The following is a 48,019-nucleotide window of genomic DNA, read 5'->3' on the forward strand; positions in this document are numbered from 1 at the left end:
TTACGTCCGCAGTGCTTGCCATGGCGCGCGGGCTGGGGCTGGATGTGGTTGCCGAGGGCGTGGAAACCGAGGAGCAGCGAGATTATCTGCGTGCGCAGGGCTGTGCTATCGTGCAGGGCTTTCTCTATGCCCGCCCCGAGCGGGTCGCCGATGTCGAAGCGCGGCTCAAGCGCGATGCCGACATGTCGTTTTCCTGAACGCTAGATAGCCGCATAGGCTGCCCCAGATCACGGCTTGCACCACCACTGCCCAAGGCGCCATGACGACATCGGCGAGGCGGGCGCCCCCCAGGTAGGAACTCGGCCCGCCGAGCGCCCCGCCGAGTATCGCCAGCCGAGGATGCCGCCATAGCCAGGCGAGTGAATGGTGAATGGTGGTCGCGAACAGCGGCCAGAGCAGCCACAGCCAGATCGGTAACCCCGAGCCGCCGGCGAAGCGTAAGCCGCCGAGCAGCGTCAGTGTGCCGTCCACGATGGCACCCAACAGCGCGAACCCCGCCAGCCAGCGCCACTCTCCCGGCCCCCCCAGCCACCGTAGATGGCCTACCACGATCACGCCGGCGGCAGGAATCGCCCAGGGTGTACCCCCGAGCACGCAGGCCAGCCAGCCGGCCTGAAACGCGAGTGCATTGACGATCTTGCCAAGCATGGTTTCAAGGCCCGCCCGTGAGCGGCGCACGCCGGTTGCCGGGCTTGGCCAACAACCACTGCGAGGTGCCGATGGTGCGTTCGCGGAAGCCGCCTTCGCAGTAGCACAGGTAATAGCGCCACATGCGTATGAAGCGTTCGTCGTAGCCGAGCGCACGAACGTGCTCGAGGTTGGCCTCGAAGCGCTGACGCCATTCGTAAAGCGTGCGTGCATAATGCGCGCCGATTTCGTCGAGGGCGAGCACGTTGAGGTGCGTGCGTCGTGCCATGCTTTCCAGCATCGCCTGATGGGAGGGCAGGAAGCCGCCAGGAAAGATGTAGCGCTTGATGAAGTCGACCTCGCGCTTGGCCGCTTCATAGCGCTGATCGCGAATGGTGATGGCTTGAATCAGCGCCAGGCCATCGTCATCGAGTAGACGGTCGACGGTGGCCAGATAAGTGGCCAGGTACTGATGTCCCACGGCCTCGATCATTTCCACCGAGACCAGGCGATCGTAGCGTCCCTCTAGGTCGCGATAATCGCGCTTGAGCAGGGTGATCCGGTCTTCGAGGCCGGCCTCGCGGATGCGCTGCGCGGTGTGCGTGTACTGCTCCTCGGAAATGGTCGTGGTAGTGACGTGGCAGCCTCGGGTGCGTGCCGCATGCAGTGCCAGCCCGCCCCAGCCGGTGCCGATCTCCAGCAGGTGATGTTCGGGGCCGACATCCAGCTTGTCGAGAATGAGTTCCAGCTTGTATGTCGAGGCGTCTTCCAGGCTGGCCTCGGGGCGCGGAAAGATGGCGCTGGAATACAGCCAGTGCTCGCGATCGAGGAAGGTCTCGAAGAGGGCGTTGCCGAGATCGTAATGAGCGGCAACATGGCGTCGGGCGCGGCCAGTGGTATTGCGTTGCAGGGCTTGGAGCGTGCTGAGGACGGCGTGCGCCAGTCGTGCAGGGCCTTTCTCCAGACGTTCGTTGACATGTTCCAGGTTGCGCGCGAGCAGGCGAATCAGCGCGACCAGATCGTCACAGTGCCAGTCACCGTCCATGTAGGTTTCCCCGGCCGCGACGCTGCCCCCCAGGGCGATGCGTCGCCAGACGCGGTCGTGATGTATCCGCAAGCGTATCGTGAGTGGCCCGCCCCGACCGAGGCGGTGCGTGCGTCCGGCTTCCTCGATGATCAGCACACCGCCCTCGAGGGTCGAAAGCTGGCGCAGCAGGCGTGGCCTGAGCCAACGGGCCACACGCGCATCGAGCGTACCGGCAGGTGTCTTGGTGGCGGAACGGGTGGTCGTCACGGGCGTGTCTCCTCGCCACGGGAATGTGAAAAGAGCGGCACGCGCTTGAGCCACAGGCGCAATGCCTCGAAATGAATGCCGGCCAGCGTCTTGAGGCTCATCCAAGGGGCCCGTGCCAGGGCGGTAAGCCAGGCGCGCCTCCCTGCGGGTGCGAAACGCAGGCTCAGCGTGGCGTCGAAATGTCGCGTGTCCCCGCGCCATGCCTCCATGTGCATCAGCAGGTGTTCGTCCGGGGTGTTGAAGCGCCAGCGATAGCGCATGTCCATGGGATTGAACGGCGACACGTGCAGGGCCTTGTCGAAATGAGCGGCATGGACATGGCGCGTCGGCGTCACCGAGCAGGCATAGACGTGGCGTTCTCGCCACGGGGTGTTGGTGACTTCGCCGAGGATGGCGCACAGGCGTTCGTCGTGGTCATAGGCGTAATACAGCGTGATGGGGTTGAAGAGCACGCCGCATAGGCGTAACTGGGTCAACATGCGAACGGGCCCCGCGGGGGCGGCCTCGCCTAACTCATGACGCAATCGCTGATGAACCGCGGTCTTGAGCGGCAGGTGCGTGGGCCCTAGATAATCTTCGCGGCGAAAGCGCGCCAGCGCCGCACGTCGTGCACTGAAGCCCGGCAGTGCATCGAAGAGTTCGGGCAGCTCGTCCAAGTCAAGCCAGGCCATCCACACGCGGTAGGTAAACGCATGCGCGCGCGGCGTGAAGCGCCGATGGCGTAGCTCACCCAAGGCCACCCGACTATGCACGCACGCTTGACCGGTCGCCGCCTCTCGCGTCATACCGACTCCTCGGCCATTGCGGGCTCGTCGCAGCCCAGCGCCTGGGCTACCCGCAGCGCGCTCCAGACACCATCCTCGTGGAAACCGTGGCGCCAGTACGCGCCACAAAAATGCGTGCGCAGATGCGTACCTGAGATTTCCGCATGACGTTGCTGGGCGGCGGCTCCCGCCAGCGTGAAGCGAGGGTGGCGATAGACGAAGCGCCGCAGCATGCGCTCGGGTGCGATAGCATCGCTGTCGTTGAGCGTTACGCAGAAACGCGTCGCGCCTGGCAAATGCTGAAGGCGATTCATGTCATAGGTCACCGAGACGCGGGCGTCGTCCTCGCGTCCGTCGATACGGTAGTTCCAGCTCGCCCAGGCACGGCGTCGACGTGGCAGCATGCGAATATCGGTATGCAGGACCACGTCATTGTCCTGATAGGGCAGGGCATCGAGGATCTCGCGCTCAGCGTGGCTGGGTGCGCTCAGCATTGCCAGGGCCTGGTCGCTATGGCAGGCGAGCACGACCTGATCGAAACGCTCCCGGCCTTGTGGGGTGGTCAGCGTCACGCCCGCCGCATCGCGCTCGATCTCGTGCACAGGGCAGGCCAGGCGTATGCGCTCGGCGTAGGCGGCTGTCAACGGAGCGATGTAGCGTCGTGAGCCGCCTACCAGCGTATACCACTGGGGGCGATCGTTCACCGACAACAGCCCATGATGATGAAAGAAACGCACGAAAGGAATCAGTGGAAAATTCGCCATGTCGTGCTCGCTGGCGGACCATATGGCGGCCCCCATGGGCAGCAGGTAACGGTGTCGAAAGGTGTCACCGTAGCCGCCTCGTGTCAGGTATTCGCCTAGCGTCATGCCTGCCGGCAAGGTGCCGTGTGAAAGATCGCGTATCGCGTGGCGATTGAAGCGCAGGATATCGCGCAGCATGCCGTGGAAGCCGGGACGCAGCAAGTTGCGACGCTGGGCGAACAGCGTATCGAGGGTATGGCCGTTATATTCGAAGTCCTCGTGTGTGGTATGCACCGAGAAGCTCATCTCGGTGGCTTGCGCAGACACGCCCAACGCTGCCAGCAAGCGTTGAAAGTGCGGATAGGTCCGGTCGTTGAAGACGATAAAGCCGGTATCGATGGCATGCCGATGCCCGTCCATTTCGACGTCTACGGTGGCGGTATGGCCGCCGAGACCTGCCTGGGCCTCGAACAGGGTCACCTCGTGGCGCTGCGAGAGATAATGCGCGCAGGCCATGCCGGCAATGCCGCCGCCGACCACCGCGATGCGCGAGGCGGGCACGTTCATGAGCTACCCTCCGTATCGGCATTGCGGGTGAGGCGTCGCCCCAGGCGATGGCGTAGCACGGGCGGCAATATACCGGCCAGCTTGACCAGCCAGGTAAAGCGACGCGGAAAATGAATGTCCAACGCGCGTTTTTCCAGACCACGCAAGATCGCGTCCACGGCTTCGTCGACCTCGACGCGCATGGGCATGGGAAAGTCATTGCGCTCGGTCAGCGGGGTACGCACGAAACCGGGATGGATGATGCTGACATCGATGCCTTCCGCCGCTAGATCGAGGCGCAGGGAGGCGAGGAAATAGCTGATCGCGGCCTTGGAAGCCCCATAGGCCTCGGCGCGCGGCAGCGGAAAATATGCCGAAGCGCTGGAGACCGCCGCCAACTGTGGACGTCGATGACCGTCTCGCGCCAGACGCAGCAGCGGCAGGGCGGCCTCTACGGCATACAGAGTGCCGTGCAGGTTGGTGGCCAGGACGCGTTCGATGAGGTCGACATCGAAGTGGCGTGCATCCAGATACTCGCAGGTGCCGGCATTGAGTAGCGCCAGATCGAGTCCGCCGAAGATAGCCTCGATCTGCGCCCCGGCCGCGCGAACCGATGCGTGGTCGGTGACATCGGCAGGCACCACCAGGGCATTCTCGAAAGGCGCTGCGAGTGCCTCCAGAGCGTCGCGTCGACGTGCCGTCAGCGCCACGCGGTGCCCATCATGCAACAAACGCTTGGCCAGGGCTTCGCCGATGCCCGAGGTGGCGCCGGTCAGCCAGATACGCCGGGGTGCCGTAGGGGTTGCCATGGAGGATCTCCTCTAGTTGCCTGGGCACTGCCTGAAAAGTGCCTGCGCTCGTTCATGCGGCGTTGAAAGTAGGCGCGTGTGCGAGTCCGATCAACGTACTCATTTACGCGCTGTAACCGCGTGTACGAGCCCCGTCCGTCTTGTCGCCAATGCTTGCCTTGTCTGATCATCCCTCGTCGACTGTTCAGATCCGGCCTAGCGCGAATGGCTGGTCGGGTCCACGCGCCGCTTGAGCCAGCGAATCACCCGCCCGAGCAGGGGCAGGTGTTCGTAAAGCATTGCACCGGCATCGAAATAGTCACGATGCCGACAGATCCGGTCACCACGAAACGCTAGCTGTGAGCATCCCGTGATACGCAGGGGAGTTCCGCGAGCGAGTCGAGGGTGCGTCAGGTGCAGTGTCCACGCCACGAACGCAGTGTCGCCCTCCTGTACACGATGCGTCACCTCGAAGTGGCATGTCTGGACATTGGCCAGCATGTCGGCGTAATAGCGCATCAGAGTGTCACGTCCCTCGATGTGGTGTAACGGATCAGTGAATTCGATATCATCAGTGTAGAGGTTTTCGAGTGTCTTTGTACACCTTTTGTCCAATTTCTCGAAGGCATGACAGAAGGTTGCCAGTGGGGTGTCTTGGCGCATGTTGCCCTCTTGTCTGGAGAAAGCGTGTCAGTTCATTGCGACAGCGATTTGAACGCGTCCAGGGCGCGCTGTCGGGCCGCCTTGTGATCGACGATGGGCATGGCGTATCCGGTATCGCGGCGTTGCGCCTCGCTGGGGAAAAAGCGTGATTTCACGGGGAGGCCGGCCAGCTCGGGGAGCCAGTAGGCGATGAAGCGTCCCTCGGGGTCGAAACGTTCCGCCTGGGTGGTGGGATTGAAGATGCGGAAATACGGTGCGGCGTCTGTCCCGGTGGACGCGGCCCACTGCCAGCCGCCATTGTTGGAAGCAAAGTCACCGTCGATGAGGTGCCGCATGAAGAAGGCCTCGCCGCGCCGCCAATCGATCAACAGGTGCTTGGACAAGAACATCGCCGTCACCATGCGTAGACGATTGTGCATCCATCCACAATGGACGAGCTGGCGCATCGCGGCGTCGACCAGCGGGTAGCCGGTACGCCCTTCGCACCAAGCCTGGAATCCTGTGTCATCGTCGCGCCAGACCAGGGCCTGGGTATGCGACTGAAAGGGGTGGTGGCGATTGATAGCGGGGAAGCTGGCGGCGATGTGCAGATAGAACTCGCGCCAGATCAATTCGTTCGCCCAGGCGGTGAGGCCGGCGTCGCCATCGGCCAAGTGACCCTGGTTGTTGTTCATGACGGCGTGCAGGCACTGGCGATGAGAGATCATGCCCAGCGCCAGATAGGGAGACAGTTCGCTGGTGCCGGGGAGGGCAGGGAAATCGCGCTGACGCTTGTAGTGATGGCCACGAAAACGCAGGAAGCGCTCGAGCCGGTCGCTGGCCTCGTCCTGACCCGCGGGCCAGGAGGCTGGGGCGAGCGGTGTGTCGGCCATCGTCTCGAGGTCGCCAGAGGGCGGCGGGTCGGCGTCGATGGCCAACGGCGCCTGGGGCTCAGGTTCTTCCACCAAGGCGATGCGGCGTGACGCCATCTGACGGTGCCAAGCCTTGGCGAAGGGCGTGAAGACGCTATATGGCTCGCCCTTGCCGGTGAGCAACTCGCCCGGCGCATAGGCCACGGCGTCGGTATGCCCGGCCACCGCGATACCGGCAGCGTGGAAAACGCGCTCCACCGCCGCGTCCCGACGCTGTTCGTTGAGTGGATATTCGCGATTGAAATGCAGGGTGGTCGCGCCGTGGTGGCGGGCCAGTGCCAGCAGCACATCGGGCGCTTCGTCGTAGGTGTCGATGCGGCGCTGCAACAAGGGAATGTTGAGGCCCGCGAGGTGTTCACGAAGCGCCGCCACACCGCGCAGCCAGAAATCGATCTTGTTGGCGCCGTGGTCGTGGCGTTGCCACTGTGGAAGACTGGTCAAGAAGACGGCGATTACCGGTCCGTGTTCGGCGGCGGCATGCAAGGCGCGGTTATCGAAGGTTCGCAGGTCGCTGCGGAACCACATCAATTGTACGTTGGACATGGCCAATCCCTGGCGCAGGTATGAGGATTAGCGTCCCAGCAGCCCATGCAGGCGGCTGAGCGCAGCGGGTAATTCGTCGCCGAGCGAGGCGACCTGCGTGTTTTCCAGCTCCGCGCCGCGGATGCGTGCTACGGGGCCGACGAGGCACAGTGGCATGTCGAGCTGCTCCGCCAGGCGCGGCAATTGACGGCGAATGAGATCGCTGCGCTCGGCGTATCCGCTGATCATGAGGATGGCGTCTGCCTTGAAGTGCTCCGCGGCCAGCGCTAACTCATTGAGCGGCGGGTCGGTATCCAGCCACTCGACCCGAAATCCCGAGGCCGAGGCGACCAGCGCCAACAGCAGAAGGCGCAATAGATCGCGCTCTTCGGGCAAACGTAGCAGCAGTAGGCGTGCGCCCGGCGTGGCTTGGTTGGCGTGATACAGGCGAATGCCGACCCGCGTGCGCAAGAAGCTTTCCAGCAAGCGGCGCTGCAACTCGGCACCGAATTGATCGCGCCAGCGATCCTCGAGCTCGTCGATCACCGGCTGCCAAAGGGCGGTCACGCACAAGCTGGCGGGGTAGAGCGCCATGCTGCGATCGAACAGGACTTCCAGCGTATCGCCATCCAGCGCGTCGACGGCCTGTAGCAGTTGCTGACGCTGGCTTTCCCAGTCACTGATATCCGGCGACGGAACATCATCATTGACCGCCGGTTCGGCACGTTCTAGCAGCTCACGCACTTGGCTGACGGGAACGCCCCGATTGAGCCATTGCAGAATGCGTTCGACCCGCTGTATGTCCTCGCGTGCATAGAGACGATGTCCCTTGGGGGTACGCTGCGGACGAATCAGGCCGTAGCGGCGCTCCCAGGCGCGCAAGGTCACGGAATTGACGCCGGTTAGCCGTGAGACCTCGCGGATCGGATACAGTGGCGAACCGGCCGGATCCATCGCCTGTTCACTCATGCGCTTGTATTCCTCTTGTGGATATTACTATCAGCATGGGGGATGAAGTTGTACGTCGCAAGAGCTTTGTACAATCCTTATGACGTCTCACGCTTCCGCACGAGCCGTGACGATGTTCGCCAATGCTTCGACGAAGGCGGGATGCTGGCCGACGGGATCGAGCAGTGTCAGTGTCGCTTGGGGGTATTGCGCGCGTAATGCGTCGAGCTGGGCCGGGACATCCTGGCGTAGATGACGCCCGGCGGCAAAGAACAACGGCAAGATGTCGAGGCGTCGATGGCCCTGGTCATAGAGCTCGGCGACGCGTGTTTCCAGCGAGGGTTCGCTGAGCTCCATGTAGGCGATGACGGCGGGGGTGTCGAGGCGCGCACGCAGGTCGTGCTCGAGCGCTTCGAAGGGGGCGCGCCAGCGTGCATCGCTGGAACCGTGGGCGAGTAAGATCAAGGCGTGGCTCATCGAGGTTCTCCAGATCGATCGGTGAAAGACATGCAATGTATTGTCGCGCATCGGCTATGCTGTGTGGCGAGACGCGCCAGGTATCTGATGGCATGATACCGTACACATTGTACAATATTCGTATAATACATTCTCGTACAACACCTCGCTGTTCGGAGAGTCATCATGCGTATCTTGATCACCGGCGGTAGCGGTTTCGTCGGGCGACTGCTCTGCCAACACCTGAATGAGGCCGGTCATCGGTTGCTGGTGGTATCCCGGTCCCCCGATCGGGCGCGCAGAGAACTGCCTGAGGGCGCCGAGATCCGCGAGTCGGTCATGGCGTTTGCGGAGGACGCCCCCGAGGCAATCATCAATCTTGCCGGCGAACCCATTGCCGACAAGCGCTGGAGCGAGGCGCAGAAAAAACGTTTGCTCGAGTCGCGGCTGAATATGACGCGCGAGCTGGTGACGCTGTGCGAGCGTCTGGAGACGCCGCCTCGGGTCATGGTGTCCGGCTCGGCCATGGGGTTTTATGGCGATCAGGGAGAGCGCGACGTTACCGAGCAGACGCCGCCCACTGATGAGTTCGCGCATCGTCTGTGCGCACAGTGGGAATCGGCAGCGCGCGCAGCCGAATCGTTGGGCGTTCGGGTAGCGCTAGTGCGAACTGGGCTGGTACTCGATGCCGGTGGCGGCACGCTGAGCAAGCTGCTGCCGCCTTTCCGTCTGGGGCTGGGCGGCCGCCTGGGCAATGGCCGTCAGTACATGCCGTGGATTCATCGCGAGGATCTGGTGCGCATCGTGCTATTCCTGCTTGAGCGTGACGACCTCGAGGGGCCTTTCAATGCCGCCGCCCCGCATCCCGTGACCAATGCCGACTTTACTCGTGCCTTGGCACACCACCTGCATCGTCCCGCGGTGTTTACGGTGCCCGCCGGTGTCTTGCGGCTGGCCCTGGGCGAGATGTCACGCCTGTTGCTGACTGGCGCCCGCATGCGTCCCGCACGCCTGGAGGCGGCGGGCTTCACGTTTGAGTATCCGACGCTGGACAGCGCCCTGAAAGCGATCCTCGGGCGCTGACGCATGGCGCCTGCGGTTCGGGGTTACTCGGGTGGATCGACAGTGACGATCACGCGTACTGCGTCGAGGCGCAGCCGCGTGGCATCGATGGCCGTATCCAGCGCCTGACGCTCGTGGGCGAGGGCATCGATTTCCGCATCGCGCACTGCCGGATTGTGGCGTGCCAAGGCCTTGAGACGCGCCAGTTCGGTGTCCAACGTCTCGCGCATGCGTGTCTGCGCCGCCTCGACGATGCTTGGCAGCTCGTTCTCGGCCTCGCCTTCGGCATTGGTCAACAGGTCGCGCAATTGGGTATGGCGTGACTTGATCAGGTCGCGTGCCACGGCCTTCTTGACCTTCTTGAGGTTCTTTGCCAAGCCCCCGAACGAGACCTTCTGGGTCAGGTTGGCGCCCGACTCGTCGAGCAGCAATCGGACCGCCGTGGGTGGCAGGAAACGCTCGACATTCAAATGCTTGGGCGCTGGACAGTGCGTCCGAAACACCAACTCGGCCATCAGCCGGCCACCGGGAATCGAGGGGTGCTGAAGCAGCGCCAGTGCGGTGTTGCCGAGGGTGCCGTCGAGGATACGCTCCATCATCTCGCGCACCAGCGGGTGTTCCCAGGAAAGGTGCTGAACATCGTCGCGGGCCAGGGCACGTTGACGATCGAACGTTGCCGAGAAGCCTTCCTCGCCTTTGACCAGCCCCGGCAGGCCGTCGAGCATGTGAGGCCCCGCCAGCAGGTGTTGGATATCGCCGCCCAAGTCACGGCTCTCGACGCCGAAGACATCCAGTGCCTTGTCGACGTAACGTGGCAATGTCGTGTCGGCGTCCAGCTCGCGGATGGCGTCGGTGATGACCTGGGCGTGTTGCGGGCGGCAGGCGTTCCATTCCAGCAGCCGGTCGCGCCCGGCTTCATGGGCAGCGAGGCGGCTTTCGAAGTAGGCGCGCGTTTCCGCGATGACTTCCTCGAGGGCGTCGTTATCGAGCAGGGCGTCGGCCACGGTATCGCCGAAGGCATCGTAGAGCTCGCTGCCGATGCCATGTGGGGCATTGAAGGCACGCATGCCCTCGTCGTACCAGCGCAGCAGCCGCTCGCCGGGGCTGTCGTCGAACACCGGCACGTAAATGTCGATGGCGTGTTGCTGGCCGATGCGATCGAGGCGACCGATGCGTTGCTCGAGCTGATCGGGATGTGCCGGTAGATCGAACATCACCAGGTGGCGGCAGAACTGGAAATTGCGTCCCTCGGAGCCGATTTCCGAGCATACCAGTACTTGGCAGCCGTCCTCCTCGTCGGCGAAGGCCGCGGCCGCCCGGTCGCGCTCGATGAGCGTCAGGCCCTCGTGGAACACCGGCGCCTGGAGACCGCCCAGCACGCGCAGTGCCTCGCTGAGGTCGCTGGCGGTGTCGCGGTCGTGGGCGATGACCAGCACCTTGTCGCGGCCCACCTCGGTCAAGCGTTCCAGAAGCCAGGTCACGCGCGGGTCGATTTGCCACCAGGGCTCGGTATTGAGCGACACGTTGCTCGGCGAGTCGTCGCTCAGCGCACGGTACATGGCGTCGGGATAGAGCAGGACCTCGGGATGATCGAGCCCGGTGGCGATCAACAGGTCGTCGAGGTAGTCCATGTCGCGATCCAGCTTGCGTAGTTCACGGCGGTAGCTGGACGGCGGGGTCAGGCGCGTGACATGCAAGTGGCGCTCGGGGAAGCCAGCGACATGGCGGCGGCTGTTGCGAAACATCACGCGGCCGGTCCCGTGACGATCGAGGAGCTGCTCGCGGAGCTGGCAACGGGCGCTATGGTGCTGCGCCTCGTCGCTTTCGGGGTCGAGCAGCGTGGCGAGCAGCGCCTGGCTGTCCGCATCATCGATGACCGCGCCCACGGCGTCGCGATCGACGGCATCGCCGGGCAGGCGTTCAAGGGCGTCCACGGCCTCGGCGACCTTGGCATAGCCTGCTTCTTCGGCGGCGAAGGCCGCCAGACTGGTGTAGCGCTCGGGATCGAGCAGGCGCAACCGCGCGAAGTGGCCGGCTTGGCCCATCTGCTCGGGCGTGGCGGTCAGCAGCAGCACGCCGTCGATGACTCGCGCCAACTGCTCGACGCAGGCATAGCCGGGGCCGCTGGCCTCGGGCGTCCAGTCGAGATGATGGGCCTCGTCGACGATCAGCAGGTCCCAGTCACAGGTGAGGGCCTGGGTCTGGCGGTGCGGGTTGGCGAACAGCCATTGCTGGCTGGCCAGGACCAGTTGAGCGCTTTCGAAAGGGTTGCCTGTGCTGTGCTGGCTCTGCTGTTCGTCGAGCAGGGTGAAATGCAGCGAGAAGCGGCGCAGCATTTCCACCAGCCATTGATGGCTCAGGCTGTCGGGTACCAGAATCAAGGCTCGCTCGACACGCCCGGTGAGCAGCAGGCGGTGCAGGATCAGGCCGGCTTCGATGGTCTTGCCCAGGCCCACCTCGTCGGCGAGCAGTACGCGTGGGGCATGACGGCGCGAGACCTCGTCGGCGATATACAGCTGATGAGGGATGAGATCCACGCGCGGTCCGGCCAGGCCGTTGGCGGGATGCTGGGCGATACGGTGATAGTGGTGCAGGGTGCGGTAGCGCAGTTCGAACCAGTCGTTGCGGTCGACCTGGCCGGTCAGCAGGCGGTCGCGTGCTTGCTGAAAGCGCATGCTGTCGGCGAGGCGGCTTTCGGGAAGTTCGTCGTATTCGCCGTTCGCGGTTTCGACGATATAGACCAGCAGCCCCTGGGCTTCCTTGGTGTCGTCGACGGTCAGCGTGCGGCCGTCGGCGGCTTCGATTCGGTCGCCGGTGCCGAAGACGACGCGGGTAAGCGGCGCTTGGCGAACGCTATAGGTGCGCGTTTCCTGGCTGGCGGCAAAGAGCACGGTCACGCTTCGGGCGTCGCAGTTCAGGATCGTGCCCAGCCCCAGCTCGGCTTCGCCGTCGCTGACCCAGCGCTGGCCCGGAATGAATTCGCTCATGATGCCTCGGGATGATGATGTAACGGAACGTGGCGCACCGCCTTGCTGGGGAGCATGCAGGGCGGCGGGCGCAGTATTCTACCGGAAAGCGACGAAGGGCTTAACAGGCGATTGCGTTTTCAATGCGTGGTCGACAGCCAGCGCATGAGATGTGCCGTGGAGAGTTCGCCCATCTGGTAGTCGAGTAGCTGACCGTGGGCGCTGAAGCGTAGTGTCAGGGGCAGTGCGGGCATGTCGAAATAAGCCTGCAAGCGTTGTTGCGGATCACGCAGGGCATAGGGGAAAGCGATCTTGCGGGCATCGAGATAGCGCGCGGCTTGCAGCAGCGTCTGGCCTTCATCGATGGCCACGACGGTGGCCGCGGCATGCTCGAGATTGGCGAGCCGCGCCAGCGTATGGCGGCATGCTCGGCAATCGCTGCGCCATAGCACTACGATGAGCGGAGACGCCGACGTCAGCTTTTCGAGGGGCGTCGGGGTGCCATCGAGCGCGTTCAAGGTCAGATGCGGCAAATGCGTGGGTGGGGGGTCGGCCACCAGCGGCTGCCAGGTATTCAACCCCCACCAAAGTGCGCTACATGCCATGAGCGCGCCGCTGGCCAGGCGCATCTGATGTGCGGGAAGGTCGCGCAAGCACCATGATGTCCACAGACCGGCGCCGAGCAAGGCGCCCAGCGGATGGTATCCGGACGTCCACAATGTGATGATCTCGAGAGGGGCCTGACGGTAGGCGTCCAAGTGAAGCGCCACATATGCCAGGCGAGCACCGAGCAGCGCCGCTGCCAAGGTGCCACTCAACCACTGGCGTTGTCGGGGGCGGGGTAGACGCAACGACGCACCCAACGCCAATAGCGCCAGTGCCGCGATGGCGGCGTATAGCGGTGCGCTTGGAAGCGGCACATGGCCGAGCATGATCGGTGGCATGAGGTTCTCATGGTGGCGATGACGAATCGCGATGCCTGACACGTTACACTAACGCTCTAGGGATCGCTTTTTAAGCATCGTGGCCGGGATGAAGTCCTCGCATGGCGTCAGGTCGAAACGAAAGGAGAGAACGCATGGTGGGTTCGCGCTATGGCGTCGATGGGTTGCGCGCGGCAGCCATTGCCAGTCAGGCCCTGGGATTCATTCTGATCATGACGCTGGAAACCTGTCTGGGCGACGCCGCGCGCCCTTGGCAGGGAGTGACGCTGGCGTTGATGCTCCTTGCCGCTTGTTGGGTGGCCCTGATGCGGCGTTATCGGCGCAACAAGCAGCGCCGCGTCATGGATGAGCGGCTCAGGCGTGCGGCAGAAGACGAGGAGTAAGGGGGCGCATCACGGTGTGTGCCCATGGAGGCCCAGGGGTTGGCAGCGGCGCGGGTCGAGGGCCAACAGCATCAGCTGCCAGTCACCGGGAAGCGGCATGGTCAGCACTCGCCAAGCGCAACCGCGTGACGCGCTGGGATGCTCGCGCGAGGCCTCCAGGCAGCGCGCTCCCTTGCTGGTCAGCAAAGGGGCGAGGCGCTCGAATTCCGCATTGTCGGCTTCCAGGCGTAAGGTGCTGGCGGGCGCCTCGGGGTGTTCGTCGAGTAGCAGCACATGGCTGTTATGCCCCTCGTGATGCAGCTCGAGGCAAGCACCGTGCGGGGTATGCAGCAAGGTCGTCAGTGCCAAGTGTGCTTGCAGCCATTCCACCAAGGGGGCAAGTTGGGCGACGTGAAGTACGGCGGGTTCCAGCGATAAGCGTTGCATGGCGGACTCCAGAGCGTCTGTGAGCGTACCCATCAGTATGGGGGCTGACGCGATGCTGGAAAGCACGGCATGGCTATGGTGCGAATGCACGACGTCTATCGATGTCCGGGACAAGCGTGCTGGGGCGGGTAACCAGCAAGGCATGGTTGGCACATCCTTGTGCCGTTGGGCTTCCTAGCCTGACTACCGTGGGCGCATATGCCAGGATTATCGATAACCTGGGTTAAGAATGATGGTGCATCGATACCATGCGTCAGGCGAGGCGCGTGACACGGGGAGGTCGACATGTTGGGGCAGGATACGAAAAAAGCCCATGCAACTGAATGCATGGGCTTTTCTAAATCTTGGTCGGAGTAGCAGGATTCGAACCTACGACCTCTGCCTCCCGAAGGCAGCGCTCTACCAAGCTGAGCTATACTCCGTTCGCGCTGGGGGTGCCAGCTCGACGGGGCTGCATTATACGCATCCGCGGCGTGCGCGCAACCCTTTTGCAGGCGGTCTGATCAGGTTTGGCGCTCGACGGCGAGGCGGGCGAGCTCGGCCATGCTGTCACGGTAGCGGCTCGCGGGTAAAAGCTCGAGCTGGGCAAGCGCGAGGTCGACCATTTCCACGGCACGGCGACGGGTGTATGCCAGCGCACCGGTGGCGTTGACGATGGCCAGTACCTCGTCGAGATGATCGAGTCCGCCCTGGCGAATGGCCTTGCGGACCACATTGACCTGCTCGGCGTCGCCGGTCGCCATGGCATGAATGAGGGGCAGCGTGGGCTTGCCTTCGGCAAGGTCGTCGCCGACGTTCTTGCCCATGGCATCGGCGTCGCCCTGATAGTCGAGAAGGTCGTCGACGAGCTGGAAGGCCAGCCCCAGATAGCGGCCGTAGAGCTTGAGGGCCTCTTCCTGGGCGGGGCTCGCGTCGGCGAGTATCGCGCCGCTGTGACTGGCGGCCTCGAAGAGCATGGCGGTCTTGCCCTGAATGGTCTCGAAGTACGCGGCCTCATCGATGTCGGGGTTGCCGATATTGGTCAACTGCAGTACTTCGCCTTCGGCGATCACGCAGGTGGCGCCGGAGAGAATTTCCATGACGCGCATCGAGCCGACTTCGACCATCATCTGGAACGAGCGCGAATACAGGAAATCGCCGACCAGCACCGAGGGGGCGTTGCCCCAGGCGTCGTTGGCGGTCGCCTTGCCCCGGCGCAGGTGTGATTCGTCGACCACGTCGTCGTGCAGCAGCGTCGAGGTGTGCATGAATTCGATCAGTGTGGCCAGGGTCACGTGGCGATCGCCCGGGTAGCCCAGAGAGCGTGCGGCGAGCAACACCAGCAGCGGGCGTAGTCGCTTGCCGCCGCTTTCGATGATGTAGTGGCCAATGGTTTCGACGAGGGGAACCCGGGAAGCCAGTTGGGCGAGGATGGTGCGGTCGACGGCGGCGAAATCATCCGCGACCGCCGCATGGATGGGCGATGCGTTGGGCTGCATGGGTCGGCTTGTCGCAATAAGGGGTTGGGCCGCCTCATTGCGGCCTTGGGCTCGGGCTATGCTAGGGGGCCCCCCGAGGGGCGTCAAGGCGCATGCCGGTGTTGTGCCAGGCCGCGTCATCCGTGGTGTGAAAGACGCTTGCCCGGTATGCCTGTGTGTCGCTATAATACGCGGCTCGACTCATCATGCTCCCTGTCAGATGGCTGCCGGAAGGGGCGCCACTCGCCGCAGGTCGATGAAGAGCGCAACCCCGATGAGTGCTGGAGAGTGACATGTACGCAGTAATCAAGAGCGGTGGCAAGCAGTACCGCGTTCAGGAAGGCCAGACCCTGAAGCTCGAGAAGCTGGAAGTGGCCACGGGTGACACCCTCGAACTCGACCAGGTGCTGCTGGTTGCCGATGATGACGACGTGAAGGTCGGCGCACCGCTGGTCGAAGGTGCCAAGGTGACGGCGGAAGTCGTTTCCCATGGTCGCGGCGAAAAGGTGAAGATCATCAAGTTCCGTCGCCGTAAGCACCAGATGCGTCGTCAAGGCCATCGTCAGTGGTTCACCGAAGTCAAGATCACCGGAATTTCCGCGTAAGCGATATTCCCCCGATAACACGAGGTATTTGCAATGGCTCATAAAAAGGCTGCCGGTAGTTCTCGTAACGGTCGCGACAGTGAATCCAAACGCCTAGGTGTCAAGCTGTTCGGTGGCCAGGCGGCGACCGCCGGCAACATCATCGTGCGTCAGCGTGGTACCAAGTTCCACGCCGGCAGCGGTGTCGGCATCGGCAAGGATCACACCCTGTTCGCCCTGAACGACGGCGTGATCAAGTTCGAGACCAAGGGTCCGAAAAACCGTAAGTTCGTGAGCGTTGTCTCCGCCTGAGACCGCCACGAACGATGCAGGAGAAGGCCCCGCTTCAGGCGGGGCCTTTTCGTATAGGGCGGCCGTGGCCGTCAGGAGAAGTGTCCATGCAATTCGTCGACGAAGCCTCGATCATCGTCGAGGCCGGCAAGGGCGGCAATGGTTGCCTGAGTTTCCGGCGCGAAAAATACGTTCCCAAGGGCGGGCCGGACGGCGGCGACGGTGGGCACGGTGGCAGCGTCTATCTGATCGGTGACGACGCCCTCAATACGTTGATCGACTTCAAGTATCAGCGCTTCTACAAGGCACCCAACGGTCAGCCGGGCCAAGGGCGCCAGATGAGTGGCCGCAACGGCGAAGATCTGCACGTCAAGGTGCCGGTGGGGACCACGGTGATCGATGAGGATACCCTCGAGGTGATCGCCGATGTGACCGAGGCCGGTCAGGTCGAGCTGGTGGCGCAGGCGGGCCGTCGTGGATTGGGCAACATCCATTTCAAGTCCTCTACCAACCGGGCGCCGCGCAAGACAACGCCAGGCACTGAGGGCGAGCGCCGCAACCTGCGCTTCGAGATGAAAGTGATGGCCGATGTCGGCCTGCTGGGCGTGCCCAATGCCGGCAAGTCGACGCTGATCCGTGCCGTCTCGGCCGCCAAGCCCAAGGTCGCCAACTACCCCTTCACCACGCTGGTACCCAATCTCGGGGTGGTCAAGCTGGGCACGCACGAGCATTTCGTCATGGCCGACGTGCCAGGTTTGATCGAAGGGGCATCTGATGGCGCCGGTCTGGGGTTGCGTTTTCTCAAGCATCTCACCCGGACACGGTTGTTGTTGCACGTGGTCGACGTGGCGCCGTTCGATGAAAGCGATCCCGTGGAGAGTGCGCGGGCTATCGCGCATGAACTCGAACAGTTTTCCGCTACGCTGGCCGAGCGCCCACGCTGGCTGGTGCTCAACAAGCTCGACTTGCTCCCCGAGGAAGTGCGTCAGGCCACGGTCGACGATATCGTCGCGCGCCTGGAGTGGACGGGGCCGGTGTTTCGGGTTTCGGCGATCAGTAGCGAGGGCACCCAGCCGCTGGTGCAGGCGGCGCATCGCTGGCTGACCGAGCAGCGTCAGCTGGAGGCAGAGGACGAGACGGCTTTCGCACATGAGCGCGAGATGCGCCAGCGCATGGAAGACGAAGCCGTGGCGCGCGCCGAGGCGCGCATGTCGCGCAAGCGCAAGCCGGTTCAGGAAGATGACGATGATTTCGACGATGACGAGTACGACGTCGAAGTGGAATACGCTCCCTGAACGGGGTCGGGGTCGGAGGAAAGCCGGTGAGTGAGTCGCAGTCGATGAGTCGTGAGGCCTTGCGTGGCGCACGGCGTATCGTGATCAAGATCGGCAGTGCGCTGTTGACCAACGACGGTCGTGGCCTCGATGCCGACGCCATTGGCGGTTGGGTCGATCAGATCGCCTCCCTGCATGCGCGCGGCGTCGAAGTCGTGCTGGTGTCGTCCGGGGCGGTGGCTGAGGGCATGGCGCGCCTGGGCTGGGCATCCCGGCCCTCGGCGGTGTATGAACTGCAGGCGGCTGCCGCGGTAGGGCAGTCGGGGCTATCGCAATGCTATGAGGGGCACTTCGCGCGTCATGGTCTGCGTAGCGCGCAAGTGCTTTTGACGCATGATGATCTGTCCGACCGCAAGCGCTATCTCAATGCGCGTTCGGCGTTACGCACGCTGGTTGCACTGCGCGTGGTGCCGGTGATCAACGAGAACGACACCGTGGTCACCGACGAGATCCGCTTCGGTGATAACGATACGCTGGGCGCGCTGGTGGCCAACCTTTTGGAAGCGGATGCGCTGATCCTGCTCACCGATCAGGAAGGCTTGTTCGATGCCGATCCGCGCCACGACCCCGAGGCGCGGTTGATCAGCGAAGGACGTGCCGACGATCCTGCCCTGGCGGCGGTTGCCGGCGATGGCGGTGCCTTGGGGCGCGGCGGAATGACGACCAAAGTGCGCGCTGCGCGCCTGGCGGCGCGCTCCGGCGCGCTGACGGTGATCGCCAGTGGGCGCCAGGCGGCGGTGCTCACGCGGCTGGCGGAAGGCGAGACGCTGGGCACGCTGTTGATGCCGGATCATGCCCCGTTGGCGGCGCGCAAGCGGTGGCTGGCGGGGCAGCTTCAGGTGCGCGGCACGCTGGTGCTCGACGATGGTGCGGTCGAGGTATTGCATCGCCATGGGTCGAGCTTGTTGCCGGTGGGCGTGCGACGTGCCGAAGGTGTCTTCAAGCGTGGCGATATGGTGGTCTGCGTCAACGAGCGCGGCGAGCGGGTCGCCAAGGGGCTCGTCAACTACGGCAGTGACGAGGCGCGGCGTATCGTGGGCCAGCCTAGTCATCGCATCGAGACGCTGCTTGGCTACATGGAATCACCGGAGCTCATCCATCGCGATAATCTGGTCATCATATGAAGGGCCGTAATATCGGGGATGCGCTCGGCGACGCTATAGCCGTTGCCGGGCGGGCCATGCTAGAATGCTGCATCCTCTCAGACACGGCCCGTTGATGGGGCGCCTCGTGAGTGGCGATCCCGTTTTGGCCGATTCGTTTGACGTAGTAAAAAGTCAAGCGAATCAATTTTTTACAGAATATGACTGTCAACATCTCCAAGGAGTAGACGGTGGCGAACACCAAACAGGCCCGTAAACGCGCCCGCCAGGCGGAGCAGCGTCGTCAGCACAATGCCAGCCAACGCAGCATGGTGCGCACGTACATCAAGCGCGTCGTCAAGGCGATCCAGACTGGCGATCATGGTCAGGCCATGACCGAGTTCAAGGCAGCCCAGCCGGTCATCGACCGCATCGCTGACAAGGACGCGATCTCCAAGCGCAAGGCTGCACGTATCAAGAGCCGTCTGAACAAGCGAATTAAGGCCCTGGCTGCCTGAAGCCGGGTCTTGGCGGTAACGCGTGAAAAAACCGGCTTCGGCCGGTTTTTTTGTAAGTGGCGCTTGGGCGTCGGGGGCGTGGAGATAGCCGGTGACGGGTAAACATTCACAGGCAGTGCCGACAGGCGACGCGTCGTCAGCGTCGCCGCCTCGGCCTGAGGGGCGTGGCGGCCTGTTACGCTCAGGGATGGTGGTCAGCACCATGACCATGCTCTCGCGCGTGATGGGGCTGGCGCGGGACGTCGTGATCGCGACCTTGTTTGGCGCCGGCAGCGGTGCGGATGCCTTCTTCGTCGCCTTCAAGATTCCCAACTTCATGCGCCGCCTGTTCGCCGAGGGCGCCTTCAATCAGGCGTTCATCCCGGTATTGTCCGAGTATGCCACGCAGCGGACGCGTGAAGAAGTGCGCGAATTGCTCGACGCGGTGTCGGGCAGTCTCGGCTTGATACTGGCCTTGCTCAGCGCCGTGGCGGTGCTTCTCGCGCCCTGGCTGGTGTGGCTGTTCGCGCCGGGATTCAGCGCTGACCCGGGTAAACTGGCGCTGACCGCCGACATGCTACGTCTGACGTTTCCCTATCTATGGCTGATTTCGCTGACCGCCTTCGCGGGCAGCGTGCTCAACACCTGGAACCGTTTTGCCGTGCCGGCGTTCACGCCGGTGCTGCTCAACCTGTCGTTGATTGGCGCGGCGCTGTGGCTGACGCCTTGGATGCAAGATCCCGTCATGGCGCTGGCCTGGGGCGTACTGATCGCGGGTGTCGTCCAACTGGGCTTTCAGGTACCGTTTCTGGCGCGCCTGGGATTGACCCCGCGTCCTTGGCCCAACTTCCGACACCCTGGAGTGCGCCGCGTTCTGGTATTGATGGCGCCGGCGCTGTTCGCCGTGTCGGTGTCACAAATCAATCTGTTATTGGATACCGTGCTGGCGTCGTTGCTGGCGTCGGGCAGTGTGTCCTGGCTGTACTACTCGGATCGCCTTGTAGAATTGCCGCTGGGGGTGTTCGGGGTGGCACTGGGCACGGTGATCCTGCCGGCGCTCTCCAAGCGTCACGCCGAGCAGTCGCCCGAGCACTTTGCCAAGATGCTCGACTGGGCGCTGCGTGCGGTGCTGCTGCTCGGGCTTCCCGCGGCCCTGGCCCTGGTGCTGCTGGCCGAGCCATTGCTGGTCAGCCTGTTCCACTACGGGGCGATGACGGATCACGATATCGTGATGGCGGCGCGCAGTATGCGGGCCTATGCGCTGGGGTTGTTGCCTTTCATGCTGATCAAGGTGCTGGCGCCGGGATATTTCGCACGCCAGGACACCAAGACGCCGGTCAAGATCGGGATCGTGGCGATGGTCGCCAACATGGCCTTCAATCTGTTGCTGATCTTGCCACTGGCGCATGCCGGTCTGGCGTTGGCCACGGCGCTGTCGGCGTTTCTCAATGCCGGTATGCTGGGCTGGGGGCTACGACGGCGCGGCGTGTTAACGTTCCAGCCGGGCTGGGGACGCTTCGCGCTGACGCTCGGGGCCGGCTGCGTGATCATGGGAAGCGGTATCTGGTGGCTGGTGCCCGAATGGCATGCCTGGCTCGACTGGCGCGTGTGGCAGCGTGTCGTGACCCTGTTGGGGCTGACCCTGGGCGGCGTGGTGGTCTATTTTGGATGGCTGGCGCTATGCGGCGTGCGGCTCAGGCATTTTCGCCTGCGTGGCTAAGAGCGGGGGACATGGCTGTCAGGCGTGGCCCCCTTGGTTATAATCGAACGTTTCACCGGCATATGAACGGCACATGGAACTGATCAGAGGACTGCACAATCTGCACGAGGCGGGCCCGTGCGTGGCGACGATCGGCAATTTCGATGGCGTGCATCGCGGTCATCAGGCGATCCTCGATCAGCTCAAGAGTCGTGCCACGGCGCTGGGGTTGCCGATGACGGTGGTCGTCTTCGAGCCCCAGCCACGCGAGTACTTTGCCGGTGAGCAAGCGCCCCCTCGTTTGAGCCGGCTACGCGACAAGGTCGAGCTGCTGGCCGAATACGGTGCCGAGCGCGTCGTCTGTCTGCCCTTCAATGCCGCTCTGCGAGGTCTGACGGCCGACGAGTTCATCGAGCGCGTGCTGATCCGTGGCCTGGGCGTCAAGCATCTTGTCGTGGGAGACGACTTTCGCTTCGGCTGTGACCGGGCGGGCGATTTCGCCTTGTTGCAACGTGTGGGTGAACGCTGTGGCTTCGAGGTCGAGCATACCCGCACGTTCGTCCTCGACGATGAGCGTGTCTCCAGTACCCGAGTGCGCACCTTGCTGGCCAGCGGCAATTTCGCCCAAGCCGCGCGATTGTTGGGACGCCCTTATCAACTGTCGGGACGCGTGGTCGCGGACCGGCAACTGGGGCGCACCATTGGCGTACCCACCGCCAACCTGCCGTTGACGTCGCGCTCTCTGGCATTACGCGGTATCTATGCCTGCGTCACACGATTGCCCGATGGTCGAGAGCTGTCGGGGGCGGCCAATATCGGGTGGCGACCGACCGTGGGCAGCACCCGGCCGGTGCTGGAAGTACATTTGTTCGATTTCGAGGGTGACCTCTACGGCCAACGCCTTACGGTCGTGCCTTGTGCGCGGCTGCGAGGCGAGGTCAATTTTGCGGGGCTGGAGGCCCTGACGCGTCAGATCCATGCCGACCTGGCGCAGGCACGTCGCTATTTTCGCGCGGCCACGCCGCTCGATGCCATTGCGCTCGAGCTGCCGTGCACTTCGACTGGCTGGACTTATCCGCTGGCCTCGGCGCCCTTGGCGCCCGAGCCTTCGACTTCCGACTCCTCGGCGGGCACGCGCCCGGCCGACCAAGACGATGGCTGACCTTCCGCTATGAGCGATTACAAACATACCTTGAACCTCCCCGAGACCGACTTCCCCATGCGCGGCATGTTGCCCAAGCGTGAGCCGGGGCGGGTATCGCAATGGCAGGACATGAACCTCTACGAACGCCTGCGCGAGGCGCGCGCCGGTCGTGAGAGCTTCGTGCTGCACGATGGCCCTCCCTATGCCAACGGCAGCATTCACATCGGTCATGCCGTCAACAAGATCCTCAAGGACATCGTCGTCAAGTCGAAGGCGCTGGCGGGATACGACGCGCCTTATGTGCCCGGCTGGGACTGCCACGGGTTGCCCATCGAGCACAAGGTCGAGACCACCCACGGCAAGCATCTCGCCGCCGGCGAGGCGCGTGATCTATGCCGCGAGTACGCGGGCGCGCAAATCGAGGCGCAGAAGACCGATTTCGTGCGTCTGGGCGTGGTCGGTGACTGGGAACATCCTTACCGCACCATGGATTTCGCCAACGAAGCCGGCGAGATTCGTGCGCTGGCCAAGATGGTCGAGGGTGGTTATGTCTTCAAGGGGCTGAAGCCGGTCAACTGGTGCTTCGATTGTGGCTCGGCCCTGGCCGAAGCCGAGGTCGAGTACGCCGACAAGAAGTCCGATGCCATCGATGTCGCCTTCACCGCCGCCGAGCCCGCCAAGCTAGCGACGGCGTTTGAGCTCACGTCGCTCGACAAGCCGGCGGCCATCGTCATCTGGACCACCACGCCGTGGACCATTCCCGCCAACCAGGCGCTGAACGTGCATCCTGACTTCACCTATGCCCTGGTCGATACCGGCGAGCGGCTGCTGGTGCTCGCCGAGGAACTGGTCGAGAGCTGCCTGACGCGCTATGGCCTCGAGGGTGATGTCGTGGCCACGGCCACGGGCGCGGCGCTGGAGTTCGTCACTTTTCAGCATCCGTTCTACGAGCGCGTGGCGCCGGTGTATCTCGCCGATTACGTGACCGTGGAAGAGGGCAGCACGGGGATCGTCCACTCGGCGCCTTCCTACGGCCTGGATGACTTCATGACCTGCCGCGCGCACGGCATGAGCTTCGATGACATGCTCAACCCTGTGCAGGGCAATGGCGTATACCGCGACGACCTGCCGTTGTTCGGCGGGCAGATGATCTGGAAGGCCAACCCTCAGATCGTCGATACGTTGCGCGAAGTCAACGCGCTGATGGCGCACACGCCGATCACGCATAGCTACATGCATTGCTGGCGCCACAAGACCCCGGTCATCTATCGTGCCACGGCGCAATGGTTCGTGGGCATGGACCGCGAAGACGATCAGGGGCGTACCCTGCGGCAGCGTGCACTGGACGGCGTCGAGGCGACCCAGTTCATCCCCGCCTGGGGCAAGGCGCGTCTGCACTCGATGATCGCCAACCGTCCCGACTGGTGCATTTCGCGCCAGCGCAACTGGGGGGTGCCGATTCCGTTCTTCCTGCACAAGCAGACCGGGGAATGGCATCCGCGCACCGTCGAGCTGATGGAAGCTGTCGCCAAGCGCGTCGAAGCCGAGGGTATCGATGCCTGGTTCCGTCTCGACGCCAGTGAGCTGCTGGGCGACGAGGCCGGCGACTACGAGAAAGTCACCGATACCCTGGATGTGTGGTTCGATTCCGGCACCACCCATTGGCATGTCTTGCGGGGCTCGCATGCGCTGGGGCACGCGCAAGGGCCGCGCGCCGATCTGTATCTCGAAGGGTCCGACCAGCATCGCGGCTGGTTCCATTCGTCGTTGCTGACCGGGTGCGCCATCGACGGCCATGCGCCCTACAAGGCGCTGCTGACACACGGCTTCACCGTCGACGAGAAAGGCCGCAAGATGTCCAAGTCGATGGGCAACGTCATCGCACCACAGCAGGTGATGGATAAGCTGGGTGCCGATATCCTGCGCCTGTGGGTCGCCTCCACCGACTATTCCGGTGAGATGGCGGTCTCCGACGAGATCCTCAAGCGTACCGCCGATGTCTACCGGCGTATTCGCAACACTGCGCGCTTCTTGCTGGCCAACTTGAACGGCTTCGATCCCGCGCGTGACGCCGTGGCGTTCGAGGACATGCTGGCCCTGGATCAGTGGGCGGTGGATCGTGCCGCGCAGCTTCAGGAGCGCATGCGGACGGCCTATGACGACTACCGTTTCCGTGACGTCTATCAGCAGGTGCACGACTTCTGTGCCCACGAGCTGGGCGGCTTCTACCTGGACGTGATCAAGGATCGCCAGTACACCACCCAAGCCGATTCGCGCGCGCGCCGCAGCTGTCAGACGGCGCTCTATCATGTGGTCGAGGCGCTGGTGCGCTGGGTGGCGCCGATTCTGTCCTTCACCGCCGAGGAAATCTATGAGGCCATTCCCGGCGCACGCGGCGATAGCGTGCTGCTGGAAGAATACTATCCGCATCTGGCAACCCTGGAGGCGGATGCCCTCATGGGGCGTGCGTTCTGGTCGCGGGTGCTCGAGGTCAAGCAGGCGGTCAACAAGTGCCTGGAAGATGCGCGTAACGCCAAGGTGATACGCAACAGCCTCGCTGCCGAGGTCACGCTCTACGCCGATGATGGCCTGCGCGAGACCTTGGCACAGCTCGGTGATGAGTTGCGTTTCGTGTTGTTGACCAGCGAGGTGCATCTGTCGTCGCTGAACGCGGCGGGCAGCGAGCAGGCCGAGGCCAGCGAGCTCGACGGCCTCAAGGTGGGGGTGATGGAAAGTCCGCACACCAAGTGCGAGCGCTGCTGGCATCACCGTGCTGACGTGGGCACGCATGCCGCCGATCCGAACCTGTGCGGCCGCTGTCTGAGCAACCTGCCCGACGGACCGGGCGAAACGCGTCGTTATGCCTGATGACGCATCACGGAATGGCGCCGCTTGATCCTGATATGAGAGGCTTGAATGAACGACGCTGCAACGCCTGATCGATCGGTGCCGCCCATGCAGCGGCCCCTGCGCTGGCTATGGCTGACGCTGCTGGTGATCGTGCTGGACCTGGGCAGCAAACTGCTCGCCAGCACGTATCTGATCTATGCACAACCGGTCGAAGTATTGCCGGTGTTCAACTTCACGCTGCTGCACAATACCGGCGCGGCGTTCAGTTTCCTGGCCGGTCACGCCGGGTGGCAACGCTGGTTGTTCGCGGCCATCGCGATTGGCGTGAGCATCGGCTTGACCGTATGGTTGACGCGCCTCAAAGCCGGTGAACGTCTCTCGGCGGCAGCGATTGCACTGGTGATCGGCGGTGCGCTGGGCAATCTCTACGATCGCCTGGTGCATGGCTATGTGGTCGACTTTCTGTCGTTTCATTGGCAGGGATATTACTTTCCTGCCTTTAACTTGGCGGATACCGCCATCACCTTGGGCGCCATAGGCTTGATTCTGGCCTCCCTGCGTGACGGCCGACGAGACACGGTGACATCCGATAAGAGAGACGCCCCATGAGTGAATACCGCATCGGTGACGGGATGGAAGTGACGTTGCATTTCACCGTCAAACTGGAAGACGAAACGGTGATCGATTCCACCCGCGACAAGGCGCCGGCGACGTTTCAGGTCGGCGATGGTAATCTGCCACCGGGGTTCGAGACCCCGCTCAAGGGCATGACCGACGGCGAGACCGGCCGGTTTACCATTACCCCCGAGCACGGCTTCGGCCAGCACAATCCGCAGAACGTTCAGCGCCTGCCGCGCGATCAGTTCGACGACGAGCTCGAAGTCGGCACGATGATGTCGTTCACCGACCCGGGCGGCGGCGAGTTGCCGGGTGTCATCGCCGAGATCGACGAGCGCAATGTCGATGTGGACTTCAATCACCCGCTGGCGGGGCGTACCCTGACCTTCGAGGTGGAAGTGATCGAGGTTCGTCCGGCCACGACCCATTAAGCTTTGACGGGCGCACGCCGCCCATCGATACGATGCCACGACGCATCGAGGCGAGGTAAGCATGCAAATCAAGCTGGCCAATCCACGCGGTTTCTGCGCCGGCGTCGACCGTGCCATCGAGATCGTCAATCGCGCGCTCGATGTGTTCGGGCCGCCGATCTACGTGCGTCACGAAGTCGTCCACAATCGCTTCGTGGTGGATAGCCTGCGCGAGCGCGGGGCGGTGTTCGTCGAGGAGCTGCACGAAGTGCCCGACGACGTCATCGTCATCTTCTCCGCCCACGGGGTGTCACGTGCGGTGCAGCAAGAGGCCGAGCGACGCGGATTGCGCATCTTCGATGCCACCTGCCCGCTGGTCACCAAGGTGCACATGGAAGTTCTGCGCTACGCCAAGCGCGGTCAAGAGTGCGTGCTCATCGGCCATGCCGGCCATCCCGAGGTCGAAGGCACCATGGGCCGCTACGATACCTCGTTCGGCGGTCAGATCTATCTGGTCGAAGACGAGCAGGATGTGTCGAACCTCGAGGTCAACGCCCCCGAGCGGCTGGCATTCGTCACCCAGACCACGCTGTCCATGGATGATACCTCAAGGGTCATCGACGCCCTGCGCGAGAAGTTTCCGCACATCGACGGGCCGCGCAAGGACGATATCTGCTATGCCACACAGAATCGTCAAGATGCGGTGCGTGAACTGGCGAGCGAAAGCGGCCTGGTGCTCGTGGTGGGCAGCCCCAACAGCTCCAATTCCAACCGCCTGCGTGAATTGGCCGAGCGCACCGGCACGCCGGCGTATCTGATCGATACCGCCGAGCAGATTCGCCCCGAGTGGTTAGAGGACGTGGGCACCATCGGCATCACGGCCGGTGCCAGTGCACCGGAAGTCCTCGTCCAGGCGGTCATCGACCGGCTCAAGTCGCTGGGGGCGGAGGACCCCAATGAACTTGCCGGGCAGGCGGAAGACATCGTCTTTTCCATGCCTAAGGAGTTGCGCGAGCAGGTGATCGCCAGCGCATGAGCCGTTGGTGCTATGCGACACGATCTGTCGTTACATTTCGTTTCAAATAGGCTACATTGAGGGAGCGTCTGGACGCTCGCTCTTGGCCGCGTGTGCGACGCTTTGCCTCAAACCATCAGGAAGTCGTACGTGCCGCATCGTGCTTGCCGCCTTCGCCACGTGTCGCATCATCGTGGTTTTTCCCTTCTCGAGCTGCTGATCGTGCTGGTGATCTTCGCGATCTTGGCCAGCATCGCCGTGCCCAGTTTTCAGCGCCTGCAGCAACGTCAACAGTTGACCGCGGCGAGCAATGAACTGGTGGCGGCGCTGCGCCTGGCGCGTGGTGAAGCCATCATGCGCGAGACCGAGGTCACGCTGTGTGCGAGTGCTGATGGCGAGTCATGTGGGGGCAAAGACTGGGCAAAAGGCTGGAGAGTAGAGGCTTCAGGAAGTAATGATAATCCGATCATTATCCATGAGCCGCTGCCGGCACAGCTCAGTGTGGGAGACAAGAACGCCCAACCTCCCGATGAAGTCACTTTCGATGACCTGGGATATCCCGATGCGGGTAGCGAATGGCTACTCAGTCATGCGGGACTGTCGGACGGCGCCTCACGCCAAGTGTGTCTGGAGGTGACCGGACGGGCCTATGTCGCCGGCCCGGGCGCGGGGTGTGACTCGTGATGGCGCCGCCGCTGCAGTCTTCGCCCCGTGCCCAGCGCGGCTTCGGTCTGATCGAGGTGCTGGTAGCACTGACTATTCTCTCCATCGGCATGCTCGGGCTCGCCGCGATGCAGCTCACCTCCTTGCAGTTCGCCCGCGAGAGTCTCAATACGACCATCGCCACCATCATGGTCCGAGACATGAACGAACGTGCCTGGGCGCAGCAGGGCGAGGTCTGCACAGATCTTAAGAGTCAATGGAAGGATTATGTCGCCAATTTTGAAGGACTTCCCTCGGCTCATGGAGAATGGGGGAAAATCGCCAATGGCCTTTATGACCTCAAGATTACTTGGCAGGGTATCGAAGACTCTGATGGTGAAGAGGATCCTCCTCCGCCCGTGAAGTTGGTCGCCTTCCTGCCATGCAAGGAGCCGGCAGATGACTAACCAACATCGTCAACGCGGCTTCACGCTGATCGAGATGATGATCAGCATGTTTCTCGGCTTGATTATCCTCGGTGGTACTGTGTCGGCATACCAGGCTATAAGCGGCCTTCGCGAGCAGCGCGATGGTATCTATGCGGTGCAGGATGAAGTGGTCTATGTGCATCGTGCGCTGGCGCAGGCCGTAGCGCTGGCTGGCATGGTAGAGGTCGCTAACAAGAGTGAGCTAACGATTACGCCTTTTGGCCAGATTAAAAGCGGGCGTTATGCGGGATGTCCTCAAGAGGACAGCGCCCCCCCTTGGAAATGGCGTGTCGCTGCCAACAGCGATGGGGTGAAAATGCTCGAATGCAATGACCAAGGCGTGCTGGCATTGTCTGCTCCAGGCATTACCAACATAAAGTTTTCTGTATGTGCCAACGCCACGCACCCATGCGTGGGTGTCGAACTGAAGTATACCCCATGCCGGGAAGACGACGAGTGTGATGGGCAAACCCTGAACTTTCATCTTGCCTCTCGCGCAACGTCTGATAGTCAAGGTGATCCGTGATGCGTCCTCATAAGCAATCCGGCTTCGTGCTCGTCATCGGGCTCGCGCTTCTGACCATCGCTACGGGCATGGTAGTGACAGGCATGTCACTGGGACGTTACCAGGAGCGTCAAGCGGGTAATTATCTTCGTACGATCAAAGCCGAAGCGGGTGTGGATGAAGCACTGTGGAAGTTTTCTGAGTGGACGACATCAATACGAGAAAAAGTGAATGAAGCGTATCCCGGTAATGAAGTAAATGAACCGATCTTATCTCAAAAGAGTGATGAAGAGCTACTGACTTTCTCGCATAATAATGGTGGTAAGACTAAGGCGTATATAAAAGAAATTGTGAAGTTGGAAGATGATCGGGTTCGCGTGGTCTTTGGTGGGCAATTTCTGCCTTTGGGCAGTGGTGAGGGGGAAGGTGGTCGCCATGGACAGGCTACTTTCCAGGCCGTTTACTCTATCAAGAGTGATGAGCAACCCAATGGTGCCTACCAAGACGTGTTGCTCGGCTGCGAGGGAGTTCAGGCCAGTGGCGGAGGGGACATTAATGGTAATGTTCGAACATTGCAGCCAGGTGCCGGAGTGAGGCTTAGCGGTGATGCCAATGTTGATGGCAACGTAACGGCAATGGGCACGCTATACACCGATAGCAGCATCACAGGCAACATTCTTGCCGGTGATGATATCACTTTGGATGCAGGGGGTGGATATGCTTATGGTGGTTCCATCGCTACAACGGGGAGCGTTTTTTTTGAAAATTCGGCGCCTGCCAAGGGTAATGTCTCGGCCAACGGTGATGTTGAATTCAACAATGCTGCCACTGTCACAGGTAATGTTTCAGCAGGTGGCAAGGTCATCTTTTCCAATAGTTCGGCTTCCGTGGGTGGCGATATCGAATCGCAAGAAGGGGTTGTCAATACTGCAAATGGGAAGGAAGTCGATAAGTTTGCTGGCGGTTCGATCAAGATCGGTAGTCATACACCGGTCTCTTCGGTGAATGGTGGTGAATGCAATCCGCAAGTTTTCTCCGATAATAAAAACACCCTCGCCGAGGAAATGGATAGCCTGCTTGCAACAGTGGCCACTGATGCAATTGGGGCCAATAAGGATATCGTCGTGGGTAATTATCCGATAGGGGATGGTTCGTTGTCCCCCAACGGTCTCACGGCCTTCGATAAGACCTGGAATGTTGAGAAGGATGTAATCCTGGCGGAGGCGACCACGGCCGATATGCCAACCTTCGATAAGCCAGTGTCCGTTGTCCGCACGCAGGATCTTACTCTTAAGAATGGTGAACTCAATGTTAGTGGGGGCGATGTGGTGTTGCTGGTTGATGGTGATCTCACCCTTGGATCCGGCGGAGGAAAGGGGCTGACCATCGATCAAGGCAGTACGCTGACGATTTTCGTGACCGGCGAGACTCATATCAAGAGCTCCACCCAAATGGCAGATGTTCCGGCCACGACCAATGGCCGTTCCACCTTGTCGCTTTACTCCAGCCATAAGGATAGTGACTCTTACAGTAAAGGTGTGTTGATCGACGGGAGTGCCCAGGCGTTGGCAAATATTTATGCGCCATATGCCAATGTTTCCGTTACTGCCGGCGGTGGTCTCCGCGGTTCGGCAAGAGGTAAGACCGTTACTGTCGATGGTGGTGGGGAAATCGAGTATGTGCCTAGGTCGATCTCAGGAGGTGATGACGAAAGTGGTGACAACGGCGATGACAACGATAGTGGTTGGAAGCTGGTGGGACTCTCGTATGGCACTGGTGGTGAGTGAGTCATCGCGCACAGGCGGCATCGCCTTCCGGGAGTCGTTCGATGCGTACCCGGCCGCCACGGCTCAACACGATGCGCCGTGCGGGGGTTGTCGCCTTGGCCGTGCATAGATAGAAACTGCCGATCTGGAAGCTGCCCGAGGCGCGGATCGAGTAGCCGTTCGGCGCGTAACGCACGTAGTGACGCAAGGGGCGATTGGCGCGTCGGCGAAGCCCGCCCGGCGGTGCGCCGCCTTCGCGTAGCGTCGTTTCCGAGGGCGATTGCTCGCCATCGTCGTTGCGATCGGCGAATATCCGCCAGCCCCGCGTCCATCCCCCCTGCTCGCTGATCATCAGTACCGGCACGCCTTGGCGAATGGCCTCGCTGCGTGCGTAGTAGAGTGCCTGGTAAAGCGTATGACTGGCGGCCTGCAAGCGCTGCGCGCGTAGCAAGTGTCCCATGGCGGGGACGCCCTGGGTCGCCAATAAGCCGAGAATGACGATCAGCACAAGCAACTCGAGCAGGGTCATTCCTTGCATGTGTCGTGGCATGGTGGCGCTTGCCTTTCATTATATTAGCTATTACTTTTTATATTTATATAATGACTCAGGCAGACGAGCAAACACGATGATGGTGACACACCGAAATACACGATGGCGGCATGGCCGTGTCTTGGGATTCAGCCTGATCGAAGTGCTGATCACCCTGTTCATTCTGTCGTTCGGCATGCTGGGGTTGGCGGCTATCCAGGCCCAGGTGCTGCGTGCCCAGCGGCATGCCGATGCCGAGTCTCAGGCGGTGCAGCGGGTGGTGGCCATGCTCGAACGCTTGCGTATCGATCGCCACGGCGCGCTGGTCGGCACCTACGATCAGCCGTGCAGTGACGACCCCAGCAGTGCCGCATCGGCCCAGGTACGCGCCTGGTTGACGGGGCTGGTGAATGCGCTTCCCCAGGCACAAGGCTGTATCGAGGTGGTGGGGAATGACGACGTGGCCACGGCCACGGTAAAGGTGATGTGGCAATCGCCGCGTGCGCGCTGGAGTGATGACGATGGACGGCGGCAATACCGATTGCAGACACGGCTTTGAGCGACTCACTCCAGGGCGACGACGCCAACGCGGTGTGTCGTTGATCGAGTTGATGGTGAGCCTGGCGCTGAGCATGATCGTACTGCTTGGTGTCATCGACCTGTTCATCGCCTATCAGCATCAGTATCGCCTGCAGGCGCAACTGGCCCAGATGCAGGAAAGTGGACGCTTCGTCACCGAGGTGCTGACGCGGGAGCTGCGCAAGGCCGGATATTCGTCATGGCGGCGCGCACAGACTTTTCCGGCGACATTGCAATTTGCCCAGGGCGCTATCGTGGCGGGGGACGACAGCACCTTGCGGGTCCGCTATTACGGGAGCACGGATGGGGCTCTTCAGGATTGCCTGGGGGGGCATCTCGAGGGCGCGGACATCACGCGGGCCACGTTGTCGCTGAACGGCTCGCAGGGGTTGGAGTGTGCGGTGAACGGCGCGTCTCCCCAGCCGCTCGACGCGAATATCGAGGCCATGGCGCTGCGTTATTTCGTCGGGGATGGCTGGCGTCGCGCCGCGCGCATCGGCGATTGGGCCAGCGTCAAGGGCGTGAGCATTGAATTGCTGGTGGCCTCGCGACAGGATGGGCTCGTCGACGCGGTATCGTCGTATGTCTTCAACGGTGAAACCGTTACGGCAGCGGATCACCGCCTGTACCGGGTGTACGCCACGAGCGTGGCGCTGCGCAATGTGACGTCTCCGCCGCTTGCCTTATCGCGGGACGAAACGTCATCGTGAGTGCCCGCGGTCCCTCTCGGGAGCGGGGCATGACGCTGGTCGTCGCGCTGATTCTGCTGATGGCGATGACGGCGCTGGGAGTCGCCGGACTGCAAGGCGCTGTCCTGCAGGAGCGCATGGCACGCAACGTCATGGATCGTCAGGTGGCGTTTCAAGCGGCGCAGGCGGCGCTTGAAGAAGGCGAATGGCGATTGCGCCATGCGGATTACACACTGCCCGCTGCCCAAGGCGGCTGCACGGCGCCTGATTGCCTGAGACCATCGGCGTCGCATGCTAGCCAGTGGTCGGCTGCGCATTGGCGGCGTGAGGGATTGGCCTATGGCGACAGCGGCGCGCCGCCCCTCGCGGGGGGCAGCGAGCCCCCGCGTGTAACGCTCGCCGTACGCGCCAGTGTATGCCCCAAGACCGGCGCCTTTTGCCGAGTACGTGTCGAGATGACCGCTTTCGGCTGGGGAGCTCGCTCGGTGACGCATGCGATACTCGAACGCTGCGTCACGCTGATGCTGCCGCGCGCGGCCGGTGAGGCGTTGATTCAAGCCCGCCGGGCACTGGCCGATAATGACGACGCGCGCGTCATCCACCCTCTCAAGGGACCTTCTCGTCCGGCGTGGCGCGAGGTATTGCGTTGAATGCAGGGGTCGAGCACCCCGATTTTCGTTTTCAGGAGTCCATGCTATGCGTCGTGACCGCGGGTTTACCCTGATCGAGCTGATGATCGTCATGGTCATCATCGGCATCCTGGCGGCGATCGCCATTCCCGCGTACACCGAGCATGTGCGCAAGGCGCAACGGGCCGACGCCCAGGCCACGCTGATGCAATGGGCATACCGGATGGAGCGTCAGTACACGCAAGATAATTTCTACGATACTGATGGTGACGTACCAAAAGAGACCGACGCTTACAAATTTAAGTCCCAGCCTAATCCCAACAAAAATAAGGGGGAGGGATTCCTGCTACGGGCCATTCCAACCAATAGCCAAAGCGAGGATCGCTGCGGCGTACTGAAGTTATATGATACTGGGGAACGTTCTGCGGGGGGCGAGGACTGCTGGTAACTCGGTCTCCCTGCGCTGCCCCGCACACGCGGCACATGGTAAATTGCGGGTTGTGCTAGCCAAGAACGAGTATCCTTGTGAGTGAATTCTTGATCGTTGGAGGCGGCGTTATCGGCATGATGACGGCGCTGCAGCTCGCCGATGCCGGCCGCCACGTCACCCTGCTCGAACGCGGCGAATGTGGCCGCGAGGCCTCCTGGGCCGGTGGTGGCATCGTCTCCCCGTTGTACCCCTGGCGCTACAGCGCGCCGATTTCCGCGTTATCGCGCTATTCCGAAGGTGCCTATCCCGAGTTGTCGCTGCGCCTGCTGGAAGAAACCGGCATCGACCCCGAATACCGCCAGCGGGGGCTTTTGTATCTGCGTGTCGATGATGAGGATAGGGCACTCGCGTGGGCGCGTGAGGTCGGCAAGCCTCTGGAACGGGTGGGGGCGGAGACGCTCTACGCCAAAGAGCCCAATGCCGTGCCGGGTATCGAATCGGCGCTGTGGATGCCGACTCTGGGCAGCATTCGTAATCCGCGCTTGTGCAAGGCGCTGCGTGCTCGTCTGCAGACGATGCCCAACGTGACCCTGCGTGAGCATGTCGCGGTCGAGGCGCTGGAAGTGACGGATGCTCGCCTTCGCGGCGTGCGCACGTCGGCAGGGCGTGAGACGGCCGAGTGTGTGGTGGTGTGTGGCGGCGCCTGGGCCGGTCAGTTGCTGGCGGGTATCGGCGTGACACTGCCGGTGCGCCCGGTGCGTGGGCAGATGATCCTGTTCAAGGCGCCGCCGGGGCTGGTCGAGCGTGTGGTGCTCAAGGATGGCCGTTACCTGATTCCGCGCGGCGATGGGCGCATCGTCGCTGGTTCGACGCTGGAAGAAGTGGGGTTCGATCAGCGCACCACCGAGGCGGCCAAGGACGCGCTCTACGACAGCGCGCTGTCGATCGTGCCGGCGTTGGCCGAGTGCCCGGTGGAGCATCACTGGGCTGGGTTGCGCCCCGGTTCGCCGGAGGGGGTGCCTTATATCGGGGCGGTGCCGGATATCGAAGGGTTATGGATCAATGCCGGTCATTATCGCAATGGTCTGGTGCTGGCGCCGGCATCGACGCGTCTGCTGACCGATCAGTTGCTGCAACGCACGCCGGTCGTCGATCCCACCCCCTATCGGTTGGGTGGCGTCTGACGACAAGGCGTTTTGCCAGCGCGCCGGCGTTGCGTGACAATACAGCCATGAGGCCGACTCGACGGCAGTTTACCCAGCCAATCGCAATGAGAGAGGCGTATTCCGCTCATGCAAGACCTGACTCTGGTGATGGCCCAGCTCGATCCGCTGGTGGGCGATATCCCCGGCAATACCGCGCAAGCCATCGAGGCCGTGCGCGAAGCGCGCATCGAACATCGTGCCGATGTGGTGGTCTTCCCCGAGCTGTTCCTGACCGGCTATCCGCCGGAAGACTTGTTGCTGCGCGAATCGATGGAAGCACGCCTGGAAGAGGCGCGCGCGACGATGGCGCGCAAGGTGGCACGCGATGTGATGGTCGTCATCGGCTATCCCGGCAGGCGTGATGGCCGGCTGCATAACCTTGCGGGCGTGTTGTACAACGGTGAATGGCGCGGCGAATATGCCAAGCAAGCGCTGCCCAATTACCAGGTGTTCGACGAGCAACGTTATTTCGCGGCGGGGGCATCGCCGCTGGTCATCGAGCATCGTGGCGCCCAGCTGGGCATCCTGGTCTGCGAGGATCTGTGGGACGGCGCGCCGGTGACGCAGAGCGTCGAGGCCGGCGCCGATATTCTCATCACGCTCAACGCGTCGCCCTATCACCGTGACAAGCCCCTGGAGCGCGAACGCCTGTTCGCCGAGCGGGCCCAGGCGGCTGCGCGCCCCCTGGTATACCTCAATCAGATCGGCGGCCAGGACGAGTTGGTCTTCGATGGTGGCTCGCTGGTGCTCGATGCCCAGGGCGAGGTTGCGGTACGTGCGCCGTTCTGGGAAGTCGGCCTGATGCCGGTGCGTTTCACCGATGCACAAGGGGCATGGGCGCCCGAGACCGGCGAATGCGAGCCGCTGTTGGCGTCGGAAGAAAGCTTATATTGCGCGCTGGTGACCGGGCTTCGCGACTACGTCAACAAGAGCGGCTTCCAGGGCGTTGTACTGGGGCTTTCCGGCGGTATCGATTCGGCCCTGTCGCTGGCCATCGCGGTCGATGCCCTGGGCCCGGAGCGCGTGCAAGCAGTGATGATGCCCTATCACTACACGGCGGATATTTCCAAGGCGGATGCGGCCGCGCAAGCCGACTTGCTCGGGGTGCATTACGACGTCATGCCGATTGCGCCGATGGTCGAGGCTTTCACCTCAACGTTGGAAGAGAGCTTCGCCGGGACCGAACGCGATACCACCGAGGAGAATCTGCAATCGCGTTGCCGGGGCGTGCTGTTGATGGCGCTTTCCAACAAGAAAGGGCTGATGGTATTGAGTACCGGCAACAAGAGCGAAATGGCGGTGGGGTATGCCACGCTGTATGGCGACATGGTGGGTGGCTACAATGCCCTCAAGGACGTCTACAAGACGTGGGTCTATCGCCTCGCGAACTGGCGCAATGCGCAGGCGCCGGCGATTCCCGAGCGCGTCATCACGCGTCCTCCGTCGGCGGAACTGGCGCCCGATCAGATGGACAGCGACTCTCTGCCGGGTTACGACGAGCTGGATGCCATCCTGGAGCGTTACATCGAAGGCGACATGAGCGCCGAGGCGATCATCGATGCCGGCTTCGCCAGTGAGGATGTCTATCGGGTCGTGAAGCTGGTCGACCGCAGCGAGTACAAGCGGCGTCAGGCACCGGTGGGCGTTCGCGTGACGGCACGGGGCTTCGGGCGCGATCGCCGCTACCCGATCGTCAACGGCTGGCAGCCGGGGGAATAAACCCGGCTGGCGCCGGGAAGCTATAAGCTGTAAGAGCGGCGCTACGCGCCTGGAAGCTGGAAGTAACCGCTATCTGCCAAGGAAAGCGTTGCAGGTTTTGATGTTTCTTCCAGCTTCCCTGAAGGGGCCGTTACAGCGTCAACGGCTCGGCATCGACATACTCGGGTTCGAAGGTCTTGCCCTCGAGGCGCGGATTGTCCGGGTCATTCTTGATCAGCGTCTGCAAGGCGGTGCGTGCCCGCTCGGGCATGTTGAGTCCCAGGTAACCTTCGACGATAACGGCCAGGGCGTCGCGCGTGGCCGGCGTCTTCGGGTAATGCTGGAGAACCCATTTGCCACGGTTGACAGCCGCCAGGTAAGCGCCCTTGCGTAGATAGAAATCGGCTACTTGTAGCTCATGACGCGAGAGCACATTGCGCAGATAGATGATGCGTTGGCGGGCGTCGGCCGCATAGGGGCTTTCCGGAAAACGTCGCACCAGTTCGCCGAAGTCGACGTAGGCATCCCGTGAAGCGCCCAGATCGCGCTTGGAGATGTCGATCAGCTCGAGACCTTCAAGGCTGAAGCGCCCGGCTTGATAGGCTGCCAGCCCGCGCATGTAGTAGGCATAGTCGACCTGCTCGTGATCGGGGTGCAAGCGAATGAAGCGGCTGGCGGCGGCACGCGCTTGCTCCCAATCTTCAATCTGGTAATACGCGTAGATCAGTTCCAGTTGGGCCTGTTCGGCGTAACGCCCAAAGGGATAACGCGTGTCCAGCGCCTCGAGGCGTGTTACGGCGGTGCTATAACGCCCGGCATCGAGCGCCGATTGCGCTTGCTGGTAGAGCGCCTGCTCTTGAAGGCCCGGTGCCGGCTCGCTGCTGGCGCAACCGGCGAGTAGCGCGCCACTGAGCAGCAACGCACCGAACGTGCCAAGTGAAGGGAATCGCATCGTCATCCTCGTTCAACCAATACGGGGCGGCCGTGCTAGAATCCGCCAGTTCGGAGTCACTATAAAGCAAACGCCCCCGGTGGCGAAATGGAACCGAGCATTGCCATGGCAGATACCGTGCAGCGAGAACAGCGCGTCCCCGACGCGATGGCCGGCCAGCGCCTCGACCAAGCCGCCTCGGCGTTGTTCGCGGATTTCTCCCGCGAGCGCCTCAAGGCGTGGATCAAGTCAGGAGCGCTGACCTGCGACGGCGTGTCGGCGCGCCCCAAGGACAAGTTGTATGGCGGTGAGCAACTGATCCTCGAGGCCACGCTCGAGGAAGATAAACGCTTTGCGCCCCAGGCCATGGCACTCGACATCATCCATGAAGACGACGATGTCATGGTGATCGACAAGCCAGCGGGACTGGTCGTGCATCCTGCCGCAGGCAATCCCGACGGCACTTTGCTCAATGCGCTGCTGCACCATGCGCCGGGACAGATGCAACTGCCCCGTGCGGGTATCGTGCACCGCCTCGACAAGGATACGACGGGCTTGATGGTGGTCGCCAAGACGCTGGCGGCGCATGCGTCGCTGGTCGAGCAGTTGCAGGCGCGTACGGTGTCGCGTGAATACGATGCCGTCGTCACCGGCAGGATGACCGCCGGGGGCAGCGTCGATGCGCCGATCGGGCGTCACCCCAAGGATCGCAAGCGTCAGGCCGTGACGCCCTCGGGCAAGCCGGCGGTGACGCATTATCGTGTCGTGGAGCGCTTTCCCGCTCACACCCATGTGCGCTGTCGGCTCGAAACCGGACGCACCCACCAGATCCGTGTGCATCTGGCACATCGCCGCTTTCCTCTGATCGGTGACCCGGTCTATGCCGGACGCCTCAAGCTACCCGCCGGTGCCAGTGAGGCATTGAAGGATGTGCTGCGGCATTTTCCGCGCCAGGCCTTGCACGCACGCAAGCTGGCCTTCGTGCATCCCGGGACCGGCGAGACGGTGACGTTTCGCGCGGCGTTGCCGGACGATATGCTGATGTTGCTGGATTTTCTGCGCGACGCAGCCGATACGCACGTTGAGTGAGTCTCTCATGAACGAACGTCCCACCTTGATTCTGCCCGATTGGCCGGCGCCGAGTACGGTCGGTGCTTTCGTCACCACGCGTGAGAGCGGCCCCAGCCAGGGCGCCTTCGCATCTTTCAACCCGGCGCATCACGTGGGAGACGATCCTGCCTCGGTAGCCCGCTGTCGTCGCCTGTTGAGTGCTGAACTCGACGACGCTCGCCCCTTGCTATGGTTGAACCAGGTGCATGGCGCCACCGTTCAACAGGAGTACCGCGCGATATTTGCCGAGCAACCGCCGCAAGCGGATGCCTCGGTTGCCTTCGATACGGGACACGCGTGTGCCATCTTGACCGCGGATTGCCTGCCGGTCTTCTTCTGCAACCGTCAGGGTACCCGGGTGGGGGTGGCGCACGCCGGCTGGCGGAGCCTGGCGGGGGGCGTGCTGGAAGCCTGCGTGGCGGCCCTGGGGCAGTCGCCGGACGAGCTCATGGCCTGGTTGGGGCCGGCGATTTCCAAGGCGCAGTTCGAGGTCGGCGCCGAGGTCTTCGAAACCTTCGTGGCCGTGCAGCCCGAAGCGGAAAGTGCCTTCGAGCCGAGCCCGTACCGCCTCGGGCACTATATGGCCGATCTCTATCGCCTGGCGCGCTTGCGTCTGGAGCGGCTGGGGGTGGGGCATATCGGTGGCGGGCATTTTTGCACCGCCTGCGAATCGCGTTTCTATTCCTACCGCCGCGACGATGGTCACACCGGGCGCATGGCCAGCGTGATCTGGCTGCGTTGAGTCGGCGCCTTGCGTCATGTCGAGTATTCTCGAACAGCGGAACGATTTTTGCACGCCTTGCCTTGAAACGCGTTCAGCATACCTCCATTGATCATGTCAACATGAAATGACTTGGCGGCGCGCGTCGGCGCACCGCATTGGAGGAGGATTCGATGCGTATAGATCGAATGACCAGTAAATTGCAGAACGCTCTGGGCGAGGCACAGTCCCTGGCGGTAGGGCGCAGTCATAACCAGCTCGACCCCGGCCATGTCCTGATGGCGCTCGTCGAGGCGCAGGAAAACGGCATCAAGGGCTTGGTGCAAAAGGCCGGTGGCGATGTCTCGCGCCTGCGCAACGGGCTTTCCCAGTATCTCGACGACCTGCCCAGCGTCGGCCAGTTCGACGGCAACGTGCAGCTGTCCTCGGCGCTGTCGCAACTCTTCAACCTCGCCGATCGCGACGCCCAGAAACGTGGCGATCAGTACATCGCCAGCGAGCTGGTGGTGCTGGCGGCGCTGGAAATGAAAAGCGCCATCAGCAAGGTACTTCAGCAGGCGGGGCTGGATGTTCAATCCGTCCGTACTGCCATCGACAGCCTGCGCGGGGGCAGCAAGGTGGACGATGCCTCGGCCGAGGAAGATCGCGAGGCATTGGACAAGTACACCATGGATCTGACCCAGCGGGCCGGAGAGGGCAAGCTCGATCCAGTGATCGGCCGCGACGACGAAATTCGTCGCACGATCCAGGTACTGCAGCGGCGTACCAAGAACAACCCGGTGCTGATCGGCGAGCCTGGGGTGGGCAAGACCGCCATCGTCGAGGGGCTGGCGCAGCGCATCGTCAATGGCGAGGTGCCCGAGGGCCTCAAGGACAAGCGTGTGCTGGCGCTGGACATGGGCTCGTTGCTGGCCGGCGCCAAGTACCGTGGCGAGTTCGAGGAACGCCTCAAGGCCGTGCTCGCGGAGCTGGCGAAGGAGGAAGGGCGTGTCATCCTGTTCGTCGACGAGCTGCATACCATGGTCGGCGCCGGCAAGGCCGAGGGCGCGATGGACGCTGGCAACATGCTCAAGCCGGCATTGGCGCGTGGCGAATTGCACTGCGTCGGGGCCACCACGCTGGACGAATACCGGCAGCACATCGAGAAGGATGCGGCCCTCGAACGGCGCTTCCAGAAAGTCCTGGTCGACGAGCCCAACGAAGAAGACACCGTGGCGATCCTGCGGGGTCTCAAGGAGCGTTACGAGGTCCATCACGGCGTCGATATCACCGATGGCGCCATCATCGCCGCGGCCAAGCTGTCGACCCGCTACATCACCGATCGTCAGTTGCCCGACAAGGCCATCGACCTGATCGATGAGGCGGCGTCTCGGATCCGCATGGAACTCGATTCCATGCCCGAGGAGATGGATCGTCTCGACCGGCGGTTGATTCAGCTCAAGATGGAGCGCGAAGCGCTCAAGAAGGAAACCGACGAGGCCACCAAGAAGCGCCTCGACTCGCTCGAAGCGCAGATCGAGTCGCTGGAGCGCGAGTACGCCGACCTCGAAGAGGTGTGGAAAGCCGAGAAGGCCAGCATCCAGGGCGCGGCACAGTTCAAGGCCGAGCTCGAGCAGGCGCGTATCGATCTCGAGGCGGCACGCCGTCAGGGCGATCTGGGCCGCATGTCCGAGCTGCAATACGGCGTGATTCCCAAGCTGGAGCAGCAGATCGCGGAGGCGAGTGAGCAGGAAACCGATACCGCCAAGCATCAGTTATTGCGCTCCAACGTTACCGAGGAAGAAATCGCCGAGGTGGTCTCGCGCTGGACCGGGATTCCGGTATCCAAGATGCTCGAAGGCGAACGCGACAAGCTGCTGCGCATGGAAGAAGCGTTGCACGAACGTGTCATCGGGCAGGACGAAGCGGTGACCGCGGTGGCTAACGCCGTACGCCGTTCGCGCGCGGGGCTGGCCGACCCGCATCGCCCCAATGGGTCATTCCTGTTCCTGGGGCCCACCGGCGTCGGCAAGACCGAACTTTGCAAGTCGCTGGCCAATTTCCTCTTCGATACCGAAGAGGCGATGGTGCGCATCGACATGTCCGAGTTCATGGAGAAGCATTCCGTGGCGCGACTGATCGGGGCGCCGCCGGGCTATGTCGGCTATGAGGAAGGCGGCTACCTGACCGAGGCGGTACGCCGCAAGCCTTACTCCGTGCTGCTGCTCGACGAGGTCGAGAAGGCACACGCGGATGTCTTCAACATCCTGTTGCAGGTGCTCGAGGATGGCCGGCTCACCGATGGCCAGGGGCGCACGGTGGATTTTCGCAATACGGTGATCGTGATGACCTCCAACATGGGCTCGGACATCATCCAGCGCATGGGCGGCGATGACGCCGATTACAGCGCGATGCGCGATGCCGTGATGAGTGTGGTGAGCGATCACTTCCGCCCGGAGTTGATCAACCGCATCGACGAAGTGGTGGTGTTCCATGCGTTGGGGCAGGAGCAGATCCAGTCCATTGCCAGTATCCAGCTCGACCGCCTGCAGGCGCGTCTCGCCGAGCACGAGATACGCCTCGAAGTCAGCGACGACGCGCTGGCGCAGTTGGCGGTGGTGGGATTCGATCCGGTGTTCGGCGCCCGCCCGCTCAAGCGCGCCATCCAGAGTCGTATCGAGAACCCGCTGGCGCAGGAACTGCTTGCTGGGCATTTCGCGGCGGGGGATACCATTCACGTCACCACAGAAGACGGCCATCTCGTCTTCGCCAAGTGACACGCGCGGCCCGAATGTTCGGGCCGCTCGATGCGTCCGCTATACGTTAAGCTGGTCGTCCTTCTGCCCGTGACGCACTTGAACTGCCCCCCGAAAGTTGGACACCCATCCGACCTTCGGGGTGTTTTTTGATGCCGAGATGCGACGCGGGAGTCAAGTTGCGGGGTTTTTGTGCCTGTCATCACGCGGTTTGCAACTACCTGCTTGGCGCGGAACCTGGGTACGTCAATCGGAAACTGCGCCATACCACAGGGTGTATGCGGGTGATGAAGGTTGACAGCTCGAGGGTGCTGATGGAATCTAGGTGGTTCCTGATTGCGGGCGCAGCCATTGACGGGTGATCCTCGGCCGCTGCGTGAAGGGTAGGTTGCAAAATGCCTCTACCCGCCTGTCGAAGGAGATCAAGGGTATGGGCCAAACGCCTGTTCCCGCCAACCCCGACACGGCGATCTGCCGTGCCAGGAATCGCTCGGGCCAGCCGGTCTCGGCGGTTTCTATGAGTGCGGGTCCTCACCCCGGGCCCAGAGCCAGGATTATGGCATCAGGTGCCGGCGCAGCCGGCAGCGGCGTACCGCCGCATCGACACTTCGCTGTCCGTAACGTGGCAGTGGAATGGCACTCGTTATCTCCAGGGGAGAACTACCAGTGGAATTGCTTTCCGGCGCCGATATGATCGCCCGCTTCCTGCAGGATGAGGGCGTCGAACGTATCTATGGTTATCCTGGTGGCGCAGCCTTGCATATCTATGATGCGCTGTTCCGCCAGGACAAAGTCAAACACATCCTCGTTCGTCATGAACAAGCCGCTACCCATGCGGCCGATGGCTATGCGCGTGCCTCGGGCAAACCCGGCACGGTGCTGGTCACCTCCGGCCCCGGGGCGACCAATGCCGTCACCGGTATTGCTACCGCCTACATGGATTCGATCCCGATGGTGGTGCTGTGTGGCCAGGTGGCCAGCCACCTGATCGGCGAAGACGCCTTTCAGGAAACCGATATCGTCGGCGTGACCCGCCCCATCGTGAAGCACAGCTTCGCCATCAAGCACCCTTCGGAGATTCCCGAGGTGCTCAAGAAGGCTTACTACCTCGCCGCGACCGGCCGTCCGGGCCCGGTAGTGGTGGATATCCCCAAGGATATGACGGCGCCCACCGAGCGTTATGAGTACGTCTATCCGAAGAAGGTCAAGATCCGCTCCTACAATCCGGTGACGCGCGGTCATAGCGGCCAGATCAAGAAAGCCGTGGACATGATGCTCAAGGCGCGGCGGCCGGTGTTCTATACCGGCGGCGGGATCGTTACCAGCGGTGCGAGCGAAAGCCTGACGGCGTTGGTTAAGCGTTTGGGTTTCCCCATTACCACCACATTGATGGGGATCGGCTCCTATCCGCAGACCGATGGTCAATCGCTGAGCTGGCTGGGCATGCACGGCAGTTACGAGGCCAACATGGCCATGCACCATGCCGATCTGATCATTGCCATCGGCGCGCGTTTCGATGATCGCGTGACCAACAATACGTCCAAGTTTTGCCCCACGGCCAAGATCGTGCATGTCGATATCGACCCCAGCTCGATCTCCAAGACGGTGCGCGCCGATGTGCCGATCGTGGGACCGGCGGATAGCGTCATCAATGAGATGATCAGCCTGTTGCAAGGCCGGGAAATGGCCAATGCCGAGGCGCTGCCTGAATGGTGGTCGACCATCGACGGTTGGCGCGCCGAACGCGAAGGCAAGCTCTACGAGCCGTCCCAGCCGGGCGAGCGGCTCAAGCCACAGGAGGTCGTCGAAGCGGTATATCACATCACCCGCGGCGAGGCCTACGTGACCACCGATGTCGGCCAGCACCAGATGTTCGCGGCGCAGTACTACAAGTTCGACAAGCCCAACCGTTGGATCACCTCCGGGGGGCTGGGCACCATGGGCTTCGGTTTTCCGGCGGCAATGGGCATCAAGCAGAACTTCCCCGATGACGTCGTGGTGTGCTTCACCGGAGAGGGCAGCTTTCAGATGATGATGCAGGAACTGTCGACGTGTAAGCAGTTCGGCACCGGTGTGAAGATCATCAACCTCAACAACGGAACGTTGGGTATGGTGCGCCAGTGGCAGGATCTCAACTACAAGTCGCGCCATGCGCACTCGTATGTGGAGTCGCTGCCGGACTTTCAGAAGTTGATCGATGCCTACGGTTTCACGGCGCTCAAGGTGGAACGTCACGACGAGCTCGATGCGGCGCTGGAGCGCACGTTCGCCGATAACGACGAACTGGTGTTCCTCGATATCGACGTCGACCCCCGGGAACACGTCTATCCGATGCAGGTGCCCCTGGGTGCCATGCGTGACATGCTGCTTTCGAAGACGGAGCGGACCTGATGCGCCACATCATCTCGATTCTGCTGGAAAACGAACCCGGCGCCCTGTCCCGCGTGGTGGGGTTGTTTTCCCAACGCAACTTCAACATCGAAACGCTCAACGTGGCCCCTACCGAGGAGCCGAGCCTGTCGCGCCTGACCGTGACCACGGAGGGCGATGATCGCGTCATCGAACAAATTACCAAGCATCTCAATAAGCTCATCGATGTGGTCAAGCTGGTCGACCTGACCGAGGGCAATCACATCGAGCGCGAGTTGATGCTGGTCAAGGTGAAGGCGTTGGGCGCGAGTCGTGACGAGGTCAAGCGCACGGTGGATATCTTCCGCGCGCAGATCGTCGACGTCACGCCGAGTGTCTATACGGTGCAGATCACCGGCGATGCCGGCAAACTGGACGCTTTCATCCAGGCCATGGCGCCGATCGGCATCCTCGAGGTGGCGCGTACCGGCGTATCGGGTATCTCGCGCGGTGACAAGATACTCGGTCTTTAAGCTGTACTTGCCTACCATGCCACTAAGGCCGCTCTGACGAGCGGCCTTTTGCTTCAAGAGGCCAGGGCTAGCGGATCTGCGACCAAAGCGCCTTGATCAGCGGATTGCGTAGCTTTTTCTCGGTGACGCAGAGTCCGACTTCGTAAGGCGTCAACGCGGGGTCGACCTCGAGGGCCTGAATACGTTCGGCCAAAGGGCTGTTGTCGACCACGATTTGCGGGACTACGCCGACCCCGAAGCCCAGTCCGACCATGCTGACGATGGCTTCGTTGCCGGCTACCTGGGCATAGATGCGCGGCTTGATGCCCAGCTGGCGGAACCAGGCATCCGTACGTTCGCGGGCGAGGCCCGACTCCGAGAGTATCATGGGAATGCTGCCCCAACTGGCGGCGTCCGTCGTGGCGGTAAGGCCAGCCAGCCATTCCGGCATGGCGCGTGGCGCGATGAACAGCAACGGCGACGTGGCGATTGGCTTGAACGCCAGCTGGGCGGGCAGCGTCTCGGGGCGCGCGGTGATCGACATGTCCTCTTCGCCGCTCAAAACGCGTGAAATCGCACTGGCCGGGTCGCCGGTATGCAGTTTCAATTCGATGCGCGGATGACGCAGGCGAAACTCGCTGAGCAACTCGTAAAGAAAGCTGTAGCTGGCGGTCACCGAGCAGTAGATGCTGATTTCGCCGGATAGCTCGCGGCTTTCCGCCATCAGCGAGTGACGAAATACATCCCATTGCTCCAGGGTATCGCGTGCATAACGCTGGAAGAGACGGCCTTCATGGGTCAGGCGGACACTGCGGTTGTCGCGTTCGAACAAGGTGACGCCGAGTTGTGTCTCCAACTGGCGGATCGTGCGGCTCAGCGTCGAAGGGCTGACGTGACACAGCTCGCTGGAGCGGCCGAAGTGCAGGGTATCGGCCAGGCTGAGGAACTGCTGGTAGGGACGCGTATCCATGATAATTTCATTTCAGATTTCGGCATACGGTATTGCAAATATAGCGTTTTACGCAACGCCTGAGGCTAGGTAAAGTGATGCCAAAGCGTCGCGGCAGACGACGCTCATGGCGGAAGGCCATCAACGCTGACACTTCACACCTTTCTTCTTCGATATCTGGAGTACACGGCATGCGCGTTTATTACGACAAAGATTGCGACCTCTCGCTGATCCAGGCGAAGAACGTCACCATCGTGGGTTATGGTTCCCAGGGCCATGCCCATGCCCATAATCTCAAGGAATCCGGCGTCGAGGTCACCGTGGCACTGCGTCCAGGCTCCTCATCCGTGGCCAAGGCCGAATCGGCGGGCTTCAAGGTCGCCTCCGTGCCCGAGGCCTGCAAGACGGCGGATGTGTTGATGCTGCTGGCGCCTGACGAGAACCAGAAGGCGATCTACGAGCAGGATATCGCCCCTCACTTGAAGGAAGGCGCGACGCTGGCCTTCGCGCATGGCTTCAATATCCACTACAACCAGGTGACGCCGCGCGCGGATCTGGACGTGATCATGATCGCGCCCAAGGCGCCGGGCCACACGGTGCGTTCCGAATTCGTGCGTGGCGCGGGCGTTCCAGACCTGATCGCCGTGCAGCAGGATGCCACGGGGCAGGCCAAGGAGTTGGCGCTGTCCTACGCTGCTGGCGTGGGTGGTGGCCGTAGCGGCATCATCGAAACGACCTTCAAGGATGAAACGGAAACCGATCTGTTCGGCGAGCAGGCGGTACTGTGCGGTGGCGCGGTCGAGCTGGTCAAGGCCGGTTTCGAGACGCTGACCGAGGCCGGGTACGAGCCCGAGATGGCCTACTTCGAGTGCTTGCATGAGCTCAAGCTGATCGTCGACCTGATGTACGAAGGCGGCATCGCCAACATGAACTACTCGATCTCCAACAATGCGGAGTATGGCGAGTACGTCACGGGTCCCAAGGTCATTAATGAGCAGTCCCGGGAAGCGATGCGCCATGCCCTGAAGGACATCCAGACTGGCGAATACGCCAAGATGTTCATCAACGAGGGGAATAGCAACTATCCGTCGATGCATGCACGTCGTCGCCTGAATGCCGAGCATCCGGTCGAGCAGGTGGGAGCGAAGCTGCGTGGCATGATGCCTTGGATTGCGGCCAACCAATTGGTCGACAAGAGCAAGAACTAAGCACTTTTCGCAAGCCGATAGAGAGCGGGCGCGGCCAAAGGGCCGCGCCCGTTTACGTTTTGGGTCGTCAAGAACGCCGACTGTCGACTAGGATTGCAGTGTGTAGAATGTCGGAATGGCCCATCAAGGGCCGTCCCATGGCAACGGATGACTTTTATGACGCAAGAATCGGGCACGCCGGAATCGCCCAAGAAAGCCGACACCGAGGAGATCTCGGAGGGCAGCTCGGCTTTTCAGGACGAAGACGAAATCATCGAGGAAACCATCGAGAACGGAAAGCGCGTGCGTCGGAGGGGTATCTATTTGTTGCCTAACCTCTTCACGCTCTCGGCGCTATTTTCTGGCTTCTTCTCCATTATCGCGGCGATGAACGGCAACTTCTCCGGGGCCGCTATCGCGATTTTCGTCTCCATGGTGCTCGATGGGCTCGACGGGCGCGTGGCACGGATGACTAACACGCAAAGTGCTTTTGGTGCCGAATTCGACAGCCTGGCCGACATGGTCTCGTTCGGGGTGGCGCCGGCTTTGGTAGCGTTCTCATGGATCCTGCAAGACGTGGGCAAGATCGGTTGGATTGCGGCCTTTATCTTTGCCTCGGGGGCAGCCTTGCGTCTGGCGCGTTTCAATGTGCAAATCGGCAGTACCGACAAGAAGTGGTTCGTGGGCTTGCCGAGTCCTTCCGCTGCGGCGCTCGTCGCCGGCTGTGTATGGACGCTTCATAAGTTCGACGCCGACGCCCTGGGGTTCAAACTGTTCATTGCCTTCGTCGTCGCGGCAGCGGGTGTGTTGATGGTCAGCAATATCCGCTACCACAGCTTCAAGGAAGTCGATTTCAAAGGGCCCGTCCCCTTCGTCGTGCTGCTAGCGATTGTGCTTGCGTTCGTGGTGATTTCACTCGAACCTTCGCTCATGCTGCTGATCCTGTTCGGTTGCTATGTAGTGTCGGGACCTCTGTTCGCGCTCATGCGCAAGTTGCGCTGAGGCCGTTTCCTGATGTCCGGTGCCGACCATGGTGTGGCGCCGAATTATCCACACCCTTTTTCATGTGTCGCCCCGTTCGGGGTGTGGATAAGGTAGTGGATGGCGATCTGGAGCGCCCTTCAGCCGAAATATAGTCATTGCGTCGTGGCATTCGTGAAAAAACCCCTTGCGTTCACGGCGCTGTATCCGTAGAGTACGCATCCGCTGCCGGCGACGGGCTTCGTGGCCGGCGGTGTGAAGGTGGCGCAAGTGACTGACTTGCTTGAGATTTCCAGGTTCGCCTCGAGACTTCTCGCTTGACAGTGACGCCGGATTCGGTAGAATGCGCCGCACCTCGAA

Annotated in this window: 47 protein-coding genes and 1 tRNA gene (1 of these 48 running past the window's edge); 31 read left to right on the forward strand and 17 right to left on the reverse strand. The window is 62.3% G+C overall.

Features of this window, described 5'->3' with window-relative positions:
* On the forward strand, positions 1-197 hold the 3' portion of the coding sequence (locus C8E00_RS15120; RefSeq protein WP_133698353.1) for a putative bifunctional diguanylate cyclase/phosphodiesterase. The gene continues 1,639 nt to the left of window position 1, outside the view; only the last 197 of its 1,836 coding nucleotides appear in the window; its start codon lies beyond the left edge, outside the window; the stop codon is at positions 195-197.
* Here the strand turns inward: C8E00_RS15120 and C8E00_RS15125 are convergent.
* The 9 genes from C8E00_RS15125 to C8E00_RS15165 all read right to left on the reverse strand — a co-directional run bounded on the left by C8E00_RS15125 (position 166) and on the right by C8E00_RS15165 (position 8,334).
* Positions 166-648, reverse strand: a complete 483-nt coding sequence (locus C8E00_RS15125) for a DUF2878 domain-containing protein (RefSeq protein ID WP_133698394.1) — start codon at positions 646-648, stop codon at positions 166-168. The two genes, C8E00_RS15120 and C8E00_RS15125, sit on opposite strands and share 32 nt — an antisense overlap.
* Positions 649-652: 4 nt before the next feature.
* Positions 653-1,921, reverse strand: coding sequence for an SAM-dependent methyltransferase (locus C8E00_RS15130; protein WP_133698354.1), 1,269 nt, complete (start codon positions 1,919-1,921; stop codon positions 653-655).
* On the reverse strand, positions 1,918-2,706 hold the full coding sequence (locus C8E00_RS15135) for a DUF1365 domain-containing protein (RefSeq protein ID WP_133698355.1): 789 nt from the start codon (positions 2,704-2,706) through the stop codon (positions 1,918-1,920). Before C8E00_RS15135 ends, C8E00_RS15130 begins: the two co-directional genes overlap by 4 nt.
* Positions 2,703-3,995: an NAD(P)/FAD-dependent oxidoreductase gene (locus tag C8E00_RS15140; RefSeq protein ID WP_133698356.1), complete on the reverse strand. Its 1,293-nt coding sequence runs from the start codon at positions 3,993-3,995 to the stop codon at positions 2,703-2,705. The genes C8E00_RS15135 and C8E00_RS15140 overlap by 4 nt, the downstream gene beginning before the upstream one ends.
* The gene (locus tag C8E00_RS15145) at positions 3,992-4,783 is read right to left on the reverse strand and encodes an SDR family NAD(P)-dependent oxidoreductase (protein WP_133698357.1); all 792 of its coding nucleotides are present in this window, start codon (positions 4,781-4,783) and stop codon (positions 3,992-3,994) included. The genes C8E00_RS15140 and C8E00_RS15145 overlap by 4 nt, the downstream gene beginning before the upstream one ends.
* Before the next feature lie 195 nt (positions 4,784-4,978).
* Entirely contained in the window at positions 4,979-5,425 is a 447-nt protein-coding gene (locus tag C8E00_RS15150) for a nuclear transport factor 2 family protein (protein WP_133698358.1), read from the reverse strand.
* Positions 5,426-5,457: 32 nt separating this feature from the next.
* Positions 5,458-6,879, reverse strand: coding sequence for a deoxyribodipyrimidine photo-lyase (phrB, locus tag C8E00_RS15155; protein WP_133698359.1), 1,422 nt, complete (start codon positions 6,877-6,879; stop codon positions 5,458-5,460).
* Positions 6,880-6,906: 27 nt separating this feature from the next.
* A complete protein-coding gene (locus C8E00_RS15160) occupies positions 6,907-7,827 on the reverse strand; it encodes a MerR family transcriptional regulator (protein ID WP_133698360.1) in 921 nt (306 codons plus the stop codon).
* A gap of 87 nt (positions 7,828-7,914) precedes the next feature.
* Positions 7,915-8,334, reverse strand: a complete 420-nt coding sequence (locus tag C8E00_RS15165) for a sirohydrochlorin chelatase (protein ID WP_133698361.1) — start codon at positions 8,332-8,334, stop codon at positions 7,915-7,917.
* A 114-nt stretch (positions 8,335-8,448) separates the two neighbouring features.
* On the opposite strand from C8E00_RS15165, the gene C8E00_RS15170 reads away from it, so the two are divergent.
* Positions 8,449-9,345: a TIGR01777 family oxidoreductase gene (locus C8E00_RS15170; RefSeq protein ID WP_133698362.1), complete on the forward strand. Its 897-nt coding sequence runs from the start codon at positions 8,449-8,451 to the stop codon at positions 9,343-9,345.
* Between the two features lie 23 nt (positions 9,346-9,368).
* Here the strand turns inward: C8E00_RS15170 and rapA are convergent, their stop codons facing one another.
* Complete coding sequence (gene rapA / locus C8E00_RS15175) at positions 9,369-12,311, reverse strand: RNA polymerase-associated protein RapA (protein WP_133698363.1); 2,943 nt, start codon at positions 12,309-12,311, stop codon at positions 9,369-9,371.
* Between the two features lie 119 nt (positions 12,312-12,430).
* A complete protein-coding gene (locus C8E00_RS15180) occupies positions 12,431-13,234 on the reverse strand; it encodes a TlpA family protein disulfide reductase (protein WP_133698364.1) in 804 nt (267 codons plus the stop codon).
* A gap of 134 nt (positions 13,235-13,368) precedes the next feature.
* Here C8E00_RS15180 and C8E00_RS15185 point away from each other — a divergent pair, with 134 nt between their 5' ends.
* Complete coding sequence (locus C8E00_RS15185; protein WP_133698365.1) at positions 13,369-13,617, forward strand: hypothetical protein; 249 nt, start codon at positions 13,369-13,371, stop codon at positions 13,615-13,617.
* 9 nt (positions 13,618-13,626) lie between these two features.
* Here the strand turns inward: C8E00_RS15185 and C8E00_RS15190 are convergent, their stop codons facing one another.
* The 3 genes from C8E00_RS15190 to ispB form a co-directional block, all read right to left on the reverse strand.
* The gene (locus tag C8E00_RS15190; protein WP_133698366.1) at positions 13,627-14,043 is read right to left on the reverse strand and encodes a hypothetical protein; all 417 of its coding nucleotides are present in this window, start codon (positions 14,041-14,043) and stop codon (positions 13,627-13,629) included.
* A gap of 345 nt (positions 14,044-14,388) precedes the next feature.
* Positions 14,389-14,465: transfer RNA gene (locus tag C8E00_RS15195), tRNA-Pro, on the reverse strand.
* 81 nt (positions 14,466-14,546) lie between these two features.
* The gene (ispB, locus tag C8E00_RS15200) at positions 14,547-15,521 is read right to left on the reverse strand and encodes an octaprenyl diphosphate synthase (protein ID WP_133698367.1); all 975 of its coding nucleotides are present in this window, start codon (positions 15,519-15,521) and stop codon (positions 14,547-14,549) included.
* 272 nt (positions 15,522-15,793) lie between these two features.
* Here ispB and rplU point away from each other — a divergent pair, with 272 nt between their 5' ends.
* From rplU to C8E00_RS15275, 15 genes are all read left to right on the forward strand, one after another.
* Positions 15,794-16,105 carry a 50S ribosomal protein L21 gene (rplU, locus tag C8E00_RS15205; RefSeq protein WP_133698368.1) on the forward strand — a complete coding sequence of 104 codons (312 nt, stop codon included), beginning with the start codon at positions 15,794-15,796 and terminating at the stop codon, positions 16,103-16,105.
* 33 nt (positions 16,106-16,138) lie between these two features.
* Positions 16,139-16,396 (forward strand): 50S ribosomal protein L27, encoded by a 258-nt coding sequence (gene rpmA / locus C8E00_RS15210; protein ID WP_011505783.1) that lies wholly within the window; start codon positions 16,139-16,141, stop codon positions 16,394-16,396.
* A gap of 86 nt (positions 16,397-16,482) precedes the next feature.
* Positions 16,483-17,670: an Obg family GTPase CgtA gene (gene cgtA / locus C8E00_RS15215; protein WP_133698369.1), complete on the forward strand. Its 1,188-nt coding sequence runs from the start codon at positions 16,483-16,485 to the stop codon at positions 17,668-17,670.
* Between the two features lie 44 nt (positions 17,671-17,714).
* Positions 17,715-18,833: a glutamate 5-kinase gene (gene proB / locus C8E00_RS15220; protein ID WP_133698395.1), complete on the forward strand. Its 1,119-nt coding sequence runs from the start codon at positions 17,715-17,717 to the stop codon at positions 18,831-18,833.
* A gap of 209 nt (positions 18,834-19,042) precedes the next feature.
* A complete protein-coding gene (gene rpsT / locus C8E00_RS15225) occupies positions 19,043-19,309 on the forward strand; it encodes a 30S ribosomal protein S20 (protein WP_133698370.1) in 267 nt (88 codons plus the stop codon).
* Positions 19,310-19,496: 187 nt separating this feature from the next.
* A complete protein-coding gene (murJ, locus tag C8E00_RS15230) occupies positions 19,497-21,008 on the forward strand; it encodes a murein biosynthesis integral membrane protein MurJ (RefSeq protein ID WP_243833207.1) in 1,512 nt (503 codons plus the stop codon).
* 73 nt (positions 21,009-21,081) lie between these two features.
* Positions 21,082-22,149: a bifunctional riboflavin kinase/FAD synthetase gene (ribF, locus tag C8E00_RS15235; protein WP_133698371.1), complete on the forward strand. Its 1,068-nt coding sequence runs from the start codon at positions 21,082-21,084 to the stop codon at positions 22,147-22,149.
* A gap of 9 nt (positions 22,150-22,158) precedes the next feature.
* Entirely contained in the window at positions 22,159-24,999 is a 2,841-nt protein-coding gene (gene ileS / locus C8E00_RS15240) for an isoleucine--tRNA ligase (RefSeq protein WP_133698372.1), read from the forward strand.
* A gap of 48 nt (positions 25,000-25,047) precedes the next feature.
* Positions 25,048-25,590: a signal peptidase II gene (lspA, locus tag C8E00_RS15245; protein ID WP_133698373.1), complete on the forward strand. Its 543-nt coding sequence runs from the start codon at positions 25,048-25,050 to the stop codon at positions 25,588-25,590.
* Complete coding sequence (gene fkpB, locus C8E00_RS15250) at positions 25,587-26,030, forward strand: FKBP-type peptidyl-prolyl cis-trans isomerase (protein WP_035415327.1); 444 nt, start codon at positions 25,587-25,589, stop codon at positions 26,028-26,030. The genes lspA and fkpB overlap by 4 nt, the downstream gene beginning before the upstream one ends.
* A 61-nt stretch (positions 26,031-26,091) precedes the next feature.
* Positions 26,092-27,045 carry a 4-hydroxy-3-methylbut-2-enyl diphosphate reductase gene (gene ispH / locus C8E00_RS15255; RefSeq protein ID WP_133698374.1) on the forward strand — a complete coding sequence of 318 codons (954 nt, stop codon included), beginning with the start codon at positions 26,092-26,094 and terminating at the stop codon, positions 27,043-27,045.
* A 129-nt stretch (positions 27,046-27,174) separates the two neighbouring features.
* A complete protein-coding gene (locus tag C8E00_RS15260) occupies positions 27,175-27,708 on the forward strand; it encodes a GspH/FimT family pseudopilin (RefSeq protein WP_166638346.1) in 534 nt (177 codons plus the stop codon).
* Positions 27,708-28,133 carry a type IV pilus modification protein PilV gene (pilV, locus tag C8E00_RS15265; RefSeq protein ID WP_133698376.1) on the forward strand — a complete coding sequence of 142 codons (426 nt, stop codon included), beginning with the start codon at positions 27,708-27,710 and terminating at the stop codon, positions 28,131-28,133. Before C8E00_RS15260 ends, pilV begins: the two co-directional genes overlap by 1 nt.
* Complete coding sequence (locus tag C8E00_RS15270) at positions 28,126-28,680, forward strand: PilW family protein (protein WP_133698377.1); 555 nt, start codon at positions 28,126-28,128, stop codon at positions 28,678-28,680. The genes pilV and C8E00_RS15270 overlap by 8 nt, the downstream gene beginning before the upstream one ends.
* On the forward strand, positions 28,680-30,446 hold the full coding sequence (locus C8E00_RS15275) for a DUF7305 domain-containing protein (protein ID WP_133698378.1): 1,767 nt from the start codon (positions 28,680-28,682) through the stop codon (positions 30,444-30,446). The genes C8E00_RS15270 and C8E00_RS15275 overlap by 1 nt, the downstream gene beginning before the upstream one ends.
* 1 nt (position 30,447) lies before the next feature.
* On the opposite strand, the gene C8E00_RS15280 is transcribed toward C8E00_RS15275, so the two are convergent.
* Positions 30,448-30,975: a GspH/FimT family protein gene (locus C8E00_RS15280; RefSeq protein WP_133698379.1), complete on the reverse strand. Its 528-nt coding sequence runs from the start codon at positions 30,973-30,975 to the stop codon at positions 30,448-30,450.
* A 76-nt stretch (positions 30,976-31,051) separates the two neighbouring features.
* On the opposite strand from C8E00_RS15280, the gene C8E00_RS15285 reads away from it, so the two are divergent.
* The 6 genes from C8E00_RS15285 (at position 31,052) to C8E00_RS15310 (ending at position 36,205) form a co-directional block, all read left to right on the forward strand.
* Positions 31,052-31,513, forward strand: coding sequence for a prepilin-type N-terminal cleavage/methylation domain-containing protein (locus C8E00_RS15285; RefSeq protein ID WP_166638343.1), 462 nt, complete (start codon positions 31,052-31,054; stop codon positions 31,511-31,513).
* Positions 31,476-32,243: a PilW family protein gene (locus C8E00_RS15290; protein ID WP_166638344.1), complete on the forward strand. Its 768-nt coding sequence runs from the start codon at positions 31,476-31,478 to the stop codon at positions 32,241-32,243. Before C8E00_RS15285 ends, C8E00_RS15290 begins: the two co-directional genes overlap by 38 nt.
* Before the next feature lie 29 nt (positions 32,244-32,272).
* The gene (locus C8E00_RS15295; RefSeq protein ID WP_133698382.1) at positions 32,273-32,872 is read left to right on the forward strand and encodes a pilus assembly PilX family protein; all 600 of its coding nucleotides are present in this window, start codon (positions 32,273-32,275) and stop codon (positions 32,870-32,872) included.
* Positions 32,873-32,918: 46 nt separating this feature from the next.
* The gene (locus C8E00_RS16825) at positions 32,919-33,299 is read left to right on the forward strand and encodes a type IV pilin protein (protein WP_133698383.1); all 381 of its coding nucleotides are present in this window, start codon (positions 32,919-32,921) and stop codon (positions 33,297-33,299) included.
* A 77-nt stretch (positions 33,300-33,376) separates the two neighbouring features.
* The gene (gene thiO, locus C8E00_RS15305) at positions 33,377-34,465 is read left to right on the forward strand and encodes a glycine oxidase ThiO (RefSeq protein WP_133698384.1); all 1,089 of its coding nucleotides are present in this window, start codon (positions 33,377-33,379) and stop codon (positions 34,463-34,465) included.
* Between the two features lie 108 nt (positions 34,466-34,573).
* The gene (locus C8E00_RS15310; protein WP_133698385.1) at positions 34,574-36,205 is read left to right on the forward strand and encodes an NAD+ synthase; all 1,632 of its coding nucleotides are present in this window, start codon (positions 34,574-34,576) and stop codon (positions 36,203-36,205) included.
* A 130-nt stretch (positions 36,206-36,335) separates the two neighbouring features.
* Here C8E00_RS15310 and C8E00_RS15315 read toward each other — a convergent pair whose 3' ends face one another.
* Positions 36,336-37,136 carry an outer membrane protein assembly factor BamD gene (locus C8E00_RS15315; RefSeq protein ID WP_133698386.1) on the reverse strand — a complete coding sequence of 267 codons (801 nt, stop codon included), beginning with the start codon at positions 37,134-37,136 and terminating at the stop codon, positions 36,336-36,338.
* Between the two features lie 105 nt (positions 37,137-37,241).
* Here C8E00_RS15315 and rluD point away from each other — a divergent pair, with 105 nt between their 5' ends.
* The 5 genes from rluD (at position 37,242) to ilvN (ending at position 44,563) form a co-directional block, all read left to right on the forward strand.
* A complete protein-coding gene (gene rluD / locus C8E00_RS15320; protein ID WP_133698387.1) occupies positions 37,242-38,204 on the forward strand; it encodes a 23S rRNA pseudouridine(1911/1915/1917) synthase RluD in 963 nt (320 codons plus the stop codon).
* A 7-nt stretch (positions 38,205-38,211) separates the two neighbouring features.
* The gene (gene pgeF, locus C8E00_RS15325) at positions 38,212-38,967 is read left to right on the forward strand and encodes a peptidoglycan editing factor PgeF (protein ID WP_424948554.1); all 756 of its coding nucleotides are present in this window, start codon (positions 38,212-38,214) and stop codon (positions 38,965-38,967) included.
* A gap of 152 nt (positions 38,968-39,119) precedes the next feature.
* Entirely contained in the window at positions 39,120-41,702 is a 2,583-nt protein-coding gene (clpB, locus tag C8E00_RS15330) for an ATP-dependent chaperone ClpB (RefSeq protein WP_133698389.1), read from the forward strand.
* A 645-nt stretch (positions 41,703-42,347) separates the two neighbouring features.
* Positions 42,348-44,072: an acetolactate synthase 3 large subunit gene (locus C8E00_RS15335; protein WP_133698397.1), complete on the forward strand. Its 1,725-nt coding sequence runs from the start codon at positions 42,348-42,350 to the stop codon at positions 44,070-44,072.
* The gene (gene ilvN, locus C8E00_RS15340; protein WP_133698390.1) at positions 44,072-44,563 is read left to right on the forward strand and encodes an acetolactate synthase small subunit; all 492 of its coding nucleotides are present in this window, start codon (positions 44,072-44,074) and stop codon (positions 44,561-44,563) included. The genes C8E00_RS15335 and ilvN overlap by 1 nt, the downstream gene beginning before the upstream one ends.
* A 67-nt stretch (positions 44,564-44,630) precedes the next feature.
* Here the strand turns inward: ilvN and ilvY are convergent, their stop codons facing one another.
* Positions 44,631-45,512, reverse strand: a complete 882-nt coding sequence (gene ilvY / locus C8E00_RS15345) for an HTH-type transcriptional activator IlvY (protein WP_133698391.1) — start codon at positions 45,510-45,512, stop codon at positions 44,631-44,633.
* 170 nt (positions 45,513-45,682) lie between these two features.
* Between ilvY and ilvC the strand changes: the two genes are divergently transcribed.
* Both ilvC and pssA read left to right on the forward strand, forming a co-directional pair.
* A complete protein-coding gene (ilvC, locus tag C8E00_RS15350; protein WP_133698392.1) occupies positions 45,683-46,699 on the forward strand; it encodes a ketol-acid reductoisomerase in 1,017 nt (338 codons plus the stop codon).
* Positions 46,700-46,855: 156 nt separating this feature from the next.
* Complete coding sequence (pssA, locus tag C8E00_RS15355; RefSeq protein ID WP_133698393.1) at positions 46,856-47,680, forward strand: CDP-diacylglycerol--serine O-phosphatidyltransferase; 825 nt, start codon at positions 46,856-46,858, stop codon at positions 47,678-47,680.
* The last annotated feature ends 339 nt before the right edge of the window (positions 47,681-48,019 follow it).

Source organism: Chromohalobacter marismortui (genome assembly GCF_004364315.1).
Taxonomy (GTDB): Bacteria; Pseudomonadota; Gammaproteobacteria; order Pseudomonadales; family Halomonadaceae; genus Chromohalobacter; species Chromohalobacter marismortui.

What these genes read in the sequence shown, in the direction of transcription:
- C8E00_RS15125 (WP_133698394.1), bottom strand. Translation starts at nt 648, where the DNA reads ATGCTTGGCAAGATCGTCAATGCACTCGCGTTTCAGGCCGGCTGGCTG.
- C8E00_RS15135 (WP_133698355.1), bottom strand. Translation starts at nt 2,706, where the DNA reads ATGACGCGAGAGGCGGCGACCGGTCAAGCGTGCGTGCATAGTCGGGTG.
- C8E00_RS15140 (WP_133698356.1), bottom strand. Translation starts at nt 3,995, where the DNA reads ATGAACGTGCCCGCCTCGCGCATCGCGGTGGTCGGCGGCGGCATTGCC.
- C8E00_RS15145 (WP_133698357.1), bottom strand. Translation starts at nt 4,783, where the DNA reads ATGGCAACCCCTACGGCACCCCGGCGTATCTGGCTGACCGGCGCCACC.
- C8E00_RS15150 (WP_133698358.1), bottom strand. Translation starts at nt 5,425, where the DNA reads ATGCGCCAAGACACCCCACTGGCAACCTTCTGTCATGCCTTCGAGAAA.
- phrB (WP_133698359.1), bottom strand. Translation starts at nt 6,879, where the DNA reads ATGTCCAACGTACAATTGATGTGGTTCCGCAGCGACCTGCGAACCTTC.
- C8E00_RS15160 (WP_133698360.1), bottom strand. Translation starts at nt 7,827, where the DNA reads ATGAGTGAACAGGCGATGGATCCGGCCGGTTCGCCACTGTATCCGATC.
- C8E00_RS15165 (WP_133698361.1), bottom strand. Translation starts at nt 8,334, where the DNA reads ATGCGCGACAATACATTGCATGTCTTTCACCGATCGATCTGGAGAACC.
- C8E00_RS15170 (WP_133698362.1), top strand. Translation starts at nt 8,449, where the DNA reads ATGCGTATCTTGATCACCGGCGGTAGCGGTTTCGTCGGGCGACTGCTC.
- rapA (WP_133698363.1), bottom strand. Translation starts at nt 12,311, where the DNA reads ATGAGCGAATTCATTCCGGGCCAGCGCTGGGTCAGCGACGGCGAAGCC.
- C8E00_RS15180 (WP_133698364.1), bottom strand. Translation starts at nt 13,234, where the DNA reads ATGCCACCGATCATGCTCGGCCATGTGCCGCTTCCAAGCGCACCGCTA.
- C8E00_RS15185 (WP_133698365.1), top strand. Translation starts at nt 13,369, where the DNA reads ATGGTGGGTTCGCGCTATGGCGTCGATGGGTTGCGCGCGGCAGCCATT.
- C8E00_RS15190 (WP_133698366.1), bottom strand. Translation starts at nt 14,043, where the DNA reads ATGCAACGCTTATCGCTGGAACCCGCCGTACTTCACGTCGCCCAACTT.
- ispB (WP_133698367.1), bottom strand. Translation starts at nt 15,521, where the DNA reads ATGCAGCCCAACGCATCGCCCATCCATGCGGCGGTCGCGGATGATTTC.
- rplU (WP_133698368.1), top strand. Translation starts at nt 15,794, where the DNA reads ATGTACGCAGTAATCAAGAGCGGTGGCAAGCAGTACCGCGTTCAGGAA.
- rpmA (WP_011505783.1), top strand. Translation starts at nt 16,139, where the DNA reads ATGGCTCATAAAAAGGCTGCCGGTAGTTCTCGTAACGGTCGCGACAGT.
- cgtA (WP_133698369.1), top strand. Translation starts at nt 16,483, where the DNA reads ATGCAATTCGTCGACGAAGCCTCGATCATCGTCGAGGCCGGCAAGGGC.
- proB (WP_133698395.1), top strand. Translation starts at nt 17,715, where the DNA reads ATGAGTCGTGAGGCCTTGCGTGGCGCACGGCGTATCGTGATCAAGATC.
- murJ (WP_243833207.1), top strand. Translation starts at nt 19,497, where the DNA reads ATGGTGGTCAGCACCATGACCATGCTCTCGCGCGTGATGGGGCTGGCG.
- ribF (WP_133698371.1), top strand. Translation starts at nt 21,082, where the DNA reads ATGGAACTGATCAGAGGACTGCACAATCTGCACGAGGCGGGCCCGTGC.
- ileS (WP_133698372.1), top strand. Translation starts at nt 22,159, where the DNA reads ATGAGCGATTACAAACATACCTTGAACCTCCCCGAGACCGACTTCCCC.
- lspA (WP_133698373.1), top strand. Translation starts at nt 25,048, where the DNA reads ATGAACGACGCTGCAACGCCTGATCGATCGGTGCCGCCCATGCAGCGG.
- fkpB (WP_035415327.1), top strand. Translation starts at nt 25,587, where the DNA reads ATGAGTGAATACCGCATCGGTGACGGGATGGAAGTGACGTTGCATTTC.
- ispH (WP_133698374.1), top strand. Translation starts at nt 26,092, where the DNA reads ATGCAAATCAAGCTGGCCAATCCACGCGGTTTCTGCGCCGGCGTCGAC.
- pilV (WP_133698376.1), top strand. Translation starts at nt 27,708, where the DNA reads ATGGCGCCGCCGCTGCAGTCTTCGCCCCGTGCCCAGCGCGGCTTCGGT.
- C8E00_RS15270 (WP_133698377.1), top strand. Translation starts at nt 28,126, where the DNA reads ATGACTAACCAACATCGTCAACGCGGCTTCACGCTGATCGAGATGATG.
- C8E00_RS15275 (WP_133698378.1), top strand. Translation starts at nt 28,680, where the DNA reads ATGCGTCCTCATAAGCAATCCGGCTTCGTGCTCGTCATCGGGCTCGCG.
- C8E00_RS15280 (WP_133698379.1), bottom strand. Translation starts at nt 30,975, where the DNA reads ATGCCACGACACATGCAAGGAATGACCCTGCTCGAGTTGCTTGTGCTG.
- C8E00_RS15285 (WP_166638343.1), top strand. Translation starts at nt 31,052, where the DNA reads ATGATGGTGACACACCGAAATACACGATGGCGGCATGGCCGTGTCTTG.
- C8E00_RS15290 (WP_166638344.1), top strand. Translation starts at nt 31,476, where the DNA reads ATGGACGGCGGCAATACCGATTGCAGACACGGCTTTGAGCGACTCACT.
- C8E00_RS15295 (WP_133698382.1), top strand. Translation starts at nt 32,273, where the DNA reads ATGACGCTGGTCGTCGCGCTGATTCTGCTGATGGCGATGACGGCGCTG.
- C8E00_RS16825 (WP_133698383.1), top strand. Translation starts at nt 32,919, where the DNA reads ATGCGTCGTGACCGCGGGTTTACCCTGATCGAGCTGATGATCGTCATG.
- C8E00_RS15310 (WP_133698385.1), top strand. Translation starts at nt 34,574, where the DNA reads ATGCAAGACCTGACTCTGGTGATGGCCCAGCTCGATCCGCTGGTGGGC.
- C8E00_RS15315 (WP_133698386.1), bottom strand. Translation starts at nt 37,136, where the DNA reads ATGCGATTCCCTTCACTTGGCACGTTCGGTGCGTTGCTGCTCAGTGGC.
- rluD (WP_133698387.1), top strand. Translation starts at nt 37,242, where the DNA reads ATGGCAGATACCGTGCAGCGAGAACAGCGCGTCCCCGACGCGATGGCC.
- pgeF (WP_424948554.1), top strand. Translation starts at nt 38,212, where the DNA reads ATGAACGAACGTCCCACCTTGATTCTGCCCGATTGGCCGGCGCCGAGT.
- clpB (WP_133698389.1), top strand. Translation starts at nt 39,120, where the DNA reads ATGCGTATAGATCGAATGACCAGTAAATTGCAGAACGCTCTGGGCGAG.
- ilvN (WP_133698390.1), top strand. Translation starts at nt 44,072, where the DNA reads ATGCGCCACATCATCTCGATTCTGCTGGAAAACGAACCCGGCGCCCTG.
- ilvY (WP_133698391.1), bottom strand. Translation starts at nt 45,512, where the DNA reads ATGGATACGCGTCCCTACCAGCAGTTCCTCAGCCTGGCCGATACCCTG.
- ilvC (WP_133698392.1), top strand. Translation starts at nt 45,683, where the DNA reads ATGCGCGTTTATTACGACAAAGATTGCGACCTCTCGCTGATCCAGGCG.
- pssA (WP_133698393.1), top strand. Translation starts at nt 46,856, where the DNA reads ATGACGCAAGAATCGGGCACGCCGGAATCGCCCAAGAAAGCCGACACC.